Genomic DNA, 57,671 nt, shown 5'->3' on the forward strand with positions numbered 1-57,671 from the left:
CGTGCTCTCCGACGCCGTCCGCGACTTCCTCACCCTGGCGATCAGCGTCGTCATCGAGTCGCTGCCGTTCGTCTTCCTCGGCATCGTGCTCTCGATCGCCGTGCAGCTCTGGGTGCCGGAGGCGGTGCTGCTGAGGATCCTGCCGAAGCGCGCCCTGCCGCGCCGCCTGGTGATCTCGCTGCTCGGCGTGCTGCTGCCGGTCTGCGAGTGCGGCAACGTGCCGCTCGCGCGCGGGCTCATCGTGAAGGGCCTGTCCGTCTCGGAGTCGATGACGTTCCTGCTCGCGGCGCCGATCGTGAACCCGATCACCATCGTCACGACCTATCAGGCCTTCGGCTGGGCCGACGGGATCCTGGTCTGGCGCATCGTCGGCGGCTTCGTCATCGCGAACCTGGTCGGCTGGATCTTCAGCCGGCACACCGACCCGATGGCGCTGCTGACCCCGCGGTTCCGCGCGGCCTGCGAGGCGGGCGAGCGCCCCTCCCGCACGGTCCGCGCCAAGGCCCGCCGCAGCGTGCTGCTCTTCGCCGAGGAGACCGGCGCGATGCTGCCGGCGCTCTTCGTCGGCGCGGCGATCGCCGGACTGATCCAGGTCGGCGTCTCCCGCGACGTGCTGACCACCCTCGGCGGCGACCCGCTCTGGTCGGTCCTCGCGCTGATGGTCCTCGCCTTCGTGATCTCGATCTGCTCCAACGTCGACGCGTTCTTCGTGCTCTCCTTCGGCTCGACGTTCCTGCCCGGCGGCATCATCGCGTTCCTCGTCTTCGGCCCGATGATCGACATCAAGATGCTCGCGCTGCTGCGCACCACCTTCTCCGCGCGCACGCTCGTGCGGATCACCGCGCTGGTCGGCCTCTGCGCCGCGGTCCTCGGCCTGGCGGTGAACCATGCGCTCTGAACGCCTGCTGGCCCGCTGGAAGGGCGTCGTCCTCAGCCTGATCGGCGTCGTCTCGACGCTCTGGCTCGCGGCGACCGGACGCCTCGGCCTCTACATCCACCCCCGCTACTTCGAGTTCTCGGTGATCCTCGCGGCGGTCGCGGCGGTGCTGCTGCTCTGCGCCTTCGCGATCGTGCCGGGGGCGGAGGAGGACGACGGGCATGCGGAGGACCACCTGCACGAGCACGCCCCGCGCCGCCGCTGGCGCGCCGGTCTCGCCGCGCTCGGCAGCCTCGCGGTGATCGCCTGCGCCGCCGTCGCGCTGCTCGTCGTGCCGCCCGCCGCGCTGACCGCCTCGACCGCGACCCAGCGCGAGGTCAACACCAGCGCCGTCGACGCCTCGGTCACCGCGCAGGCCCCCACCGGCGACACCGCGTCCTTCACCGTGCGCGACTGGGCGACGCTGCTGCGCCAGGGCGCGAGCGAGCAGTTCCTGGCCGGCCGCACCGCGACGGTCAGCGGCTTCGTCACCCCCGACGCGAGCGACCCCGAGAACGTCTTCTACGTCGCCCGCTTCATCGTCACCTGCTGCGCCGTCGACGCGCAGCCGGTCGGCGTGCCGATCCACCAGCCGGGCTGGGCCGACACCTACACCGAGGGCGAGTGGCTGGAGGTGACCGGCGGCTTCGGCGCGAACCCGAGCGTCACCAGCGCCGAGGCGGTCGTCCTCGAGCCCGACGTCGTGACGCCGATCGACGAGCCGGCGATGCCGTATGTCTACTGAGCGAGCGTTCTCGCGCGTCTTCTGGACCGCCACCGCCGTCCTCGTCCTCGCCGTCGGCGGCCTCACCGCCGCCACGATCGGCAAGGGCCCGCGCGTCGCCTCGCTCGAGGTCAGCACCTCGGGCGTCGTCGAGCGCGACGGCGGCCGCGCCCGCGTGCACCTCGACCAGGCGATCGAGCCCGACGCCCTCGACCGCGTCCGCGTCACTCCCGAGGCCCCGCACACCGCTGAGCTCGAGGGCGGCGTGCTCACCGTCACCTTCGACGACACGCTCCGCTACGCCACCGAGTACGAGATCGCGATCGACGGCGCGCAGGGCACCGCGACCGGCGCCGAGTCCGACCTCTCCGCCGCCTTCACCACGAAGGACCCGGATCTCTTCACCCTCGACCGCACCGCCGAGGACCCCGCGCAGCCCGACGCCATCCGCGTCCGCCCGCTCTCCGGCGGCGACACCCGCGTCCTCTACACGGCCGACCGGATCCAGGACTACGCCGTCGTCGGCCCGGTGCTCGTCGTCGTGACCCTCGAGCCCGACGACACGACCCTCCTCCGCACGCTCACCCTCGACACCGGCTCGGAGGGCGTCATCCCGCTGCCCGGCCCGGGCGTCGTCCGCGAGCTGCACGCGTCGCCCGAGAAGGGCGTGCTCGGCTGGACCTTCACCGGCTCCGCGCCCACCGGCCCGCTCGACCGCGCGCTCTACGCCTACGACCTCACCGACCAGAAGGCGGAGGCCGTGCCGATCACCGGCATCGACGGCGGGCCGCTGCGCGCGACCGACTGGATGTTCGTGCCCGGCACCACCTCCGTCGTCACCCACTCGCTCGACGACACCGTGCTGCTCGTCGACCTGCTGACCCCCGGCACCATCAGCCCCCTCGGCCAGCACGCCGAGCTGCGCGGCTTCGTCCCCGGCGCGAACCGCCTGGTCGTCGCCGACCCCGACTCCGGCTCCGTCATCGACCTCGCCGACGGCTCCGTCGAGACCCTCGCCCTGCCGCCCGCCGACGTCGGCCCGACCACCTCGCCCGTGCAGCTGCTGCTCCTGGACTCCGACAGCTACCTCGAGCTCGAGGCTGACTACTCGCCCGAGACCGGCACCGCCCAGTACTCCGTCGTCCGCGTCGACGCGAGCGGCACCACCGAGATCTTCCGCACCTCGCCGACCGGCCGGATCCGCGGCCTCTGCCTCTCGCCCAACAGCCAGTTCGCCGCCGTCGAGGCCGTCTCCGCGGAGGGCGTCCCCGACGACTACCCCGACGTCCCCGGCTTCAGCGCCACCTCGACCGTCCTCGTCGACCTCGGCACCGGCGACACCTCCCGCAGCGTCAACGGCGTCTCCCGCGACTGGTGCGCGTAGCCCCTTCCTGCCGGTCGAGCAGCCTCTTCCAGCGCAGCGCCGGCCGCTCGACCAGCCACCACGACGCCGCCGCGAGCAGGAGCGTCACCGCCACGACGAGCGCCAGGTTCGCCGCCGTCGGCAGCCGCCCCAGCACCTCCAGCACCAGCTGCTGCACCGGATAGCTCCACAGGTACAGCCCGTAGGAGAAGTCGCCGAACCGCGCCGCCCGCCGAAGCACCGGCAGCGATCCGGTGCCGACGACGATCACGAGCACCGGCAGCGCGATCCACAGCGCGACCTGCTGCAGCGGAGTCCCGGCCGCGAGGAGCAGCACCGCGAGCGCCACGACGCCGGCCGGCCAGCGCAGCCACGCGGCCGGCACCAGCAGCCGCACCGCCGCGGCCGCCGCGAAGAACGCGCACAGCTCCGCGGAGGACCCGACCGCCCCGCCCAGCCCCGTCACGAACCCGAGCCCGACGAGCGCCACCACCGCGAGCACCCCGCGAGCCCGCCCCCGCCCCGGCACCCACCGCAGCGCCAGCACCCCGAGGTAGCAGCAGAACTCGACCCCGAGCGTCCAGAGCGAGCCGTTCACCGCCGGCCGCGCGTGCACCGCCGAGTCGAAGACGCCCGGCAGCTCGTACTGCGCCAGCAGCGGCACGTTGAGCGCATAGGCCCAGGTCTGCCCGGACGAGAAGTACGCCCCGACCGGCAGCGACGTCACCAGCGGCCCGAGCGCGAGCATGCTCACCGCGACCACGACGATCAGCGCCGGGAAGATCCGCAGCACGCGGTGCCAGAGGAACCGCCCCGCGGTCGGCGCCCGTTCCATGCTCCCCGCGATCAGGAATCCGCTGACGCAGAAGAACACCGAGACCCCGAGCGAGTGCACCGGCAGCCCGAGCAGCCGCGGCGCCGGCTCGCCCAGCAGCACCGCACCGTGCCCGACGACGACCATCAGCGCGGCGGCCAGCCGCAGGGCGTCGAAGTCGTTGCCGCGCGCAGTCACGCCCTCACCGTAGAGGGCGCGCGCGTCAGTCGAAGCGCATCCCCTCCGGCCGCGGCGGCAGCAAGAACAGGATCAGCAGGAACACGGCGCCCGCGATCGGGATGAACAGCGCGAAGATCCACATCCCGCTGCGGTTCACGTCGTGCAGCCGTCGCCAGATCAGCGCGAGCGAGGGCACCAGCGTGCCGAGCGCGATCGCCCCCGCGAGCACGGCGACCCAGGGCGTCGCGAAGTCCAGCTCGCCCGAGCGGAAGGGCGTGAACGAGAGCTGCACGCCCGGCCCTGCGCCGTCGAGCAGTCGCAGCACCACGTTCACCAGGGTCACCGCGAGGACGACCCACCAGTACTCCGCGCGGCTCGCCCTGCCGCGGAAGCGCGCGTACTGCGTGAAGAAGCGGCGGATCGCGGCGACCGGGGGAGCGCCGTAGTACGGCTGGCCGGGAACGGGGATCGTGCTCTGACTCATGCGCTTCACGCTATCCCGCACTCGTCGGGCAGATCGTCGTCCGTCCGGAGGAGGCGCCTCGCTCTAGCGGACCGCCGCGGCCTGCTCCCGGCGCACCGCCGACGACGCGCGCGCCTCCACGATCAGGCTCACCACGAGGCCGACCGCGATCATCACGATCGCGACCCACGGCAGCAGGTCGAGTCCCGCCGCGTCGATGGTCAGCCCGCCGACGATCGCGCCGCCGCCGATGCCGATGTTGAACGCCGTGGTCTGCAGCGCGGCGGCGAGGCTGCGCAGCTGGAACGAGGAGGTGCGCAGCATCCGCGTCTGCAGCATCGCCGGGATGCCGCCGAACGCGATGTTCCAGACGATCGCCGCGACGACGATCGCGACCGTGGCCTGCGAGCCGGCGGCCAGCCCGAGCGCGACCAGCGCGATCACGACGGCGATCGCCGCGACCACGAAGCCGGAGCGCGGGAAGCGGTCGGTCGCGAAGCCGGCGAGCACGAGGCCCACCGCGCCCGCCCCGCCGAACGCGAAGAGGAGGAGCGGCACGCTGTCGGAGGAGAACGACGCGTTCTCGAGCCACGGCGTGACGTAGGTCGAGAGCGTGTTCTGGCCGATCAGCACCAGCAGGATGACGACGCAGACGCCGATGATGCGCGGCAGGCTGCGGTCCTTGCGGGCGGGCAGCCGGATCTCGCCGGTGCGCAGCGGGATGCTGTGGTCGACCGCGGGCAGGAACTTCACGACGAGCAGCGCCAGCAGCAGCACGATCGCACCGAGGATCGCGAACGTCGGCCGCCAGCCGAACGCGTGGCCGAGCGCGGTGCCCACCGGCACGCCGAGGACGAAGGCCGCCGAGCCGCCGCCGGCCGTGATCGCGGTCGCCCGGCCGAGGTGCTCCGGAGCGACGAGGTGCGCCGAATAGGCGGCGACGATCGCCCAGAACAGCCCGTGCGCCAGTCCGCCGAGGATGCGCGCGCCGACCAGCAGCGCGAAGGTCGGCGCGAGCGCGGCCAGCACGTTCGCGACCGCGATGGTGCCCAGCGCGACCAGGAGCAGGCTCTTCCGCGAGAACCGCTGCGTCACCAGCGTCAGCGGGGTCGTCGCGATGACGACGGTCGCCGCGAAGATCGTCACCAGCTGACCGGTCAGCGGGATGCTGACGCCCAGGTCGCGCGACATGTCCGGGATGAGGCCGGTCGGCAGGAACTCGCTGGTGACCGACACGAAGACGGCCCCGGCGAGCGTGAGCAGCCCGATCCAGGGGAAGGCGGCGGTGCTCGCGGTCGTGCTGGTGCTGGTGCTCTTGCTGGTGCGCTGAGGGGTGTTCACGGTGTCCTGAGGGAGGAGGGGCGGGCGGCGACCATCAAGCCTCGCACGCCCGCGCCCCCCTCAGGTGTCCGGGGGGTTACTTCGCGACGGTGCTCACTTGACGACGGTCTTGGCCGCGCTCGTCCTGCTCAGCGTCGTGTAGCCCGCCTTCGTGCCGGTGACCGTCACCGTGATCGCCTTGCCCGCGTCCGCCGACACCGTCTTGTAGGTCGCCGACGTCGCGCCCGAGATCGCCGTGCCGCCGCGCTTCCACTGGTAGCTCAGCGTGACGGGCGCGGGCGACCAGGTGCCGGGAACCGCGGTGAGGGTCTGGCCGACCTTCGCCGTTCCGGTGATCGTCGGGGTCGCGCCGGTGAGGACGCCGCCGGTGACGAGCGCCGTGGTGGCGCTGGTCTTGGTGGCGGGGGAGTAGCCGGTCCTGGTGGAGGTGACGGAGACGGTGATCGTCGCGCCGGCGTCCGAGGCCTTGAGCACGTAGGTCTTCGCGGTGGCGCCGGAGATGTACGTGCCGCCGTTCTTCTTCCACTGGTAGGTCAGCGTGGTGCCGGCGTCCCAGGTCCCCGGGTTCGCGGTGAGGGTCGAGCCGACCTTCGTCGTCCCGGTGATCGTCGGCGTCGGCATGAGCGTCTGCAGCGCCGCCTTCGCGGTGACCGCGGCGCTGGTCTTGGTGACCGCGGTGTAGCCGGACTTGGTGCCGGTCACGGCGACGGTGATCGCCGCTCCCGCGTCGGCAGCGACGAGCGTGTACGTGCTCGCGGTGGCGCCGCTGATCGCGGTGCCGTTGCGCTGCCACTGGTACGCGAGGGTCACGGGCGAGGGCGTCCAGGTGCCGGGGACGGCGGTCAGCTTCTGCCCGACGGTCGCGGTGCCGGTGATGGTCGGCGTCGCTCCCGTGATGACCGCGCCGTTGGTGACGGCGGCCGTCGTCGCACTGGTCTTGGTCGCGGGGGAGTAGCCGGTCTTGGTGCCGGTGACGGAGACGGTCAGCGTCGCTCCGGCATCGGAGGCCTTGAGGACGTACGTCTTCGCGGTGGCGCCGGAGATGTACGTGCCGCCGTTCTTCTTCCACTGGTAGCTCAGCGTCACGCCGGAGTCCCAGGTCCCCGGATTCGCGGTGAGCGTCGAGCCGACGGTGGTGCTGCCGGTGATCGTGGGCGTCGGCATCAGCGTCTGCAGCGGCAGCCCGACCTGGATGGCCGAGCTCGTGCGGGTCGCGGTCGTGTACCCGTACTTGGTGCCGGTGACGCTGACGGTGAGCGCGGTCCCGGAGTCGGCGGAGGTGACGACGTAGCTGCTCCCCGTGGCCCCGGCGATCGCGGTCCCGTTGCGCTTCCACTGGTACGCGAGGTCGACGGGCGCGGGACCCCAGTTGCCGGGGTTGGCGGTGAGCGTCCCGCCGACCGCGGCGGACCCGGTGACGGTCGGCACGGAGTTGGTCAGCGAACCCGCGGTGACAGTGACGGCAGCGCTGGTTCGCGCGGCCGTCGCGTAGCCGGCCTTGGTGCCGGTGACCTGCACGGTGATCGCGTTTCCGAGATCCCACTGCGAGACGACGTACTGAGGGCCGGTCGCGTCGCTGATCGGCGAGCCGTTTCTCAGCCACTGGTAGCTCAGCGTCACCGGCTGCGGCCCCCACGTGCCGGGCACGGCGGTCAGAGTGTCGCCGACCGCTCCTGAGCCGGAGACGGTCGGCGTCGGTGCAGTGAGTGTGCCGATGGCGGCCAGCTTCAGGATGAAGTCGCCTTCGAAGAAGCTGTAATTCCCTACCTGGATGAAGTAGGTCCTTCCGGCAGTGGCGGCGAACTCGACGTTGGCACGGTCCGGGTCGTGTTCGGAGTACCCGGGCTCGGCCAAGGCGTCTCCGCAGCCGAGCTGGCGCCCCGGCGTCACTCCATCGGAGTCGTAGACGGCGACGTTCATCGGAGCGAAGCTTTCGCCGACATCGGCGAGCACGCTTCCGGTCGTTGTCGCGCGGTACTTGTACCAGACTGAGCCCAAGAACGGGTTGTAGTCGCACCCGGTATAGGGCTGGTACCAGTTGCTGTCGACCTTGAGAGTCGACCCCTGCACTGTCGCGGGGAGCGTCGAGATCGCCGGAGCCGACGGGTACGTGGTCCCGAGAACAGGGGCGCTTGCGGAGAGGGAGAACTGGGCCGTTCCGGACAGAGTGCTGGACCAGGACATGTCGGAGCTGACCTGGAAGTAATAGGTGCGGCCGGCTTCCGCCTGCACGAAGTTCTGGTCGCGATAACCCTCCTCCACGCAGCTGATCCGAGTGGCATCGGTCGTCGGACCCTCTGCGAAGGCACTGACGATCGACGGAGACCCGGGCGAGGTCCCGCTGAACGTCAGAGTCTGCCGCGTGGTCGACGTGTACTTGAACCAGATCGAGCCGTCTCCCCCTTCGAAGTACTCGGAGTAGTCCGGATCGGTCGTCCGGCAGGTCGAGTCCTCGCCTTCCGACAGGGTCGCCCCGATGTAGGGAACGCCGTACGCGGAGTAGGGCAGGCTCGTGACGACTGTCGCGTTCTCGCGCAGGTCGTTCGCGGGCGGAGTCGCGGCGACCAGCGCTCGCGGCTCCACTGCCTGCGGTGCGGCCTGCCGGGCGGCCGGCGCGTCCGTGTGCCACTGGCCGGAGGTCTCCGAGACCGGCGCGGCCGACGGCGCCGCCTCCGCGGCCGCGGCAGCCGGGGCGACGAGCAGCCCGAAGCCGACCGCGAGGGCGGTGGCGAGGGCAAGGACCCGCGAGCGGGCAGGACGGTGTTCGGGCATGACGACTCCAGGACGAGCGACGGTCGGGTGCGGTGCTGCGCCCGCGAGACCCGAGCGCGGCTGGACCGCGTCCGTCGAGGAGGCTCCTCAGTGTGATGAGATTCACAGGGAGCGGGTACCACCCTTTCGGGGCGGCCTGGAGGGAACTACTCAGTGCCGACCTGCCTGGGCCGACCCGCCTCGGCCGACCTGCCTGGGCCGACCTGCCTCGGCCGACCTGCCTGGGCCGACCCGCCTCGGCCGACCTGCCCGGCGGGAATCCTCCGAGCCGTGGCCGATCGCTACTCGAGCGGGTACGCACGCCCGTTCACCAGCAGCGTGTCGCCCGCGGCGCTGTCCGGGCCGAGGTGGTCCTCGAGCGACGCGGCGGCCGTGTCGGCGGCGGCGCCCTGGGCGGCCACTCCGGTCGAGAGCAGCAGGCCGCAGGCCAGCGCGGTGATCACGGTGGTGCGGTTGCTCGGCATGCGGTTCATCGGCGTCGTCCTTGGCGTCGTGGGGGTCGCCGCCCCCGGGGTGTGGGAGCGGTTTCAGAACGCTCCGAGCCTACGGCTCCGACCCGATGCGCCGCCTGGCACCTTTCTGGGGTTCCCCTGTGCGCCTCGGCATCGGCCTTCGCCGGAGCCGCCTCTCTGTGGAGGCGCGCCGCGATGGGGCGGGTCTCGATACGCCCTGCGGGCTACTCGACCAGCATGCAACCGTCAGAACGGCGGCGGCTCGTCGACGAAGCAGGGTCGGCGGGGCGGGTCCGGCGGTCGCCCGGGCAGCGGGGGCGGCCGGTTGCTGACGCGCCGTCCGGTCGGCGTCGTCCACACGATCGCCCCGTCGTCGTCCTTCGTGTACGTCCATCGGTCGCCGTGCCGGAGATGATGGTGCGCCGTGCACAGCGAGACCAGGTTCTCGAGGGAGGTCTCTCCGCCGTTGCGCCACTCGAGGGTGTGGTCGGCCTCGCTGCGGGCGGAGGTGCGGAGGCAGCCGGCGAAGCGGCAGGTCTGATCCCGCAACTGCAGATGGAGGCGCATCCGCGACGGCGGGACGCGCTGGGTCCGGCCGACGGACACGACGGCACCGGTGTCCCGTTCGGTGAGCACTCGGGTGAACGAGGCGGCCGTGCGGATCAGCTCCCGAGCCACGTCGGCGGGGACGGGGCCGTAGCCGTCCAGCTCAGCGGGCTCGTCATCGAGGTCGACGGCCGTGGATGCCGCGAGCGTCAGGCGCACCTCCGCGCGGACACCGGGGACGAACGACGGGTCGGGGCGGTCCTCGGCGTCGGGAGTGGTGCCGATGATGTCGCCGTCGCAGAGCAGGTCCACGGCGACGTCCGCGCGGAGCTGCGAGAGCGTGCGCACATCGCCTGCGTCGCGCAGAGCGCGCGCCATCCGGTCCGCGCGGTCGTATGCGCCCATCACGGCAGGTGCCGGGCCGTACACGCAGAGCATCGCCATGCCGTCCACGTCCGGCGTCACCCAGACGGCGCGATCCGCTCGGGCGCGGGCGTGCCGCGCCGCGAGGGACTCCTGGTGCAGCTCCTCCCGCCAGCGGCGCAGGGCGCGGCGCAGCTGCGTGAGCGTCATCGACGGCGCCGCCTCCGCGGCGCGCTCGTCGAGGGCGGCACGTGAGGACTCGGGCAGGCTGCCTGCGGTCGCGCAGATCGCCTCCCCTTCCTCCCAGTGCAGGCGCGCCTGCGCGAGCAGGGCGCGCGTGAGCGGCAGGTGCTCGAAGAGCAGCTGCGCGTTCTCGAGACGGCGGGCGATCACCTGCTCCGACAAACCCTCCGCGACCGCGAGCTCTGCGCGGATGGAGCGCTCGACGAGATCGCGGGTCTCGCTGGGGGTCGCGCCGCGGGCGAAGGCGTCGGGGTGGGCGAGTGCAGTGCGATGGAAGTCGTAGAGGTACCGGGCCTCGGCGAGACGCGGCTGGGCTGCGGCGCGGGCGTTCGCGGCGGCACGGTCGCTGAGCACGCGCAGGTGCGCGAGCACTGCCTCTGTCGATCCGAAATCCCTCATACAAGTATTGAATCAAGGACTACCGACACGCGGGCCGGCTCAAGGACGCAAAAGGACGATCGGGGGCCGAACTGGGGCTGTGGAGGAGGCACTGCGCCGACGGGGAAGGTCTCGATACGCCCCTGCGGGGCTACTCGACCAGCATGAAGCGGAGGACCCTCGGCCTGGCGATGGCGGGGTCTCGATACGCCCTGCGGGCTGCTCGACCAGCATGATCACCGCCACCCACACCTGCGCAGCGGCACCGCGTCCCCTGCTGATCGAGGAGCCCGCGCAGCGGGCGTATCGAGATCCACCGGCATCGGAAGGACGGGTCTGCAGACCTGCCCTGCTGATGACGCCGGGTCTCGATACGCCCCTGCGGGGCTACTCGACCAGCATGATTCCCACTACCGAGAGGTGAAGCGGTGTTGTCGCTGGATGCGCCGGAACGCTGCTCGGTCACCGCGGACGCGCGGTGGCGCGAGACGTTGGCGGTCGTGCGTAGACTCCCGGTTCATCGAGAGCCTTTGATGACCGATATCGCCGCGGCGACATGTCCCTCTGGCCACGACACGGGAACCCCGGTATCGGGCCACTGACCCGGGGTTTTCCTCTGCCCGCCCTGTCGCCCCGTGCTGCCGCGCGCACGCCCGCCGTAGGCTGGCCGGATGACGTCCCGGGTGCGCCTCCTGCTGGCCTCGTCGCATCCCGGGCCGACCGTCACCGTCACCGTGCTGGCGACCGTCCTCGCCGCGGCGTCCGGGCATCCGCTCGGGATCGTCGTCCTCGTGGCGCTCGCCGTGTTCGCCGGGCAGCTGTCGATCGGCCTGGCCAACGACTGGATCGACGCCGATCGCGACCGCGCCGTCGGCCGGACCGACAAGCCCGTCGCGCTCGGCCGGATCAGCGTCGGCGAGGTCCGCGCCGCCGCGCTCGGCACCGCCGCGGTCGCCGTCGTGCTCTCGCTCCTGCTCGGGCCGGTCGCCGCGGTCGCCCACCTGGTCCTCGTCGCCGCGGGCTGGGCCTACGACGCCGGACTCAAGCGCACCGCGTTCTCCGTCGCACCGTTCCTGGTCGCCTTCGGGCTGCTCCCCGTCGTGTCGGTCGCCGCGGGCGGCGGGCAGCTGCCGGCCTGGTGGGCGGTCGCCACAGGCGCTGTCTTCGGCGTCGCGATCCACTGCACCAACGTGCTGCCCGACCTCGTCGACGACGAGGCGACCGGCGTCCGCGGCTTCCCGCACCGCCTCGGCCTGCGCCTCTCCGGCGTCGTCGCGTTCGGCTCGCTGATGCTCGGCGCGGTGCTCGTGCTGCTCGGCCAGGTCGTCGGCGACGATCCGGTCGGCGGGCCCGGAGTCGTCCTCGCCGTCGTCGCGACGCTCGCGGTCCTCGTCCTCGCGGCCGCCGGCATCCGCCTGGTGCTCACCGGCCCGCCCACCCGCACGCTGTTCCGCCTGGTGATCGCCTCGTCGCTCGTCCTCGTCGTCGAGCTCGGCCTGGCGGGCGCGCGACTGGTCGCCTGACCGGCAGCGCCGCCCGCGCCGCCGGCCCTACGACCAGCGCATCGAGTACACCCGCGCCAGCACGTCCGAGGTCGGCAGCGCCAGCAGCGCCCGCAGCAGTCCCTCGCGGCCGAGCAGCCCTGCCCCGCCGGTCGGCCGCCCCGCCGCCATGTTCAGCTCGGCCTGCCGCGCGCGCGCCGCGCCCCGCGTCCGCCGCCGCGCGAGGGGGGAACGGTCCGGCCGCACCGCTGCGCACGGCGTCCGCGAGCAGCGGCGCCAGTTCGGCGGCATCCAGCCAGCCCAGATTCATCCCCTGCCCGCCGATCGGGCTGATCTCGTGCGCCGCGTCCCCGATCAGCACCACCCTGCCCACGCCGATCCGCTCCGCCGCGCGTCGCCGCACCTGGAAGCCGCTGAGCATCGTGCAGGTCGCCGGGTCGGGCTCCGCGCCGGTGCGCGCCCGCACCACGGTGCTGAGCGCCAGGGCCGCGACGGGATCGGGCGCCGCATCCGGCCGCCACGCGGGCGCCTCGAGGTCGTCACCCGCGAGCGCCACGTAGCGCCGCCGCCCGCCCGGCAGCGGGAACGACTCGATCACGCCGTCCGGCCCGACGTCGACGAGCGCCGACGAGGCCCGCGCGGCCGGCTCCGGATCGGCGAAGTCGCCCATCACGTAGGAGTCCGGGTAGTCGCGGCCCGTGCTGCGGATCCCGAGCAGCTCGCGCACCGCGCTGCGCGCCCCGTCCGCGCCGACGACGAAGGCGGCGCGCACCGTCACGGGAGCGCCGTGCTCGTCCGCCCCGGTCGCGTCGACGTGGTCGCGCCCGCGGTCGAGTCCGGTCAGCGTGACACCCGAGCACAGCGCGTCCGGCGCCACCTCGCGAAGCCGGTCGCGCAGGATCGACTCGGTCCGGTGCTGGTCGAGGGTGACGACGTACGGATGCGTGCGCGAGGCCCGCGCGAACGACAGCGCCCCGAGCACCCGGCGCCGGCTGATCGCGACGCCCTCGGCGACCCGGACGCCCTCGGCGAGGATCCGCTCGGTCGCGCCGACCTCGGCCATCGCGTCGAGCGAGGGCGGATGGATGCCGATCGCCCGCGAGCCGGCGGGCACCGCGGTCCGCCGCTCCCAGACCTGCACGTCGACCCCGCGGCGGGCGAGCAGCGCGCCCAGCAGCACGCCGACCGGTCCGCCGCCGACGATCAGCACATCGGTCCGCTGCAGGCTCATCCCCCCATGCAAGCAGACGCGCGAGAGCGACAGGCCGGGGGAGAACGTCACCGCCCCGAAACAGCCCCGGCATCTGCGCTCCCTAGCCTGGCCACGGTCTCCGCGGTCGGCGCGGAGCACGACGCCGCTGAACGGGGCACACATGAGTGGGAACACGGTCCGCCGCGACGCGATCAAGGACGTCGAAGCCTACGTCCCCCCCGCGGTCGTCTTCGACCAGACCGAAGCTCCGGGCGAGATCTTCGGCTCGAACGTCTTCAGCACGATCGTGATGCGGCAGCGCCTGCCGAAGTCGGTCTTCAAGTCGGTGATGGCCACCATCGAGCACGGCGCCGTGCTCGACCCGCTGGTCGCCGACGCCGTCGCCTCGGCGATGAAGGACTGGGCCCTCGAGAAGGGCGCCACCCACTACGCGCACGTCTTCTACCCGCTGACCGGGCTGACCGCCGAGAAGCACGACAGCTTCTTCGAGCCGGTCGGCGACGGCTCCGCGCTGGCCGAGTTCGCCGGCAAGACCCTGGTCCAGGGCGAGCCCGACGCGTCGAGCTTCCCCAACGGCGGGCTCCGCAACACCTTCGAGGCCCGCGGCTACACCGGCTGGGACGTCACCAGCCCGGCCTACGTGCTCGAGAACCCGAACGGCAACACGCTCTGCATCCCGACCGTCTTCGTCTCGATGACCGGCGAGGCCCTCGACCACAAGACGCCGCTGCTGCGCTCGCAGCAGGCGATGGGCGAGCACGCCGTCCGCATCCTGAAGCTCTTCGGGCACGTCGCGCCGAAGCCCGTCGTCTCGTTCTGCGGACCGGAGCAGGAGTACTTCCTGATCGACCGGCACTTCTTCCTCGCCCGCCCCGACCTGCTGAACGCCGGCCGCACCCTCTTCGGCACCAAGCCGCCCAAGGGCCAGGAGTTCGACGACCACTACTTCGGCGCCATCCCGGAGCGCGTGCTCGGCTTCATGATGGACACCGAGCGCGAGCTGTTCAAGCTCGGCATCCCCGCGAAGACCCGGCACAACGAGGTCGCGCCGGGGCAGTTCGAGATCGCCCCGATGTTCGAGCGCGGCAACATCGCCGCCGACCACCAGCAGCTCCTGATGACCACGTTCAAGTCGGTCGCGAAGAAGCACGGGATGGAGTGCCTCTTCCACGAGAAGCCCTTCCTCGGGGTCAACGGCTCGGGCAAGCACGTCAACTTCTCGCTCGGCAACAGCGAGCTCGGCTCGCTCCTCGTCCCCGGTGACACCCCGCACGAGAACGCGCAGTTCCTGGTGTTCTGCGCCGCGGTCATCCGCGCGGTGCACCGCTACGGCGGGCTGCTGCGCGCCTCCGTCGCCTCCGCCTCGAACGACCACCGCCTCGGCGCCAACGAGGCCCCGCCCGCGATCATCTCGATCTTCCTCGGCGACCAGCTCGCCGACGTCTTCGAGCAGCTCGCGAAGGGCCCGGCGACCTCGTCGAAGGGGCGCGGCGCGATGCAGATCGGCGTCGACACGCTGCCGATCCTCCCGACCGACCCGGGCGACCGCAACCGCACCAGCCCGTTCGCCTTCACCGGCAACCGCTTCGAGTTCCGCGCGCCGGGCTCGATGCAGTCGGTCGCCGGCCCGATGGTGACGATCGCCACGATCATGGCGGAGTCGCTCGACTTCGCCGCGACCGAGCTCGAGACCGCGGTCGCCGCCGGCACCGACTTCGACACCGCGGTGCAGGACCTCCTGACCGCGATCATCACCGAGCACGGCGCGGTCGTCTTCAACGGCGACGGCTACGCGGACGCCTGGCCGATCGAGGCCGAGAAGCGCGGGCTCGCCAACCTGCGCACGACGCTCGACGCCCTGCCCGAGCTGATCACCGACTCCGCACTCGAGCTCTTCGAGAAGTACAAGGTCTTCAACCAGCGCGAGATGCACAGCCGCTACGAGATCGGCCTCGAGCAGTACGCACTGTCGGTCGGTGTCGAGGCGCGGTTGACGCTCGAGATGGGCACGACCTCGATCCTGCCGGCCGCCGTGCGGCACCAGACCGAGGTCGCGCTGAACGTCGGCGCGCTGAAGTCCGCGGGAGTGCAGCCGGATCTCGCGCCGCTGCACGAGGTGGGCGCGCCGATCGCCGACCTGCGCACGGCGCTCGCCGGGCTGAAGGACGCGCTCGCCGCGGAGCCGGGCCACACGGCCCTCGACGAGGCGGAGCACGCCCGTGCCGCGCTGATCCCGGCGATGGCGGCGGTCCGCGAGGCGGCCGACACGATCGAGAGCGTCATCGCCGACGACCTGTGGCCGCTGCCGACCTACCAGGAGATGCTCTTCATCCTGTAGCCGGGCCCGGCCGATCGCCTCGCCCTGCTCGCCGCCTCAGCGCGCGCGGAGCAGGGCGAGGAACTCGTCGGCCATCGCCAGCTGGTCCTGCAGCTTCGCGCGGCGGAGCGACGCCTCCTCCTCGAAGGCGGCCAGGCGCGCGCGGATCGCGGCGGTCTCCTCCGGTGTCTCCGCCTGCTCCAGGCTGTCGACGACGCGCAGCAGCTCGGTCATCGCGTCGAGCGTGTAGCCGAGCGGCTTCATCCGGCGGATGAGCAGCAGGCGGTCGAAGTCGCGCTCGGTGTAGAGGCGGAATCCGCCCTCGGTGCGCCCGCTCGGCCGGAGCAGCCCGACCTCGTCGTAGTGCCGGATGGTCCGCAGCGACAGCGACGACCGGTCGGCGAGCTCGCCGATGCGCATGGTCGCCTCGACCTCCTCGGCCGTCAGCTCGGTGCTGTGCTCGTCCGTCATCTCGACTCCGTTCCGTCAACCCTCACGTTACGGTAGGTTGGTCCGTCGTGTCCGTCCCCACCAGCCCCACCAGCCTGCCCGGGCCCCGCCCCGCTGTCGCGAACCGCGCGATCACCGTCCTCGACGCCCTCCGCTCGCCGCGCCAGCTCTCCCGCGAGGTGCTCGCCGGCATGGTGACGACGCTCGCCCTGGTGCCGGAGGTGATCTCCTTCTCGGTCGTCGCGGGAGTGGACCCGATGGTCAGCCTCGTCGCGTCGATCGTCCTCGCCCTGACCATGTCGATCCTCGGCGGGCGCCCGGGCGTGATCACCGCGGCGGCCGGCTCCGTCGCGCTGGTCATCGCGCCGCTCGTCTCGGAGCACGGCGTCGAGTACGTGCTGCCGACGGTGATCCTCGCCGCGGTCATCCAGATCGTCTTCGGCTTCGCCGGTCTCGCCCGGCTGATGCGGTTCATCCCGCGCTCCGTGATGATCGGCTTCGTCAATGCGCTCGGGATCCTGATCTTCCTCGCGCAGGTGCCTCACGTCATCGACGTCCCGTGGATCGCCTACGCGCTCTTCGCCGCGACCCTGCTGATCATCTTCGTGCTGCCCCGCTTCACCACCGCGGTGCCGGCCCCGCTCGTCGCGATCGTGGTGGTGACGGCCGTCGTCATCCTGGCGAACCTCGCCGTCCCGGACGTCGCCGACGAGGGACCGCTGACCGGGCAGCTGCCCGGCATCACCCCGTTCCTGGTGCCGCTGGACCTCGCCACGCTGCAGCTGATCCTGCCGACCGCGCTCAGCGTCGCCTTCGTCGGCCTGATGGAGACGCTGCTCACCGCCAAGCTCGTCGACGAGATGACCGGCACCCCCTCGCACAAGGGCCGCGAGTCCTGGGCGCTCGGTGTCTCGAACCTGCTCGCCGGCTTCTACGGCGGCATCGCCGGCTGCGCGATGATCGGCCAGACCGTGCTCAACGTGAAGACCGGCGGCGCGCGCACCCGCCTCTCGACGATCGTCGCCGGCGTCTTCCTGCTCGCGCTGGTCACCGGCCTCAGCTCCGTGATGGGCCGCATCCCGATGGTGGCGCTCGCCGCGGTGATGATGATCGTCGCGATCAGCACGGTCGACTGGCACAGCCTCCGCCCCTCGACCCTGCGCCGGATGCCCGTGCCCGAGACGCTCGTGATGGTCGTCACCGTCGTGGTCGTCGTCGCGACCGACAACCTCGCGCTCGGCGTGCTCGTCGGAGTGATCCTCGCGATGATCCTCTTCGCCCGTCGCGTCGCCCACGTCATCGCGGTCGAGCGCGCCGTCGCCGACGACGGCGCGTCCGTCCGCTACACCGTGACCGGCCCGCTCTTCTTCGGCAGCAGCAACGACCTCGTCGACCGCTTCGCCTACTCCGACGATCCGTCCGCCGTCGTCATCGACCTCGGCCGCGCCCAGATCTGGGACGCCTCCACCGTCGCCGCCCTCGACTCCATCGAGACGAAGTACCGCGACCACGGCGCCACCGTCACGATCGAGGGCCTCGACGAGCGCAGCAGCGGCTTCCACCGCCGCCTGACGGGCCGCCTCGGCAGCTGACCCGGGCGGCCGCACGCTGATCGAGCAGCCCGGTCCGGGTTGCACGCGGGGAACCGAGTGGAGGAGCCTCGGAGGCCCCCGGAGTACGCTCGCGCGCACCCCTTTCCGACGCTCAGCAAGGAGCACCACCATGACCGACGACGCTCAGGGCTTCACCCTCACCCGGCTGTTCGACGCGACGCCCCAGGAGATCTGGAGCGCGTGGACCGACCCCGACGAGATCGCCCAGTGGTGGCACCCGCGCGGGCTGACCACGCCGCGGGACACCGTCGAGGTGGACCTGAAGGTCGGCGGCCGCTACGCCTACACGATGGTCTCCACCGCGAGTGAGGAGACCTACCCGACCGGCGGTGTCTACCGCGAGGTCACGGCTCCCGAGAAGCTCGTCTTCACCTGGGGCGAGCCCGGCGACGCGGACGCGCCCGTCGCGACCGTGTCGATCCGCTCGGCCGGCGAGCTGACCCGGCTGACCTTCGAGCTGGCCGGTGTGGACGGCGAGAAGGGCGACGACTCGTTCTACGACGGCTGGGACCAGGCGATCGACGCGCTGGCCGACCACCTCGATCCGGCCGCCACCGTCGCCGGCTGAGCCCTCCTCTCCGGTCCTCCTCGGCGGTCCGCGGAGCCGTCAACCCCCTGTGGCCGACGGCGCCGCGCGGGGTTGTCTGGTGGGCCCGGTCTCTCCGAGAGGCGGGGAGAGACGGAGGCGCCCTTGAGTGCGCACACCAGCAGGACCACCGGCGACCGCGTCGCCGCGATCGAGACCTACGCCGACGACGCCGGCTGGCACAACCGCATCGCGGGCGCCGCCGTCCCGCTCACCCGCCACGACTCCCGCGAGGAGGCCGAGCGCCTCGGCGCCGAGATGGCGCGGCAGCGCGGCGGCGGCCACCGGGTGCTCGCGTGACGACCACCGACGAGCAGGGCACGTCGCTCCGGCGCCGCATCACCGGGCCTCTGCTCTACTTCTTCATCCTCGGCGACGTCCTCGGCGCCGGGATCTACGCGCTGATGGGCACCCTGTCGGCGGAGGTCGGCGGCGCGGTCTGGCTGCCGCTGCTGGTCGCCCTCGGCCTGGCGCTGCTGACCGCGGGCTCCTACGCCGAGCTGGTCACCAAGTACCCGAAGGCCGGCGGCGCGGCCGTCTTCGCCCAGCGGGCCTTCCGCCGCCCGATCGTCTCGTTCCTCGTCGGCTTCGCGATGCTCGCGGCCGGAGTCACCAGCGCCGCGGGCCTCTCGCTCGCCTTCGCGGGCGACTACCTCGGCACCTTCCTCGACGTGCCGACCGTGCCCACGGCGATCGTCTTCCTCGTGCTCGTGGCCTGCCTCAACGCCCGCGGGGTGGCGGAGTCGCTGCTCAGCAACACGGTGATGACTGTGATCGAGGTCGGCGGCCTGCTGATCGTCATCGTCTGCGTCGCGCTGATGCTCGCGGCCGGTGGCGGCGACCTCGGCCGCACCGTCGAGCTGAGCTCCGAGCAGGCGCCCGTGCTGGCTGTGCTCGGCGCGGCGATCATCGCCTACTACTCCTTCGTCGGCTTCGAGACCTCGGCCAACATCGCCGAGGAGCTGCGCGACCCGAGCCGGATCTACCCGCGCGCGCTCTTCGGCGCGCTGATCACCGCCGGCGGCGTGTACCTGCTGGTCGGCCTGGCCAGCTCGATCGCCGTCCCCGCCGACGACCTGGCCGGCTCCTCCGCCCCGCTGCTCGACGTCGTGACCGCGAGCGCCGCCGGGGTCCCGGCCTGGCTGTTCAGCGTCATCGCGCTGATCGCGGTGGCCAACGGCGCGCTGCTGACGATGATCATGGCCAGCCGCGTCACCTACGGCATGGCGAAGGAGGGGCTGCTGCCGGGCGTCCTCGGCCGGGTGCTGCCGAAGCGGCGGACGCCGTGGGTCGCCATCGCCGTCACGACCGTCGCCGCCGCGCTGCTGACCCTCGTCGGCGATCTCGCGACCCTCGCGGAGACCGTGGTGCTGCTCCTGCTGCTGGTGTTCATCAGCACGAACGTGTCGGTCCTGGTCCTGCGGCGCGACCGCGTCGAGCACGAGCACTTCCGGGTCTGGACCGCGATCCCGGTGCTGGGCGTCGCCTCCTGCGTCCTCCTGCTCAGCCAGCAGGAGCCGACGGTCTGGCTCTCCGCGGGGGCCCTGCTCGTCGTCGGCGTGCTGCTGCACCTGATCACCCGCCGCAGGCGCGCCCGCACGGACGCCTGACACGGTGCGGCCCGCGCTGCCCAGGGCCTGCCCAGGGCCCGGTGGCAGGCTGGCGGGAGCCGATGACGGCGATCCGGACGAGGGAGCAGTACCCGGCAGCACGACAAGACTGACTCGAAGGAGTGAGTCGTCGTGTCCTGGATCGTCCTGATCGTCTCCGGTGTCCTCGAGGCCGTGTGGGCCACCGCCCTCGGCAAGTCGGAGGGGTTCACCCGCCTCTGGCCGACCGTGGTCTTCGGAGTCGGCGTCGTCGCCAGCCTGTCCGGGCTGGCCTACGCGATGCGCGACCTGCCCACCGGCACGGCCTACGCCGTCTGGGTCGGCATCGGCGCCTCGCTGACCGTGCTCTACGGCATGCTCTTCGGCGGCGAGGGCTTCTCGCTCGTCCGCACGCTGCTGGTCCTCGGGATCGTCGGCTGCGTGATCGGGCTGAAGCTGCTGCACTGAGCGCACGCACAGCCGACGTCCTGCGCCAGTGCATTGCAGGAGAACGATCGTTCCCCTAGGCTCGGGACCCCAGGGAGAGCGCCGGTACGGCAGGCGCTCCCCGTCCCGAAGGAGGAACCATGCCCACTCGTTCTGCACGCACCGCCTGGAACGGCTCGCTCGAGACCGGCGAGGGCCAGGTCGAGCTCTCGAGCTCGAAGCTCGGCACCTACGACGTCTCGTTCCCCAAGCGCGCGGCCGACGACGCCAACGGCTCGACCAGCCCCGAGGAGCTCCTCGGCGCCGCGCACTCCGCCTGCTACGCCATGCAGTTCTCCGCCGTCCTCGGCCAGGCCGGCGGCACCGTCGAGGCCCTCGACGTCCGCGCCGACGTCTCGCTCGGCCCGGACTCGGCCGGCGGCTTCAAGCTGACCAAGATCGCCCTCGTCGTCAGCGGCGAGGTCTCCGGCATCGACGAGGCCGCGTTCCTCAAGGCCGCCGAGGACGCGAAGAACACCTGCCCCGTCAGCAAGGCGCTCACCGGAGTCGAGATCACGCTCGACGCCACCTTCGAGGGCTGACGCTCCTCGCCCACGCACAGAAGCACCCCGTCGCGCACTGCGGCGGGGTGCTTCTGCGTGCGGTGGGGCGTATCGAGACCCCGCGTCAGGCGTCCGCGCGGTAGCGGAAGCCGGCGCCGAGGTGCTCCTCGGGCAGGCGGTCGCCGCGGCCGTGCAGCTTCTGGCGGAGGCTGCCCTCGACGTACTCGTCGGGGTAGGCGCCGCGGCGGCGCAGCTCCGGAACGATGAACTCGACGACGTCCTCGAAGGTGCCCGGGGTGATCGCGTAGGCGAGGTTGAAGCCGTCGACGTCGGTGTCCTCGACCCACTCCTGCAGGTGGTCGGCCACCTCGGAGGGCGAGCCGACGACGAACGGGCCGAGCCCGCCGATCGCGCCGAGCTTGGCGATGTCGCGGACCTTCCACTCGCTGCCGTCCTCGTTCGCCTCCTGGAAGTTGGCGACGGTCGACTGGATCGCGTTGCTCTTCACGTTGCCGATCGGCTCGTCGAGGTCGTACTGCGACAGATCGATGCCCATCCAGCCCGACATGAAGACCAGCGCGCCCTCCTCGCTCGCGTAGGAGAGGTAGTCGCGGTGCTTCGCGTGCGCCTTCTCGCTGGTCTCGTCGGTGATGATCGTCAGCAGCGTGTAGATCTTCGCGGAGTAGCGGTCGCGGCCGGCCGCCTCGAGCGCGTCGCGGATCCGCGAGACGGTGGCCTTCAGTCCCGCCTTGGTCGAGGACGCGACGAAGATCGCCTCCGCGTTGCCCGCCGCGAAGCGGATCCCGCGCGGCGAGGCGCCCGCCTGGTAGATGACGGGCGTGCGCTGCAGCGACGGCTCGGAGAGGTGGATGCCGGGCACCGTGAAGTTCTTGCCGCGGTGGCCGATCTCGTGCACCTTCGCCGGGTCGGTGAACACGCCGGACTCGCGGTCGCGGATCACGGCGTCGTCCTCCCACGACCCCTCCCACAGCTTGTAGAGGACCTCGAGGTACTCGTCGGCGACGTCGTAGCGGTCGTCGTGCTCGAGCTGGTCCTCGTGGCCCATGTTGCGCGCGGCGCTGGGCAGGTAGCCGGTGACGACGTTCCAGCCGACGCGGCCCTTGGTCAGATGGTCGAGCGTCGACATGCGCCGCGCGAACGGGTACGGGTGCTCGTAGGCGGTGCCGGCCGTGATGCCGAAGCCGAGGTGCTCGGTCGCCGCGGCCATCGCCGAGACGAGCAGGATCGGGTCGTTCACCGGGACCTGCGCGCCGTGCCGGATCGCGGCCTCGTTCGAGCCGCCGTAGACGTCGTAGGTGCCGAGCACGTCGGCGATGAAGATGCCGTCGAAGGTGCCCCGCTCGAGCAGCTTCGCCAGATCGGTCCAGTAGGAGAGGTCCTTGTAGCGCCAGGACTGGTCCTGCGGGTGGCGCCACATACCCGAGCTCTGGTGGGCGACGCAGTTCATGTCGAAGGCGTTGAAGCGGATCTGACGAGTCATCCCTCGATCGTGCCCAGTGCGGCCGGGAATCGGCACCGCTGTCGTCGCACGACGTCACAAAGCGATGCCCGTCGGACTGCACCCGCAACCCGAAACAGCGCGGTCGCTGATTCGGGTCGTAGTATTAACCCGAAACAACGCACCCGCTGATTCGGGGTGTCGAGGGGAGCCGGATGACGTCCGAGTGGCCGGCGCACGAGTACGAGACGCGGCCCTGGCGACAGACCGTCCGAGCCGGCACGCGCGCTGACCGGATGCTCAGCGAGGTCGTGGTCGCCCTGCCGCCGCTCATCGCGGAGCGCTCGTGGGAGCCGCCGCCCGCTTCCCGGCCGGCGCTCGACGACGCGCGACACGCGGTCATCGCCCTGGACGCCGAGTACGGGAACCGGCTCGGCGTGCTCGGTCGGCTCCTGCTCCGGACCGAGGCCGTCTCCTCCTCCAGGATCGAAGACGAGGACGCGAGCCTCGAGGACTGCGCTCGCGCCACGATCGGCATCCGAGCGAACTCCAGTGCGACGTCGATGGTGGCCGCGGCCGACGCGATGACGGGCATGGTCGATGCCGCCGGCCGGACCGGCCTGATCGACGAGGCCGCGATCCTCACGGCGCACCGGGTCCTGATGGCCGACGACCCGGTGGACGCGCGGTACGCCGGGGCCTACCGGCCGATGCAGAACTGGATCGGCGGCAGCGACCACTCCCCGCGGGGCGCGGTGCACGTCCCCCCGCCGCCCGAGACGGTCCCGGCGCTGATGGCCGACCTGGTCCGGTTCTCGAATCGGAGCGACCCCGACCCGATCGTGCAGGCCGCGATCGCGCACGCGCAGTTCGAGTCGATCCACCCCTTCACCGACGGGAACGGGCGCATCGGCCGCGCGCTGATCACCGCGATCCTCCGCCGTCGGGGACTCACGAGGACCACGGTCGTCCCCGTGGCGTCGGCGCTGGTCGCGGATCGCGAGCGCTACTTCGAGCTGGTGAACGACTGCCGCGACGGCGCGCTCGCGCCCTTCGTCGACGAGCTCGCGCGGGCCTGCGCGGTCGCGGCTCCCGAATCGGCCCGGACGGCCGCCGTCCTCGAGGCGCTCCCGGCCGCGTGGCGGGCCGCCGTCCGGCCGCGCGCGGGGAGCGCGGCGGCGCTCCTCCTCGACGGGCTCCTCGACCACCCGATCGTCACGACCGCCCGCGCGATCGAGCTGACCGGACGGGCGCCCTCGAGCGTCGGCGCGGCGATCGGGCAGCTCGTCGCCGTCGGCGTGCTGACTCCGCTGACCGACCGCAAGCGGGACCAGGCCTGGGTGGCCGTCGACGTCCTCGACGAGCTGGCCGACCTGGAGGACCGCATCGGCACGGCGATGCTCGACGCGCAGTCGGGCTGAGCCGGTCGAACTGCTCGCCCTCTACGCCAGCTCGCGGGCCAGGAAGCGCACGTGCTCGCGGATCTGGAACACCTCGCCGCCCTCGTGGCCGTTGAACGGGTAGACCCGGATCTCGCGCGGGCCGGCGTAGCGGTTGTAGGAGGCGTAGACGGTGGAGGGCGGGCAGATCTCGTCGAGCAGGGCGACGGAGAACATCGCCGGGACCTCGGCGTGCGGGGCGAACGAGGTGCCGTCGAAGTAGGACAGCGTGTCGAAGACGAACGACTCCGAGCCGCGGTGGGTGCGCAGGTAGCGCACGACCTCGCCGTAGGGCATGGTCTCCACGATCCGCACGGCGTGGCCGATGTGGCTGAGGAACGGGACGTCGATGATCGCGGCGCGCGCCGACTCCGACTCGCCGAGCAGGCCCAGGACACCGGCGACGGCGAGGCAGATGCCGCCGCCCTGGCTGCCGCCCGAGATCGCGACGCGGGCGGGGTCGACCGCGGGGTGCGCGCGCAGCACGTCGAGCGCGCGGACCGCGTCGGTGAAGACGCGGCGGTAGAAGTGGTCCGCGGGCGACTCGATGCCCTGGGTCATGAAGCCGCTGACGTGCGGGCCGCTGCCGACGGGGTCGGGGGTGTCGCCGCCGCGGTGGCCGGAGCCCTGGCCGCGGGTGTCCATCACCAGGTGCGCGTAGCCGGCGGCGCTCATCGCGGTCCACTCGTCGACCAGGCCGCGGCCGCCGCCGTAGCCGATGTAGGTGACCAGCGCGGGGAGCGGGCCCTCGACGCCGCGGGGGAGGATCAGCCAGCCGCGGATCGGGTGGCCGCCGAATCCGGAGAAGGTGACGTCGAACGTCTCCAGGAGCGGGAAGCCGGCGTCGACCGGCTCGAAGACGGGCTCGGTCGCGAGGCCGCGGGCCTCGGCGATGGTCTCGCGCCAGAAATCCGCGAAGCCCTCGGGCTCCGGCAGATCGGGCTGGTACTGCTCGAGGAGCTCGAGCGGGAGGTCGAACTGCGGCATCGCGGTCTCCGGGGTCGTTCGTCAGCGGACGCTCGAACCTATCGCGGCGGCGCGCCCCGGGGGAGCCTGGACGCGGCGTGGGAGAGAGCCGCGCGGCGGAATTCCTCCCGTCGACGGGCGTTGTCGTCCCCATGACCACTTACGGAATCATCGGAGCAGGCAACATCGGCAGCCAGGTCGCACGCGCGGTCCTCGCCCAGGGCGACGAGGTCGTGATCGCCAACTCGCGCGGTCCCGAGACCCTCGCCGACCTCATCGCGGAGCTCGGCCCGAAGGCGCGCGCCGCCACGGCGCAGGAGGCGGCGGAGGCCGCGGAGATCGCGGTCGTGACCGTGCCGCTGAAGAACCTCGAGGAGGTGCCGGTCGCGCCGCTCGCCGGCAAGATCGTGCTCGACACGAACAACTACTACTTCGAGCGTGACGGCCGCATCGAGGCGCTCGACAAGGGCGAGACGACCACGAGCGAGATGCTGCAGAAGCACCTCCCGGAGTCGAAGGTCGTCAAGGCGTTCAACCACATCATGGCCGCAGACATCACGACCGACGGCACCCCGGTCGGCACCGAGGACCGCCGCGCGCTCGCCACGTCGAGCGACTACCCCGAGGCCGTGCACTTCGTCACCGACCTCTACGACCGCCTCGGCTTCGACACCGTCGCGATCACCCCGCTGAGCGAGTCGTGGCGCGTCGAGCGCGACCGCCCCGCCTACGTGGTGCGGCAGAACCGCGAGGAGCTCGAGGCGAACCTGGCCAAGGCGCCGCGCACGGTCTGACCGGGTCGACGAGGGGGCGGCGCTGATCGCCTGCGACACTGGAGCGAGACCCACCGCGCACCAGTGAGCCCGCCGGCTCCGAGAGGAGAGGTCCGCGCATGCCCCCCGAGATCCCCGACTTCCCCGCCGTCGATCGGCTGACCCGCCGCGGCCTCACCCGCCGCGGCGTCGTGCTCGGCGGCCTCGCCGTCCTGCCGCTGCTGAGCGCCTGCACCTTCGACTCCGCGTCCCCCTCGGACTCCGAGCCGCAGGAGGCGCCGCGCACGCAGGCCGTCGCGCCCGCCGGTCCGGTGGCGCTCGCCGCCGACGCCGCGAGTGCGAGCGCGCTGCTGTTCACCGCGGCGCCGCTCGTCGTCGTGGTGGAGGACGTGCCCGCGTCGGTGCTGCTCGCCGCGCAGGTGAGCATCGCCTGGGGCGTGCCGCTGCTGGTGGAGAGTGCCGGATCGGCGTCGACCGCGACGGCCTCGGCCTCGCCGTCCGACTCGCCGATCGACGCGGAGCTCGCCCGCCTCGGCACCTCCAGGATCCTCGCCGTCGGCTCCGTCGCGGAGCACGCGGGTGTCGAGACCGTGTCCGCCGCCGCCGAGGCCGCCGCGATCGAGGAGGCGACCGGAGTCGCCGTCGGCGAGCTCGATGTCGCCTCCCTTGTCGCCCTCGCGCCCGGCGCTCCCGCGGAGCCGCCGTTCGGCGCGCTGCCCGCGCGGGCCGAACCGCTCGCCGGGGTGACCGCCCTCGCCCAGGCCGCCGACATCGCGGCCGTCGCGAACGCGCGCGCGGCCGGCGTCCCGGTGACCCTCGTCGACGACTCCGTGACCGACCTGCTCGCCTCAGGACCGGCCGTCACCGCGATCGCCGACAGCGCCGTCCAAGGTGGTGCCGCCGCCTGCACCCTGCTGCTCGGCCCCGCGCTCGCCGCGCAGTCGCTGCCGGAGTGGTCGGTGCGCGCCGCGGCGAGCGGCTGGCAGCTGCCCGGCGGCGGGCAGCGCCTCTTCGGCGGGCACCTCTACGTCGCGATCTACGGCACGCCCGGAGCCCCCGTCCTCGGTGTGCTCGGCGAGCAGGGCCTCGACGCGACGATCGCACGGGCGGAGGCGGTGGCGGAGCCGTACCGCTCGCTCACCGATCTGCAGGTCGTGCCGAGCCTCGAGATCATCACCACGGTCGCGGCGGGCAGCGCGGGCGGCGACTTCGACTACTCCAACGAGCTCGACCCCGCGGGCATCCGCCCCTATATCGACGCGGCCGCCGCGGCGGGGATGTACGTCGTGCTCGATCTGCAGCCGGGCCGCTCCGACTTCCTCAGCCAGGCGCAGGCCTACGAGGAGCTGCTGCGCCTGCCGAACGTCGGCCTCGCGCTCGATCCGGAGTGGCGGCTCGCGCCCGACGAGGTGCCGCTCGCGCAGATCGGCCGCGTCGAGGCCGCCGAGGTCGACAGCGTGTCGAGCTGGCTCGCCGACCTCGTGCAGCGCGAGGGCCTCCCGCCGAAGATGTTCGTGCTGCACCAGTTCCGGCTGTCGATGCTGCAGGATCGCGACAGCATCCGCCGCGACCGCCCCGAGCTCGAGTTCCTCATCCACGTCGACGGCCAGGGCGGCCAGCCCGACAAGCAGGCCACCTGGAACGCCCTGCACGAGGGCGCCCCCGAGGGCATCGCCTGGGGCTGGAAGAACTTCTACGACGAGGACCTGCCGATGCTGACCCCCGCCGAGACGATGGCCCAGGTCGCCCCCCTCCCCGACCTGATCACCTACCAGTAGGCCGCTCCCCGCGAGATGCCACTTGTGCACGCGACACGCCGTGAAAAGCGTGCACAAGTGGCATCTCGGGGCGCGGAGGGGAGCGAGGGTCAGGAGGGCTGGTGGGCGGCCTCGCGGCGGCCCTCCTCCTTGGCTTGCTCGACGAGGGCGGCGACGCGGCGGCGGGAGCGGGTGCGGCCGGCGAGGAGTGCGGCGAGGATCAGCGCGAGGCCGAGCAGGACGGCGAGCTGGGGCAGCGGGACGGCCGCGGTGGTGGTCGATTCGGTGAGCGGGGCGATGTCGACGGGGTCGAGGCCGTCGGGAGTGACGACGGTCGGGGCGACGGTGAGGTCGGTGCCGACGGCGAAGAGGGGCCAGACGTCGTCGAGCGGGAGGGTGACGGCGCGGCGGTCGCCGGGGAGGAGCTCCTGCTGGGCGGCGTCGGCGGCGACGAGCGGGGCGGTGGCGCCCTGGGTGCTGGCGCTGCCGTCGAGGAGGAGGCGGACGTTGCCGGTGTTGACGATGTCGGCGGTGACGGTGAGGGCGCCGGGCTGGAAGGGGTTCCAGGAGAGGCGGTAGTCGCCGGTGAGGTTCTCGACGGCGACGGCGGGGACGACGTCGCCGGTGACGCGGGTCATCACGCGGAAGCCGATGCGGCTCTCGACGCCGACGGAGGAGCCGCCGACGTCGGTGCCGACGGAGACGAGGGAGGCGGCGAGGCCGGCGGCGTGGTCGCCGGGCTCGGCGTCGTCGGGGACGGTGACGGTGAAGGGGACGATGCCGGTGCCGCCGGGCTCGATGGTGACGGTCTCGGGGGCGGTGATCCAGGTGCCGGCGTCGACGGACTCCTGGTCGGAGGGAAGCATGTTGAAGCGGCCCTTGTCGGTGAAGTAGCCGTCGGCCGCGTCGATGCGGAAGGTGACGGTCTGGTCGCTGAGGTTGCGGACCGCGGCCTGCTCCTCGGCGGTGGCGCCGGGGTCGAGGTCGAGCTCGACCCAGGAGCGCTTGTCGACGGCGCCGTCGGTCGCGGGGCTGACCGCCCAGGTGATCTGGTCGGTCGCGGCGGCGAGGGCCGGGGGAGCGGCGGAGAGCGCGAGCGCGCCGACGAGGACGGCGAGAAGGGTGCGGAGCGCGGAGGTCATGGGAGGTCCAGGTTCTCACGGGGTGGGGCAGACGCGGGCCCTCTGCCTGCGGAGCGAGGAGGCAGCGGAGCGGGCACTCTGCATGCTGATCGAGTAGCCCGCGGAGCGGGCGTATCGAGATCCACCGGGCTGAGCGGGGTGGGTCTCGATACGCCGCCCGCGGCGGCTACTCGACCGGCATGCGCAGGCTCACTCGAAGAGGGAGAGGGTGAGGGTGGAGCTGTAGTCGCCGGCGTCGACGGTGGTGGGGGTCTTGAGGGTCAGGGCCGCGTTGGCGGTCCAGGAGCCCTCCTCCGCCACTCCGGCGGAGTCGTTGGTGATGGCGAGCAGCTCCTGGTCGACGAGGCCGACTCCGTCCGGGCCGCCGTCGATGGCGGTGTCGACGACGTCGCCCTCCGCGACCAGGCCCGAGTCGCCGCCGTCGATCAGGTTCGGCGCCCAGCCCAGGTTCTCCGCGCCGATGGTGTCGCCGGTCGACGAGGTGAAGTCGCTCGCGGTGCCGAGCACGTACCAGCCGGCGCCGTCCGGGATGTCGGCGGCGTCGCGGGTGTCCGTCACCGTCACGGTCGGCAGGGTGCCGGTGAACTGCCGGATCACTCCGGTCGACCCGTTCTCGGTCAGCGCCGTGGCGTCGCTCGCGACCGTCATCGACAGCGAGCCGGGCGTGGTGAGCGGCGCGATCTGCACGTTCACGTCGACGTCGTCGGCGCCCTGCTGCTCGTCGGCGAACGCGGTGCCGGCGACGCCGAGCAGGAGCAGGCCCCCGGCGATGCCGGCGGCGCCACGGGTGAGGAGGGATCGGGTGTTCATCAGGGTGTTCTCCGTTCTCGAGACGGCAGCGTCGCCGTCCGGTTCAGTGGTGTGGGGTCGTGGTGTCGGGTGGTGGAAGGAGGGGCGAACGGGCTTCAGCCGCAGCTCGCCGCCGCGTACGGCGCGGTGGCCGTCGCGGTGGCCGGCTTGCCTGCGACGAACGCGGTGGCCGTGGCGGTCGCGGAGCCGGCGGGCAGCGCGGCGGTGCGGGTCGTGAAGGAGTGGGTGACGGACTTGCCGGCGGCCACCTCCTCGAACGTCTTCGAGCCCGAGGTCGAGGTGACGACCATCTTCACCGGGAAGGCGTTCGGGTTCGTCGCGACGACGGAGAGGACGACCTTGCCCTGCACGCAGCGGGTCGAGGCGGTGGCGGTCACCGTGATGGCGGGAGCCGCGGTCGGCACCGTCTGCGGGCTGACGCTGGTGAGGGTCGGGACGACCTTCTGCATCAGGCCGGTCGCGGGGTCGAAGGTCACCTTGTCGATGGTGGTTTCGCGGTGCTGGCCGTCTCCGCCGGGGATGGCGAAGCGGTGGTAGGCGATGTACCAGTCGTCGGTGCCGGGGACGTTGATGATCGAGCTGTGGCCGGTGGCGAGGATGCCCTGCGAGGGGTCCTTCTCCAGGATCACGCCGCGGTAGGTCCACGGTCCGTCGATGTTCGTCGAGGTCGCGTAGCCGACCTTGTAGTTCTCGGAGCCGGTGTCGTCGATCGAGTAGGTCAGGTGGTAGAGCCCGTTGCGGTAGTTCATGAACGCGCCCTCGCGGAAGTCCGTGAGACCCGAGATCGTCTTGATGGTGCCGGCCTTGACGGAGAGCATGTCGTCCGAGAGCTCGGCGTACACGGGTGCGCCGTTGCCCCAGAAGAGGTAGCTCTTGCCGGTGGCCGGGTCGGTGAACGCGGCCGGGTCGATGGCCTGGCCGGACTTCACGGACTCGCCGTTGGTGATCATGGCGGAGGGCTGCGCGGTGAACGGGCCCATCGGGCTCGACGCGACGGCGACGCCGATCGTCTTGCGGTCCAGCGCGGCGTTGTGGCCGGAGAAGTAGAAGTAGTACTTCCCGCCCTTCTCGATGATCGTCGGCGCCCAGGCGTTGCCGGTCGCCCACGGGACGTTCCCGTTCGCGCCGTCGAGGGTGAGGATCGGCTGCGCGGAGCGGGTCCAGTCGACGAGGTTCTTCGACGACCAGGCGTAGAAGGTCTTGCCGCCCCATCCGGGGAAGCCGTCCGAGGTCGCGTAGAGGTAGTAGGTGTCGCCGAAGACCGCGATGTTCGGGTCGGCGTAGAGGCCCGGGAGGACGGGGCTCTTCATCTCGACGGCCTTGAGCGTCCAGGTGGTGGTCGCTCCGCCGCCGGCCGGGGTCAGCACGACGGTCTGCGGGGTGCGCAGGTCGCGGACGGTGCCGGAGGCGGGGCTCGCGGTGACGCCCGCGGCGGTGGAGTAGGTGGCGGTCAGCTTCGAGCGGTCCGTGCCGGGCTTCACCGGGAGGGTGACGGTGCGGGTCGCCTGGTCGACGATCGGTGCGGTCTTCAGCACGTCGCCGGTGAGCGTCACGTCGGCCAGCACGGTGGTGTTGCCGGAGGAGGCGAGCACCTCGGCCGAGCTCAGGGCCCGGTTGTAGAGCGCGAACTCGCGGACCTGGCCGCGGAAGCGATTGTCGGCGTCGTAGTTCGAGCGGCCGATGGAGTTGGCCGTCGTCGTGCCGCCGCCGATGTCCTTCGGGTCGGCCGTGACGGTGCCGCCGCCGACGCGGACGCCGTCGAGGTAGAGCGTCGCGGTGGTGCCGGAGAGCGTGTAGGTCAGCTGCGCCCACTGGCCGCGCGGCACGGCCGAGCCGGAGGAGACGGTCTGCTCGGTGGTGTAGTTCCCGGTGGCGAGGCTGGTGCGGTAGTTGTTGCCGGAGGTGAAGAGGTAGCCGTCACCCGCACCGTTCGTGGTGTTGCCGAGGCCGTAGAGGAAGTAGGCGCCGCTCTGCGCGGAGTCGATCCAGACCTCGGTCTGCACGGTGACGTCGGTGACGCCCGCGAGCAGGTTGTCGGGCAGCTCGATGTAGTCGTCGGTGCCGTCGAGCTTCACCGAGCCGGTCTGCCAGGCGCCGCCCGAGACGATCGTCCCGTTCTGGCCGTTGCCCGAGACGTCCTGCACCGTAGTGCCGGAGCCGCCGTCGAACGAGTAGCGGAGGATCTCGCCCTTCGCGTTCACCGGCTTCGGCGCCGGGCCGGTGGTCGTGCCGCCGTAGGCCGCGGTCAGGCGCGCCTCCTCGGCGCTGGAGAGCCGCAGCACGGAGCCGTGGCGGAAGGGCTTCGAGAACGAGTACGTGTTCGCTCCGGTCGTGCCCACCGGCAGCGCCGTGAACCGCATGTCCGCGAGGGTGTCGGTGACGTAGGCGGAGTAGCCGAACGAGTCGCCCATCACGACCCAGCGGCCGTCGGGCAGCTGGTAGACGGTGAGGCCCTCGAGGTGGTCGGAGAGGCCGCGGGACGTCTCCTCGCCGCGGGCGATCACGCGCGTCCACGGGCCGGCGAGGCTGCTCGCCTTGTCGACGACCGTGCGCCAGTCGGAGGTGGAGAAGCGGTAGTACACGCCGTTCTCGACGGCGATGGTGGTGTCGATGATGTTCGGGCCGTCGGCGTTGTTCGTCGACGAGTTCTCGTCGAGCCAGACCGCCGGGGTGGAGAAGGTCTGGAAGTCGCGGGTGGTGGAGACGTAGACGCGCAGCGCCCAGGCGTCGGTGCCGACCTGGGTCTTGTCGCGGCCGGACCAGTAGACGTAGTACTGGCCGGTGGCCTCGTCCCAGATCGCCTCGGGCGCCCAGACGTTGCCCGCGTTCGGCGCGCCGGCGAAGACGAGGTTCTGCTGGCCCCAGTTCACGAGGTCGGTGGAGCGCCAGACGACGAGCTTCTGGCTGGCGTTGACCTGGTCCCAGGAGCCGCCGCCGGCGGTGCCCTCGGCGTGCAGGTCGGTGCCGAGGATCCAGTACTCGTCGCCGGTGGGGGAGCGGACGAGGTGCGGGTCGCGGACGCCCAGCGTGCCGGCGAGGTTGGCGAGCACGGCCTTGTCGTTGTTGAGCTTGGACCAGTGCAGGCCGTCGGTGCTGGAGCCGAAGTAGATCTTCTCGTAGTCGGTCGACGCGAAGTGGGTCCAGAGGTAGCCGGCGTCGTACTCGGTGTCCAGGCCCGCGGGGGCGGCGGTGACGGTGACCGGGAGCTGCCGGGTGGCGGTGGTGCCGGCGATCGTCGCGGTGAGGGTGACGGCGGTGGACGCGGCCTGGCGCTTCACGACTCCGCTGGTGCTGACGACGGCGGCGTTCGAGGAGGCCCAGGTCACGTCGTAGGAGCCGGCCTTCGCGGGCAGCGTCACGTTGCCGCGGACGTCGCCGGCGTTGACGATGCTCAGCGCGTCGAGCGCCTTCTGCGCGTCGGCGTTCGCGTCCTGCGCGGGCACGGTCGCGGTGAAGGTGCGGGTCTGCGTCGCGGAGCCGCGGGTGACGGTCGCGGTGAGCACGGCCTGGGCGCTGCCCGTGGCGGGCCGGGTGACGACTCCGCTCGAGGAGACGACGGCGGCGTTGCTGGAGGACCAGGCGATCGCGGAGCCGTTGGGCCCGGTGGTCGGCAGGGTCAGGTTCGCGGTGACGGCGGAGAGGTCGCCGAGGGTCAGCGCGGCGGCGTCGCGGGTGGTGCGGGTGGCGTCACTCGCCTGGAGGGTCGCGACGTCGGCGGCGCTGAGCGCGCTGCTGTAGATGCGGAAGTCGCGCACCGAGCCGGCCAGGAACTTGTCGCCGGTGTAGACCGAGCGGCCGATCGCGTTCGCGGTGGTGCTCCCGCCGCCGATCGCGCCGGGGGTGATCGTCACGCCGGTCTGCTGCGCGACCTGGGTGCCGTCGAGGTAGAGCCGCGCGGTGTCGGAGGCGTCGTCGAGCGTGTAGGTGAGCGTCTTCCAGACCCCGCGGGCGAGGTCGGCGCCCGAGTTCACGGTCTGCTCGGTGGTCCAGTTGCCGGTGGCGATCGAGGCCTTGTAGCTGTTGCCCGTCGTGTACAGGTAGCCGTTGCCGGCGCTGTTCGTCGTGTTGCCGAGGCCCCAGATGAAGTAGGGGGTGCCCTGGGAGGGCTTCACCAGGACCTCGGTGCTGACGGTGATCGAGCTGAGGCCGGCGAGCACATTGTCGGGCAGCTTCACGAAGTCGTCGACGCCGTCGAGCGTCACGCCCGCGGCGCCCGAGGCGACCGCGCCGCCGGAGAGGACGCCGTCGCGGCCCTTGCCGGAGCTGTCGACGGCGGTCGTGCCGCTGGTCGCGTCGAGCGCGTAGCGGAGGACGAGATCGTCGGCCGGGGCGGCTGCGGCGGACTGCGCCGTCAGCAGCGGGACGGTGAGTGCGAGTGCCGTCACGAGGACGACCGGTCGCAGGAAGGGCTTCATCGCACTAACTCCTAGTTCGGCACCATTGCTGAAGGGAAAGGGTCCGGCACGCACCGGTAATGTTCACGGTAACACGATGTTCACGTCAACGCGACGGGTATCCGGAGGGGATTTCCACGCCTCGGATCGGCCGCGCCGAGACGTCGAGAACGGTCGCCCCCAGAGTTCCGAGGCGACCGTTCGTGACGGATCGAGTGGCGCTGCGGCCCGGCGTCAGGTCCGGTTGCGGGCCATCACCGCGCGCTGCAGGAGCACGAAGACGAGCAGGATGCCGCCGGTGATGATGGTGGTCGCCTCGGGCGGGATGCCGCCGTCGCGGGTGATCAGGACGTTCATCAGGCCGAGGACCAGGGCGCCGATCACCGAGCCGAGGACGAAGCCGACGCCGCCGGTGAGCAGCGTGCCGCCGATGACGGTCGCCGCGATGGCGTCGAGCTCCCAGCCGGTGCCGGTGATGTTCTGCGCGCTGCCGAGGCGGGCGGTGTAGACCACGCCGGCGAGGCCCGCGAGGGTGCCGCTGATCACGTAGATGAGCAGCTTGGTCCGGACGACGGGCAGGCCCATCAGCGCGGCCGACGGCTCGGAGCCGCCCATCGCGTAGACCGTCCGGCCGAGCCGGGTGCGGTGCAGCACGAAGAACGCGGCGGCGACGACGATCACGGCGATGATCACGCCGGGGCTGATCACGAAGTCGTTGACCTTCGGTCCGTCGATCAGCTTGATCGGCGTCGCGAGCGACAGCACGGCCGAGTCCTCGGGGAGGCGCTCGGGGACCGTGCTCAGCATCGATGCGAGACCGCGGGCCAGGAACATCATCGCGAGGGTCGCGATGAACGGCTGGACGTTGAAGTACTGGATCAGCACGCCGGAGATCAGGCCGAACGCGGAGCCGATCAGCACCATCAGCAGCATCACGAGCCAGGGGTTCCAGCCGCTGTTGATCAGCAGCACGCCGCTGACGCTGGTGAAGGCGATCACCGCGCCGACCGAGAGGTCGATGCCGCCGGTGAGGATCACGAAGGTCAGGCCCACGGCGAGGATGATCAGGTGCGCGTTGTTGATCAGCAGGTTCGAGATCGTGCTCGCCTGGAGGATGCGCCCGTAGGCGATCTCGCCGTAGACGATCATGCCCAGGAAGATCACCAGGGCGGCGAGGGTCGGCAGCTTGTCGAGGTGCTGGCTGAGCCACGAGGTGGCGGAGGAGCGGTTCGACTTCGCCGGCGGGGCGGGTCGGGTCAGCACGGCGCTCATGCGGGGATCGCCTCTTTCTGCGGGACGCTTCGGCGCGCCTCGCGACGGTTCTTGAAGGCGGAGCGGACCCGCTCCGACTGCAGCAGGCAGAGGGCGACGATGACGATCGCCTTGAAGGCGGGCGTCGCGGAGGACGAGACGCCGAGGAAGACGACCGTCTTGTCGAGGGTGGCGATCAGGATCGCTCCGACGGCCGCGCCCGTGATGTTGAACTTGCCGCCCGCGAGGGAGGTGCCGCCGACCACGACCGCGAGGATCGCGTCGAGCTCGAGCTGGTAGCCGGTGCGCGAGACGTCGACCGTCATCACGCTCGCGGTGGCGAAGACGCCCGCGACGCCGGCGAGGACGCCGGAGCCGATGTAGGCGGTCATCAGCAGGCCGCGGCGGTTGATGCCGGCGAGGCGGGCCGCCTTCGGGTCCATGCCGATGGCCTCGATCATCAGGCCGAGCGCGCTGCGGCGCACCAGGACTCCGACGACCACGACGATCGCGATGGCGAGCAGGAAGACGACGGGGAGCCCGAAGACGTAGCCGTTGGCGAGCCAGCGGAACGGCTCGTTCGTCGCGGCGGTGTTCTGGCCGCCCGTGATGACCTTCGCCAGGCCGCGGCCGGCGAGCATCACGACGAGCGTGCTGATGAAGGGCTGGAGCCCCACCACCGAGACCAGGATGCCGTTCACGGCACCCAGCACTCCGGCGACCAGCAGCGCGAGGGCGAAGGCGGACGCGGCGGCGCCGAGCGAGTCCGGCGCGCCCTGGGCGTTGAGGAACTCCATCGAGACGGCGCCGGCGACGACCATGATCGAGCCGACCGAGAGGTCGATGCCGCCGGTCGCGACGACGAGGCACATGCCGACCGCGATCATCAGGATCGGGGCGGCGGCGCGGGCGATGTCGATGACGTTGCCGACGAGGTAGCCCGTGGTCGGGCTGACACTGACGCCGAGGTAGCTCGGGTCCTTGACGACGTTGACGAGCAGCAGCAGCACGATGGCCACCGCTCCCCAGAAGTACTGACGGCGGATCAGGCTCGCGAGGAGCGAGCCCCGGTCCGGTCGCGTGTCGCTGCTCATGATGCGGCCTCCTGCGTGGCGCCTTCGAGAACGACGACGTCCTCGTCGACGACTCCCTCTGCGGCGATGGTAGTGACGATCGACTCCGCAGTGACAGCGGGTCCGTTGAGGATCTCCGCGATCACGCGGTGGTCCTTGAGGACGATGATGCGGTCGCTGAGGCGGACGACCTCGTCGAGCTCGGACGAGATGAAGACCACGGCGACGCCCTCGCCGGCCAGGGCGACGACCTTCTCCTGGATCTCGGCCTTGGCTCCGACGTCGATGCCGCGGGTCGGCTCGTCGAGGATGAGGATCTCCGGGGCGGTGGCCAGCCAGCGCCCGAGGAGCACCTTCTGCTGGTTGCCGCCGGAGAGCTTGCTGATCGGGCGGTCCGGGTCGGCCGGGCGCACGTTGAGCTCGACCAGGTACTTGGCGACGATCTCGTCCTTCTCCTTCTTGGAGAGGGGACGGGCCCAGCCGCGCTTCGCCTGGACGGCGAGGATCAGGTTCTCCCGGACCGAGAGGTCGCGGATGATGCCCTCGTCGCGGCGGTTCTCGCTCGAGAAGGCGATCTTGTGCGCGAGTCCGGCGGTCGGCGTCGGGACGTCGATCTTCTTGCCGTGCAGCGTGATCTCGCCGGTGTCGGGCTTGTCGACGCCGTAGATCAGGCGGGCGAGCTCGGTGCGGCCGGAGCCGAGGAGACCGGCGAAGCCGACGACCTCGCCGCGGTGCAGCGTGAGGTCGGTCGCCTCGATCGAGCCCTTCTTGGAGAGGCCCTTGGCCGAGTAGAGCGGGGCCTCGCGGTAGAGGTGGTCGCTGTCCGCGCGCTCGGAGTCGAGGGAGCGCAGCGCCGCGATGTCCTTGCCGATCATCTTGGAGATGAGCGAGGTGCGGTCCAGCTCGTGGGTGAGGTACTCGCCCACGTAGGTGCCGTTGCGCAGCACGGTGAGGCGGTCGCTGATCGCGTAGACCTGGTCCAGGAAGTGCGAGACGAACAGGATCGCGACGCCCTCCTCGCGGAGGCGGCGGATGACGACGAAGAGGTTCTCGACCTCGTTCGCGTCGAGGCTCGAGGTCGGCTCGTCGAGGATGAGCACGCGCGAGTCGCTGACGGTGGAGCGGCTGATCGCGACCAGCTGCTGCATCGCGATCGAGAGCGAGGCGAGCGGGCGGCGCGGGTCGAGGTGGCCGAGGCCGAGGCGCTCGAGGGCGCGCTTGGCGGCGTCGTGGGTCGCCCGCCAGTTGATGCCGAAGGGGCCGCGCACCTCGTAGCCCAGCATGACGTTCTCGCCGATGCTGAGGTTGGTGCAGAGGTTGACCTCCTGGTAGACGGTCGAGATGCCGGCCGCCTGCGCATCGGCGGTGCCGGCGAGGCGCCGGGGCGTCCCTCCGACGACGATCTCGCCGCTGTCGATCTTGTAGACGCCGGTCAGCGCCTTGATGAGGGTGGACTTGCCGGCGCCGTTCTCGCCCATGAGGGTGTGGACCTCGCCCGGGAACAGGCGGAAGTCGACACCGTCGAGGGCTTTGACGCCGGGGAAGCTGATCGAGATGTTCTTCATCTCGACGATCGGAGGCGAATCCGCCATGTCGCGTCGTTCCGTTCTCGAGTGGCGCTGCTCTGCGCCGGAGGTGGGAGCGACCGGGACCCGCGGTGGGGCCCCGGTCGCTCCGATGGAGGGGTGGTGCTGCTGAGCGGTGCTTCCTAGAACTTGCGGTCGGGCAGGGCGGTCGCCGCGGCCTCGGGCGAGTCGAAGGTCTCGCTCGGGACGACGATCGAGGACTCGACGGTCTCGCCGGCGAGGGTCTTCTCGACGGCGTCGAGGGCGGTCTCGCCGAAGAGCGGGTTGTACTCGGCGACGAAGCTGAGCTCACCGTCGGCCAGGGCCTGCAGGGCGTTCTTGGTGCCGTCGATCGTGGCGATCTTGACGTCGACGCCCGGGGTGAGGCCGGCCTCCTGGACGGCCTGGACCGCGCCGAGACCCATCTCGTCGTTCTGGGCGAAGACCATCTGGACGTCGTTGTTGTTCGACTTCAGGACGGTCTCGAAGACGCTCTTGGCCTCCTCGGTCGACCAGTTGGCGGTCTGCGCGCCGACCTTGGTGAAGGCGGAGTCGGCGCCGATGACCTCGTCCCAGCCCTCGTTGCGCTCGTTGACGACCGAGACGCCCGCGGGGCCCTCGAGGGTGAAGTACTTCGCGCCGTCGGGGAAGCTCGACTTCGCCCAGTCGGCGACCGAGGTGCTGACCGCGATGTTGTCCGGCGCGATGCGGGTGACGTAGAGGTCGGTGTCGTCCGGCTCGATACCGCGGTCGATCAGGATGACCGGGATCTCGGCCTCCTGAGCGCGCTCGAGCGAGTCCTCCCAGCCGGAGCCCTCGGTGGCCGACAGCAGGATGATGTCGACGCCCTCGTCCACGAAGGACGTGAAGGAGTCGATCTGCGACTTCTGGTCGCCGTTGGTGGCGGGGGCGTACTTGAGGTCGTAGCCCGCGTCGGCGGTGAACGTCTCCTCGATGTTGGTCTCGTTCGCCTGACGCCACGCGCCCTCGGGGCCGACGGCCACGAAGCCGATGGTGGTGACGTCGTCGCCGCCGCCGCCGGCGGCCGTGTCCGAGCCGCCGGAGCAGCCGGCGAGGCCGAGCGCGAGTGCGCCGACTGCTGCGAAACCGAGGAACTGGCCGAAACGCCTCGTGTTGTACATGGATCTCCTCCTTGAGATCACGGACGCGCGGGAGCGTCCGTGGGTGCGGGCCCAGGGGCCCGGATGTGATGAGTGCAGTGCGGGCCTGGCGCCCGAGGTGCGGTGAGTGCAGGATGTGCGGTGGACGCCCGTCGTGCAGTGACACGTCCGGGTGCGTCCTGGGCAAAATGTTACCGTGAACAATTCTTGTGACGCAACAGCGCCGGAGCGACTTCGGTAACGATCGTGCATTGACGCCGAGGACCCGCCGCCTCCCGGAGGAGGGGGCGGGCCATGAGGAAGCCGCTCCGCGGCTGCTCGACCAGCAGGGGTGCGCCCCTGCAGGGGTCAGACGAGGGCGCCGCCCGCGGCGACGAGCCGGCCGCGGTGCAGCACCAGGCGGTCCGGGTCGCGGTCCATCACGGCGGCGGTGGGAGTGTCGCCCCGCAGGACGACGAGCTCGGAGGGGTCGCCCACCGCGAGTCCCGGGCGGTCGGCGACGGAGGCGAGCCGGTGCAGCCCGCCGTCGATGACCGACGCGCCGCCCCAGGTCGCGACCGCGAGCGCGTGCTCGATGTCGATGTCGTTGTCGAAGCCCTGGCCGTGGGACAGGAGGAACGCCCGCTCGAGCATGTCGCCGTTGCCCCACGGGGACCAGTAGTCGCGCTGGCCGTCCATGCCGAGGCCGACGCGCACCCCGGCGGCGAGGAGGTCGAGCAGGGGGAGCTCGGCGCCGTGGCCGGGCGCGATCGTCGTCAGCGCCACATCGAGCGACGCGAGTGTCTCGATGGCGGCGGCCACTCCCCGGGCGGGTGACGACAGGGCGAACGCGTGCGAGATCGAGACTCTGCCCTGGAGTCCGTGTGCGCGGATCCGCTCGGCGATCAGGTCCATCGAGAAGAGCCCGAGGGAGCCGCGCTCGTGCAGGTGGATGTCGAGTCCGACGTCGTGCTTCTCCGCGAGGGCGAAGACGGCGTCGAGGTGGCGGACCGGGTCGCGGTCGATCTCGCACGGGTCGATGCCGCCGATCAGGTCGCCGCCGAGGGAGAGGGCCTCGTCGAGCAGCTCGACCACTCCGGGCTCGACGAAGACGCCGACCTGGGGGAAGACCACGATCTCGACGTCGCTGCGGTCGCGGTGCGCCTCGCGGGCGGCGAGCACGCCCTCGAACTTCTCGAGCCCGGAGTCGGCGTCCACCTGGGCGTGGCTGCGGACCCGGGTCGCCCCCTTCTCGATCATCGTCCGGAGGGTCGCGGTCGCGCGGTCGGCGACCGGCGCCTCGGCGCTGCGCCAGTGCGCGCGGTCGTTCATGATCCGGCCCCAGCGTCCCTCCTCGCCGGTGCGCGGCCGGAAGGGCAGGCCGAGCCGCGTCGAGTCGAGGTGCACGTGCACGTCGGAGAAGGAGGGGATCAGGATCCCGTCACGCCCCTCGATCACCGCGTCGACCTCGCCGGGTGCCCCCTCGCCGACCGCGGTGATCGCGACGATCCCGGTCTCGTCGACGACGACGTCGCGTGCCTCGCCGCCCCAGGGGCGGACGTCGCGGAGGAGCGTGGAGTGCGGCATGGGCGGAGCCTTTCGGATGCGAGGAGTGGTGGTCACGGGTCAGTCGGCGAACGTCACGTCGCTCAGCACGTACTCGCCGTCGGCGCGGGGCGTCCAGTCGAGGCCGGGGGCGACCGCGTAGTCGGCGTCCGGGGTGAACAGTGGTGCGATGAAGGCGTTGTCGATGTTGGTCTGCGCGATCTCGCCGAACACCGCGGTGCGCTCGTCGCCGGTCACGGTCCGCTGCTCCTCGACCAGGGCGGCGAGCTCGGGCGACTTCGCGTAGTCGTTCTGGCCGCCGGCGAAGAGGTTCGTGGCCGGCATGTCGCCGTCCATCGTCGACGGCGCCCAGGTGTTGAGATAGAGCCCCTCGACCGAGACGGTGCCGTAGATGATGTTCGACAGGCTCGCCTGGTCGGTGCCCTTCAGCTCGACCGTCATGCCCGCCGCCTCGAGGTAGCCGCCGATCGCCTGGGCGATCTCGGACGACAGGGGGATGCGCCCCTCCGTCGCGTACTGGAGAGGGATGGTCTCGCCCGAGTAGCCGGCCTCGGCGAGCAGCGCCTTCGCGGCGTCGGGGTCGTACTCGGTGGCGTCGAGGTCGGCGTAGCCCGCCACGTCCGGCGCCACGATCTGGTCGTTCGGGACCGCGCGGCCGCTGAGGACGCCGTCGACCAGGGACTGCTTGTCGATGGCCAGCCCGATCGCCTGGCGGATGCGGGGGTCGGCGAGCACTCCGGTGCTCGAGTTCATCCCGAGGAAGGTGACGCCGTTCGCCGTGCGCGAGGCGACGTCGACACCGCTCCCGCTCAGCGAGTCGACCTGGTTGGGCGAGATGAGGGCGATGTCGAGGCTTCCCGACGAGACGCCGTTCAGCCGTGCGTCGGAGTCGCCGACGGTCTGGAAGGTGACCTTCTCGACCTCGGGCTCCTCGCCCCAGTAGTCGGGGTTCCGCTCGATGACGTACTCGACGCCGCGGGTGTAGCTGACGAAGCGGAACGGCCCGCTGCCGACGGGAGCGGCGGCGAAGCCCTCGGAGCCGAGCTCGGTGTAGACCGATTCGGGCACGATCGAGATCGCGGTGGTGATCGAGGGCCACGGCGAGAACGGGGCGTTCAGGGTGAAGACGACGGTGGTGTCGTCGGTCGCCTCGACCGACTGGAGGACGCCCATGTAGCCGAGGTTGTCGGAGTCCGGCGAGGCCAGGATCGTGCTGTACGTGAACGCCACGTCGCCGGCCGTGACCGGGTCGCCGTTCGAGAACGTCGCGTCGTCGCGGAGCGTGAACGTCCACGTCGTGAGGTCCTCGCTCGGCGTCCACTCGGTGGCGAGTGAGGGCTCGATCGCCCCGTCCGCATCGAGCTTCGTCAGCTGGTCGAAGACGTTGTAGTAGTAGTTGTAGCCCGCGAGCGACCCGTCCATGATCGGGTCGGGCGCGCTCTCCGGCTCGGCCACCTGGCCGATGACGAGGTCGCGGTCGGCCGAGGCGCTCGAGGCTCCCGAGCAGCCGGTGAGAGCGGCGATCGCGAGGGCGATCGTCGTGAGGGCGAGGGTCGAGGTGGCGCGGTTCCGGGTCATGAGCGGTGGGTTCCTTCGCTGAGGGTGGAGACTGGCTGAGGGGAGGCGGCCGGCGCGTTCGGCCGCTGCCGGGGATCGGAGAGAGGGATGGAGTCGAGGAGCGAGCGCGTGTAGGGGTGCGCGGGGGCGCCGAACACCTGATCGCGGGTGCCGACCTCGACGAACTCGCCGCGGTTCATCACCGCGACCCGATCGGAGAGGTAGCGCACCACGGCCAGGTCGTGCGCGATGAAGAGGTAGGAGAGCCCGCGGGCGGCCTGCAGGTCCTTGAGCAGGTTGATGACCTGCGCCTGCACCGACACGTCCAGGGCGGAGACGGGCTCGTCGAGCACCAGCACGTCGGGCTCGAGCGCCAGAGCACGGGCGATGCCGATCCGCTGGCGCTGTCCGCCCGAGAACTGGCCGGGACGCCGCTCCAGCGCGTCGGTCCCGAGGCCGACGTCGTCGAGGAGCGAGACCACGCGGTCGCGGGAGTAGCGGCCGGCGATGCGCAGCGGCTCCGCCACGATCTCGTGCGCCGTCAGCCTCGGGTTCAGGGCCGAGTACGGATCCTGGAACACCAGCTGCATCCGGTTCTGCACGCTCCGGCGCTCGCGGCTGGAGAGGGTGTCGAGCCGGCGCCCGAGCACCTCGATCGAGCCGCTCGCCACCGGGTTCAGGCCGAAGACCGTGCGGACGAGGGTCGACTTGCCGCAGCCGGACTCGCCGACCAGCCCCAGGGTCTCGCCGCGCGCGAGCTCGAACGACACGCCCTTGACGGCCTCGATCACGCGGCGCGAGCGCAGGCCCGTGCGCTGGGTGAACCGCACGTGCAGGTCGTCGACCTTCAGCACGGCGTCCTTCAGTGCCGGGGCGCTCACGCGGTCACCTCCGCGGCGAAGCGCGGGGTCTGCTGCGCGTAGTGGCAGGCGGCCCAGCGGTCGCGGCCGAGGTCCTCGAGCAGCGGCTCGAGCTGTGTGCAGAGCTCGGATTTCGCGGGCAGCTCGCAGCGCGGAGCGAAAGGGCAGCCGCGGGGGCGGTTCTGCGGCGACGGCGGCGAGCCCGGGATCGCGTAGACCCGATCGCCGGAGTCGCGCTCGGCCGAGAGCAGGCTGCCGAGCAGCCCCGCCGTGTACGGGTGCGCGGGCCGGCCGAAGACGTCCCAGACCGAGCCCCGCTCGACCACGCGACCGGAGTAGAGGATGCAGACCGCATCGGCGACCTCGGCCACGAGGCCGAGATCGTGCGTGATGAGCACCATCGCCGCGTCGGTCTTCGCCCGCACGGTGCCGAGGACGGTCATGATCTGCGCCTGGATCGTCACGTCCAGCGCGGTCGTCGGCTCGTCGGCGATGAGCACCGAGGGCTCGTTCGCCATCGCCATCGCGATGACGGCGCGCTGCCGCATGCCTCCCGACCACTGGTGCGGGTACTGGCGAGCGCGCTGCTCCGGCTCGGGGACCCCGACATCGGTCAGCAGTCCCGTCACGCGGCGGCGCACCTCGGCGCGCCCGAGCGCGCGGTCGTGCACCCGGAGGGCCCGCCCGATCTGACCGCCCACCCGCTTGACCGGGTTGAGCGCCGTCATCGGGTCCTGGAAGATCATCGCGAGCTCGCTGCCGCGCAGACCCCGCAGCTCGGGCTCCGGCATCCCGAGGACGTCGCGGCCGCGGTAGTGCACGGTGCCGTCGAGCACTTCCAGGCCCTCGGGCAGCAGGCCGAGCACGGCGAGCATCGTGACGCTCTTGCCCGAGCCCGACTCGCCCACGAGGCAGAGCACCTCCCGCTCGTGCAGGGTGAAGGAGACGCGGTCGACGAGGACGACGGTGTCGCCGTGCTCGTCGGTGTAGCCGACGCTGAGGCTCCGGACGTCGAGGAGGACCGCACGGTCCTCGGGGGAGGCGGTGGTGGTCATCGGAGGCTCCGCTTCACGGATCGTCGTGACGTGCGTCGGACAGTGGTGGCCGAGCCCTCGGCGGTGAAGCGCTGGCTCAGCAGGTTGGTGCCGGCGACCGTGAGGAAGATCGCGACGCCGGGGATGATCGCGAGGTGCGGCGCCTGGCGGACGTAGTCCTGGCCCTCGCTGATCATCAGGCCCCAGCTCGGTGTCGGCGCCTGCACGCCGAGACCGAGGAAGTCGAAGGAGGAGGTCAGCAGCATGACCGCGCCGATGTCGCTGGAGGCGAGGATCATCATCTGCACCGCGACGTTCGGCACGATGTGCCGCCGCACGGTCCACAGCCCGCCCGCTCCCTGCAGGCGCGGTGCGAGCACGAAGTCGCGGTCGCGCAGCGCCATCGCGGTGCTCCGGGCGACCCTCGCGTATCCGACCCAATAGGTGGCGGCGAGCACCGTGATCATCAGCCAGACGCTCGGGCCGAGCGAGGCGGCGAGGGCGATCAGCACCAGGATCACGGGCATCGCGAGCTGGATGTCGGCGAGCCCCATCAGCACGTTGTCGGTCCTGCCGCCGACGTAGCCCGACCAGGTGCCGACGGCCATGCCGACGAGGCTGTTGACGACCACGATCAGCAGGACGATCCCGAGGGTGACCCGGCCGGCGAGCGCGAGCCGACTGGCCTCGTCCCGCCCGAGCGCGTCCGTGCCCAGCCAGTGCTCGGCGAACGCGCCCGGCGCGGCGAGGACGCTCGAGAGGTCCTGCGCGAACGGGTCGTAGCCCGGCAGCAGCGGATACACGAGCGAGAAGAGGACGATCGAGCCGACCATCGCCGCCCCGAGGACCTGCAGCGCGGGAACGCGGCGACCGCGGGCGAAGGCCGTGGTGATGCCGGCGCGCAGGGCGCCGGTGCGGATGATCTCGGTGGTGGTCATGCGAGCCTCACTCGGGGATCGATGAGCCCGGAGACGACGTCGACGAGCAGGTTGGCGAGGATGAACAGCAGGGCGACGACGATCAGACCCGACTGGACGACCGGGAAGTCGCGGGAGTAGACCGCGCCGAGCATCAGCTGCCCCATCCCGGGCCAGGCGAAGACGTTCTCGACGATCACCAGGCCGCCGAGGAACGAGCCGAGGCTGATGCCGGCGACCGTGAGCACGGGGAGGAACGCGTTCGGGAGCAGCTCGCCGACGACCACGCGGAAGCGGTTCTCGCCCCGGGCGAAGGCGGTGCGGGCGTAGTCCTGCGTCGACTGCTCGGTCAGCGCGTTGTCGAGCAGGCGCGTGTAGAGCACGAACTGACCCGTCGCGATGGTGAGCGCCGGCATGATGATCGCCAGCGGATCCCGGTTGCCGAGCGAGGGCAGCAGGCCCAGCCAGACCGACAGCACCAGCACCAGCAGCAGGCCGAAGAAGAAGTCGGGGATCGCCTGGCGGGTCGAGCCGAGGCCGAGCGAGAGGGCGCGGAGCCCGCGGGAGCGGGTGAGCTGGATGACGACTCCGGCGACCAGTGCGAGCGCCAGCCCGAGCAGCAGGCCGACCGCGCCGAGCGAGAGCGATGCGGGCAGCCGCTCGAGCACCAGCTGCATCGACGAGACGCCCGCCTGACGGTAGGAGTCGCCGAAGTCGCCGGTGAGGAGCCCGCCGAGGTAGCGGAGGTACTGCTGCCAGAGCGGCAGGTCGAAGCCGAGGCGCTGGTTCAGGTCGGCGATCTGCTCGGGTGTCGCGTTCTCGGTGAGCAGGAGCGCCGCGGGGCTGCCGCTGAGGCGGCCCAGGCCGAACGCGATCGTGACGACGGCGAAGATCGTCGCGAGACCCTGGGCGAGTCGTCTGACGAGGTAGGGGCCCATCGCGCCGCCTCCGTTCGAGTGGGTGTCCGTGGTGCTGTCGGTATACAGAATCGCGCCTTCTCTGTTTCGTGCGCGTCTCCGGAGGTTTCCGGGGTGTAAACACTTTTGCGCCGATTGGTATCCTTCTGACCTCCGAAACGCCTCTAAAAGCCGGTATTTGGTGCGTTGCCACTCGTTCTGGATACCAAAATGACGACGCCTGCGATAGACCACGATGATGCGGTCGGGCGGTCAGTGCATACAGAATGAGCGCAGGAGGATCACATGTCGACACGCATCATCACGTCGGAGGAGTGCGAGGCGCTCACCGAGTGGCCCGGTCTGATCGCCGCACTCGCCGACGCCCACCGGGCGCTCGCCAGTGGCGGCGCGGTGCAGCCCGTCCCCGAGGCCCTGCGGATCCCGGGGGACGCCAGCGCCGACGGCCCCGCCGCCGTCCCGATGGTCGCCTTCGCGCCGTACCTCGGTCTCGCCTCGGTGAAGCTGCTGATCGACGCCCCGCGCAACCGCGCGAGCGGGCTGCCGCCGCAGCGCTCGACGGTCTCGCTCTACTCCGCCGACACCGCGGAGTGCCTGGCACTGATCGACGGCCGCGCGCTGACGCGCCTGCGGACGGCGGCGGTCTCGGCGCTCGCGACCTCGGCCCTGGCCCGTCCCGACTCCCGGATCCTCACCCTGGTCGGCGCCGGTCCGCTCGCCCGCGAGCACGCGCTCGCCCTCGGCTCGGTGCTCGAGCTCGACGAGGTGCGGGTCTGGTCGCCGTCGGGCTCCAGCGCCACGGCGCTCGCCGCGGAGCTCGTCGCGAACGGCGTGTCGGCGACGGCTCCCGAGGGTCTGGCGGATGCGGTGCGCGGCTCCGACGTCGTGTGCACGCTGACGCCGTCGGTCGAGCCGCTGCTCGACGCGGCCTGGCTCACCGATGGCGTGCATGTCAACGCGGTCGGGTCGCCGCCTCGACACGGCTACCGCGAGCTCGGCGCCGACGTCTTCGCGCGGGCGGACCGGGTCGTGGTCGACACCCGCGGGATCGCCTTCTCCGAGTCGGACAACGTGCGCCGCTCCGGTCTCCGGCCCGCCGACGTGGCGGAGCTGGGGGAGGTGCTGACCGGCCGGACCGGGGGCCGCTCGTCGCGCGACGATGTGACCGTCTTCAACAGTGTCGGCATCGGCCTGCAGGATCTGGCTGCGGGCGCCCACGTGCTCGCCCTGGCTGAGCGCGCGGCCCTCGGTGTCGAGGTCGAGACGCGGGCCGTCCGGTGACGGTCGCGCCGCCGACCCGGTTGAATAGGGGGAGCCGAGCGAAGGAGGCCCGCGTGACCGGCATCGCCCCCGAGGAGTCGCTGACGGCGCAGACCTATCGCACGCTCCGCCGCGAGATCATCCTGGGCCGGTATCCGCAGGGGTCGCGGCTGGTCGAGTCGACGCTGGCGAGCGAGCTGAAGGTGTCGCGGCTGCCGATCCGCGAGGCGGTGCCGCAGCTCGAGAACGAGGGCTTCGTGCGCACCCTGCCGCGGCGCAGCTCGCGCGTCACGGAGTGGACCACCGCCGATGTCACGGAGCTGTTCGACGTGCGCCTGAGCCTGGAGACGCTCGCCGCCCGCCTGGCCGCCCGGCGCGTCGCAGAGGGCGTGTCACCCGAGCCGCTGCACGAGGCCATCGCAGCCGAGCACCGGGCGCTCGACAGCGAGGACTGGCTGCTCGTCGCCGAGACCAGCACGATCGTGCACGAGGCGATCGTCGACATCGCCGGCAGCGCACTGCTCGGCTCGCTGATGCGGGCGGTCAGCGGGCGGATGACGTGGCTGTTCTATCTGACCTCCGCGCGCGACCAGCACCAGCAGTCCGACGAGCACCAGGGACTGCTCGAGGCGATCCTCTCCGGGAACGACCGTCTCGCCGAGTCGATCGCCTTCACCCACATCGAGAAGGGCCGTGCCCCGTCGCTGAAGCTGCTCGCCGGCTAGCCCGCCGCGCAACTCCCTGAGGGTGCCCGCTTCATGCTGATCGAGTAGCCCGCGTGCGGGCGTATCGAGATGCACCGTGTGCAGAGGGTGGGGTCTCGATACGCCGCTGCGCGGCTACTCGACCAGCAAGGGTTCGCTACGCGCTGGGCATCGCGCGACGGCGCAGGAGCAGCGCACCGCCGCCGAGCAGGAGCGCGAGCGCCCCGAGCGGCAGCAGCGACAGGTCGACGCCGGTGGCGGCGAGGTCGCCATCGGGCCCGGCGACGGGCGCGGGCTCGTGCGGCGCGGGCCCACCCGGCGCGGGCTCCCCGGGAGCGGGGATCACGGGCGGCGCGGTCTCGGTCGGCATCGGCACGGGCGTGCCGGTCGGCGCGGGCGTCGGCGTCGGCGTCGGCGTCGGCACCGGCTCCGTCCCCTCCTGCGCGAGCACCGGCACGGTCGACCAGTCGATGTCGCTCGCCAGCCCGTAGGACGTGTACGACGGCTGGTTGTACGCGGTCTGCTGGCGCGCGACCTCGACCCGGTACTGCGGGTCGTGCATCAGCGTGGTCAGCTTGCGGTCGGTGACCTCGGTGCTCGAGTAGATCCGGATCGCGCTCGAGTCCGCGGTCGGCAGCAGCAGCTCCTCGCGCCAGTCGCCGAGCACGTCCGCCACCAGGGACGGGTTGCCCTTCGTGCCGTTGTTCGTCACGGTGCCCTCGGCCGAGAGCAGCACCGAGCCGTCACCGGTGACGATCGTCGGAGTGACGGGCGTCGCGTCCTGCATCGTCGTGCTGGCCACGATCTGCGTGGTCATGTCCGCGGCCCAGCGGATGCTCTGGTTGGTGCCGGGCTGCTCCGCGGGGTCCCCGCCGGTGAGCGGCTCGCCGCTCGCCGAGAGCTTCCCGATCGCCCAGACCTCCTGGCCGGGGACCTCGGGGTCGACGTCGCCGATCATGCCGCGTCCGGTGTCCTTGCCGGAGTAGGCGCCGAAGAGCACCGCACCGGTGCCGGCGTCGCGCAGCGCGTAGCCGTAGGGCGCGCCGACTCCGCCCTCGTGCACGGTGAAGATCTCGAGCCCGGGGTTCGCCGGGTCGATGTCGGTGACGTGCATCGCGTCGCCGTGGCCGAGCTTGGCCTCGGTGCCGGGCGCGCTGCTGCCCTCGGGCAGGGTGTCGTAGGAGCTGTAGAGCAGGCTGCCGTCGTCGTCGAGGGTGGCGGAGCCGTAGACGATCTCCTGGCGTCCGTCGCCGTCGACGTCCGCTGCGCTGAGCGAGTGGAAGCCCTGCGTGGTGAGCGTCGCCCACTCCGGGCTGGTGCCCTCGCGGCCGTGCGGGGTGTCGTTGAAGGGGTTGGTCAGCGGGACGTGGCCGCTGTCGGCGACCCAGCGCTGCGAGAGCGAGGTGCCGTCCCAGTCGTAGGCGACGACGACCGCGCGGGTGTAGTAGCCGCGGGCGAAGACGGCGGACTGCGTCTCGCCGTCGAAGGAGGCGACGCCCGCGAGGAAGCGGTCGTTGCGGTTGCCCGGCTCGATCCGGGAGTAGGCGTAGTCGCCCCAGAGCAGGCCGTCGTCGCCGCGGGCCGGCTCGTAGGCGACGGTCTGCAGCTCCTCGCCGGACTCGCCGTCGAAGACCGTGAGGTACTCGGGGCCGCTCAGGATGAAGCCCTCGAAGGTCGTCAGGTCGTTGCGGTCGCTGCGGCTCGGCGCGTAGACGTCGATGAAGTAGTCGGCGAGCTCCGTCGCCCCGGCGCGGTCGAGCGGGTAGGCGTGCGTCGGCGCGATGCCGAACGCCTCCTCGAGCGTCGCGGGCCACTGGCCGCTCGTCACCTCCTCGCGGGTGCCCCAGCCCTCGAACACCTCGATGAGGTGCTCGCGGTAGCCGGCGGCGGAGAGGCGGTAGTCGTCCTGGGGAGTGACGCCGGCGGCGACGTCCTCGGGGAGGAGGGTGATCGACTCGGCGCGGGCGGGGTCGCCGCCGGGCAGGATCGTCGTGCCCGGGGCCGTCTTGGTCATGATCTCGGAGCGGCCGTCGCCGTCGAAGTCGGAGACGAGGAACTGCGTGTAGTGCGCGCCGGAGCGGATGTTCACGCCCAGGTCGATGCGGTGCAGCAGGGTGCCGTCGGCCTCGTAGGTGTCGAGGTAGGTGCTGCCGGTGTAGCCCTTCTGCGAGACGTCCTTCGCGTTCGAGGGGTACCACTTCACGACGTACTCGTAGTCGCCGTCGCCGTCCATGTCGCCGACGCTCATGTCGTTGGCGCTGTAGGTGTAGGCCTCGCCGGCCGGAGTGACGCCGTCGGCCGGCTTCTGCAGCGGCAGCGTCTCGAAGGCGTCGGCGGAGGCGGTGGCCGGTGCGCTCGGCTCGCCGGGGGCGCCGTCGACGAGCGGGACGACGCGGTACTCGTCGCCGGGCGCGCCCGCCGGGTCGTGCAGGTTGGTGCTGTCGGTGACGACCCCGACCCGCTCCGCCCCGCGGTAGACGGCGAAGTCGGCGCCGATCATCCCGGTGTCGGAGGAGTCGGTGACCTCGGTCGCGAGCAGTCGCCAGCTGACGAAGACGCCGCCGTCGGGCGAGGCGAGCGCGACGACCCCGCGGTCGAGGTCCTCCAGCTGCGCGGTGAGGACGGGGTTGGCGGGGGCGGTGCTCGACTCCGCCGCCGCAGGCGCGGCCCCGGTGAGCGCGAGCCCCGCGGCGAGCGCGGCGGCGACCGCGGTGGACGTGCGGCGTGAACGTGAATTCGGCATTGAATCCCTCGGCATCGATGGTCCGGGATGCAGGAATGCGCTTTCCCCGGTCCCGCGCCACCCTACGTGAGACGTTTCACAGGGGTCAACCACCTGCCCGGCCGACTCACCCATGTCGGTCGAGCAGTCGCGGAGCGGCGTATCGAGACCCCGGGTCACCAGCCGTCGTCGGTGGTGTCGTCGTCCGTGGTGTCGGCCGCGATCATCTCGACGATGGTGTCGACGGTGAGCCAGGGGCCGTTGCTGACCTCGCCGATCTTCTCGCGGTCCTTGAAGACGACGATGCGGTCGCTGAGGCGCACGACCTCCTCCAGCTCGGAGGAGATGTAGACGATCGAGACGCCCTCCTTGGCGAGCTGGGCGATGTGCGCCTGGATCTCGACCTTGGACGCGACGTCGATGCCGCGGGCCGGCTCGTCGAGCACCAGCAGGCGCGGGCGGGTGGCGAGCCAGCGCGCCAGGACGACCTTCTGCTGGTTGCCGCCGGAGAGGTACTTCACCGGCAGGTCGGGGTCGGCCGGCGTGATGTTCAGCGCCTCGACGTAGGTGGCGACGAGCGTGTCTGTCTCGGCCGCCGACAGCGGGTGCGCCCAGCCGCGCAGCGCCTGCAGCCCCAGCACGAGGTTCTCGCGCAGCGACAGGTCGCCGATGATGCCGTCTTCGCGGCGGTTCTCGCTCGAGTGCGCGATGCGGTGCCGCAGCCCCGACACCGGATCGACGATGTCCGCGTGCTCGCCGTCGATCAGCACTTCGCCGCTGTCCGGCCGCTCCACGCCGCTGAGCAGCGACGCCAGTTCGGTGCGCCCGGAGCCGCGGAGCCCCGCGAAGCCGACGATCTCGCCGCGGTGCAGCTCGAGGTCGGTGGGGGAGACGGCGCCCTTCCGGCCGATCCCGACCGCCCGGTAGATCGCCGGTCCGGTGGGCTGGCGACGGTGCTCGCGGCGGTCGGAGCCGATCTGCCGCAGCGCGTCGATGTCCTTGCCGATCATCTTCGCGATCAGCTCGGCGCGGTCCATCCGCCGCGCGGGGTACTCGCCCTCGGTGCAGCCGTCGCGGAGCACGGTGATGCGGTCGCTGAGCGTGAGGACCTGCTCGAGGAAGTGAGAGACGAAGACGATCGCGACGCCCTGGTCGCGCAGCCGCCGCAGCACCGTGAAGAGGCGGGCGACGTCGCCGAGGTCGAGGCTCGAGGTCGGCTCGTCGAGGATCAGCACCCGCGGCCGGTCGACCATCGCGCGGCCGATCGCGACCAGCTGCCGGATCGCGGGCGAGAGCGAGCGCAGCGGGAGGCGCGGGTCGAGGTCCTCGAGGCCCAGCTCCGCCAGCATCTCGGCCGCTCGCGCGTGGGTGCGCGACCAGGAGATGCCGAGGCGCCCGCGGATCTCGTGCCCGATCATCACGTTCTCGCCGATGCTGAGGTTGTCGGTCAGCCGCTCGTCCTGGAAGACCGCGGTGATGCCGGCGGCCTTCGCGTCGGCCGGTCCGCTGAAGCGCCGGGCGACGCCGTCGACGACGATCTCGCCGGCGTCGGGCTGGTGGATCCCGGTGAGCGTCTTGATCAGCGTGGACTTGCCCGCGCCGTTCTCGCCCATCAGCCCGTGGATCTCGCCGGGCACGAGCCGCAGCCGCGCGCCGGCCAGTGCCGGCCCGGACGAGAAGGAGACGTGGATGCCCGACATCTCGACCACGGGCTCCGGGCGTGCGGGACCGGGGCGTGCGGGAGTCGTCGTCGACTGAACTGACACGTGCCGTCCTCGGTTCGTGTGCGGAGCGGCGCCGGGGGAGCGCCGCGCCAGGGGTGCCGCCGATGATACGCCAGCGTCGACGGCGGCCGGGTCAGCTGCGCGGCGGCGCCGTCGACTCGCGCACCACGAGCTCGGTGGGGATGCGGGTGCGCTGCGGGATCTCCTGGCCGCGGATCCGCGCGTGGATCACCTCGGCGACGGTGGTGCCGAGCTTGTCGAAGTCCTGCCGCACGGTGGTCAGCGGCGGCAGGAAGTGCCGGGCGGTCGGCAGGTCGTCGAAGCCGACGATGCTGACGTCCTGCGGCACGCGGATCCCGCGCTCGACGAGGCCGTGGATGACGCCGAGCGCCATCTCGTCGTTCGCGACGACCATCGCGGTGAACTCCGGCACCGACTGCAGGCTGCGCGCGAACTCGTAGCCGGAGTCGGGGGTCCAGTCGCCGACGACGATCGGGCGCTCGCGCATCCCCCAGGCCTTCGCCCGGCTGTGGAAGGCGCGCTCGCGGGCGCGGGCGTCGAGCCAGTCGAGCGGGCCGGACATGTGCAGCACGTCGCGGTGGCCGAGCGAGGCGAGGTGGTCGACGGCCTGGCTCATCCCGGCCTGCTGGTCGACGGAGACGGTCAGGAAGTTGGCGTCCTTGTCGGACTTCACGACGAGCGTCGGCACGCCGATCTCGACGGTGCGCAGCGTCGCGACGGAGGACGAGCGCGGCGCGATCACGCAGAGCGCGTCGATCCCGAGACCGGAGAGGTGCCGGATCGCGTCGACCGGGCTCATGTCCTGGTCGTCGCGCAGCGCGACGGAGGTGACGGAGTAGCCCTTCTCGCGCGCCGCCCGCTCGATCGCGCGGAGAGTGCTCGACGGGCCGAACTCGGCGCCGCTCTCGATCATCACGCCGATGCGATCGGTGCGCTGGGTGACGAGCGAGCGGGCCGCGATGTTGGGGCGGTAGTCGAGCTCGGAGACGGCCTCGAGGACCTTCTGCCGGGTCGACTCCTTGATGTTCGGGTGCCCGCTGAGCACCCGGGAGACCGTCATGTGCGAGACGCCGGCGACCGCGGCGACATGCCGGAGGTTGGGCCGATCGGCCATGGCGCGGACCTCCTCCGCTCCCCTGCGGGAGAGCCGTGCACCCTCGGTGCGGGCGGGATGACGAGGGCTCGACATCGCGGGTCCGATCAGCATAGCCAAGCGGGGCCCGGGGCACCGCAGTCGGCCGCCTCCCGGGCGGCAGTGCTCAGTCCGCGACGTCCAGCATCAGCGTGCGCGCCTCGGGCTCGCTGCCGGCGGAGCGGACGGTGAGTAGGCCCGCGCCCGCGTCCCAGCTCGTGTCCCAGGCGGGCAGCCCGGCGGGGAAGGCCGTCCGCACCCGGACCGCGCGGCCGAGCAGGCCAGGGAAGGCGAGGGTCATCTCGCCCGGCTCGTCGCCGCGGTCCCAGAGCGAGAGGACGACCGAGCCCGTGGCGCCCGGTGCCCGGAGCGCCGATGCGACCCAGCGGTCGGTCCAGCCGGGCAGGCCGAGCGGCCAGAGCGGCACCGAGGCGATCAGGTGCGGCCGCAGCTCCGCGGCCGTCCGCACCGCCTCCGCGACGAGGGAGCGCTGCTCCGCCGTCATCCTGTCCAGGTGCCCGGTCAGGTGGAAGCGGCCCGCGAGCCCCGTCACCAGGGTGAAGGCGATCGCCTCGTCGCTCATCTCCGGCTGCGGGCAGGCCCAGTTCGCGGCCTGCTCGGGCAGCATCGAGAGTGGTGCGGCGGCGGCGATGGTCGGAGCGAGCAGCGGATCCTCCTGGTCGGAGGTCGACTGCAGCTGCATCCGGGCGAGCAGGGCGGAGTCGGCGCGCATGGCTCCCGAGGCGCAGTTCTCGAGCACCAGCCGCGGGTGGCGGTCGAGGACGCCGTCGATCCAGTCGAGGTGCGCGCGGGCGTGCCCGAGCAGCCCGGCTCCGGCGCTCGACGCCGCGCGGTCGGTGCCCGGCCCCGGGTCGATGTTGTAGTCGAGCTTGAGGTAGCCGATGCCGAAGTCGCGCACGAGGCGGTCGACCGTCTCGTCGAGGTGCGCGCGGGCCGCAGGATGGCGCAGATCGAGGTGGAACCGGCCGCTCTCCTCCACTCGGACGCCCGATCGGGAGAGGAACGCCTCCTCCGGCAGGGTCCGCGCGAGGGGGCTGCCGGTGCCGATCACCTCGGGCTCGAGCCAGAGGCCGGGCACCATGCCGTGGCCGCGGATCGCGTCGACGACCTCGCCGAGGCCGCCGGGGAAGCGCCGGGTCGACGGCGTCCACTCACCCACCGTGTCCCACCAGGACTCGGTGTCGGCGTACCAGCCGGCGTCGATGCAGAAGGTCTCGGCGCCGACCTCGGCCGCCGCGGCGACGAGCGGGAGGAGCCGCTCGGTGGTGGGGTCGCCGACGAGGGTGTTGAGGTAGTCGTTGTAGACGAGGGCCGGCCGGCGGTCGTCGGGGTGCGCGCGCCGCGCCGCCCGCTTCGCCCGGGTGAGCGCCGCGGCGGCGTGCTCGAGATCGGTGCCGACGGCGAGCAGGGCGGGCACCGAGGTGAAGGACTCGCCGGGCGCGAGGAGCTGCGACCACTGGTGGTCGCGGTCCGTCGGGCCGGAGACGGCGAGGTAGGCGTCGTCGATCTGCTCGCCGACCTCCCAGCGCCACGGGCCGCTGTGCGCGACCTCGCAGAGCCAGGTCACGTCCTGCCGCCGCGAGCGGAGGGCCATGAGGGGGAGCGTGCCGCCGGTCGACCAGGTGCCGGTGGCGGTGCGGACGACCGACTCGCGCGGCGGCTGCGCGGTGTGTTCGGGATGCAGGTCGGGCAGCAGCCCCCGCAGCTCCCGGGCCTGCCAGCGGCCCTCGCCGAGCCACTCGCTCCGGCCCTCCAGCAGCTCCCAGTCGGCGGCGGGATCGGCGGCGGCGCCGACATCGAGCCGGGTGCCGAGGGGCATCGCCCAGCTGGTGACGGCGGTGAGCAGGATCCGCCGGTCGCCTGTGTTCTCGACCTCGGTGCTCACCCGGAGGGCGCCGTCGAGGGCCTCGAGGACGGTCGTCGCGCGCAGGCCGTCGTCGCTCGCCGAGACGATGCGCAGCGCGACGCCGGGCTCGGACTCGTGCGAGACGTAGCGGAGGGAGTCGCCGATCGCGGTCTGCACGAGGCGGTCGGTCGAGGTGACGTGGCCGCGGCCGGCGGTGAGGATCCCGACGAGCGGCAGCGGGCGGTCGAAGCAGATCTCCAGCTCGCCGGCGACGAGCCGGGCCAGGCTCACGGGCGCCTCGGGGGAGTGGCGGAACTCGAGCTCCAGCCGCGCGGCGCGCCAGAACAGGGGGTGCGCCGGTGCCATGCGGTCGTCTCTCTCGTCGGAGGTGCTCCGCGGGGGACTTGGAGCACGAAACGTTCTCCTCGGACTCTAGGCGGGCGTGATCGCGCGATCAAGAGCCGGGGGCGAAACGTTTCGACTAGGCATCCGCGAAAGGTGCCGAGGGGGGTTTGACCTTGCGCAAGTCCCGCTGTTACCGTGAACAAATTCTCGCCCCGGCTCTCTCGGTCGCCCTCTCGCGACCGTCCGGGTGCGCCCGCATCACGATCGACGACGGAGTCCTTCATGCACCTGACCGCGCCCGCATCGGGCCTGCGCCGCCGGCTGATCGCCGGCCTCCTGATCCTGCTGGCCGCGGTCCTCGCGCTGCCGCTGCTCGTCGCGAGCCCGGCCGCGGCGATCGGCGAGCCGACCTTCACCAACCCGATCGAGGCGGACACGGCCGACCCGACGATCGAGTTCCACGACGGCAACTACTACCTGGTCGCCACCACCTGGGACGACCGTGTCGTGATGCGCAAGGCGCCGACGCTCGCCGGGCTCGGCACCGCCACTCCGGTGACCGTCTACTCCGACACGAACCCCGGGCGGAACGCGAACATGTGGGCGCCCGAGCTGCAGCGGCTCCAGGGCCCGAACGGCTGGCGCTGGTACCTGATGTACACGATGGGGACCGCGGGCAACTTCGACCGCCAGCACCTCCAGGTGATCGAGAGCGCGGGCGACGACCCAATGGGTCCGTACACCTACAAGGGCCGCCCGGTGCCGACCGACGCCTGGAACATCGACGGGGCCTACCTGCAGCTGAACGGCGAGCTCTTCATGACCTGGTCGGCGTTCCAGCCGGGCAACGGCCTGCAGAGCGACTACATCGCGCGGATGTCCGACCCGTGGACGGTCTCGGGCTCGCAGAACGTGCTGTCGGAGCCGGTCGAGCCGTGGGAGACCATCGGCGTCCCGGTGAACGAGGGGCCGATCCCGCTGCAGAAGGACGGCCGCACCTGGATCGTCTACTCCGCGAGCTTCTGCGGCACCGAGGACTACCAGCTCGGCACCCTCGAGTACGACGGCACCGGCGACCCGGTGCTCGCCTCCTCCTGGACGAAGAGCGACGGACCGGTCTTCTCGAAGGCGAACGGCGAGTACGGCACCGGCCACAACGACTTCTTCACCTCGCCCGACGGCACCGAGACCTGGAACCTGTACCACGCGAACGACCGCCCCGACGGCGGCTGCGGCCGCGAGCGCTCGGCCCGCGCGCACCTCGTGGACTGGACCGCCGAGGGCGAGCCCGACTTCGGCACTCCGCTCGGCACCGCCGCCCGGATCCCCGTGCCCAGCGGCGAGAACGCGCCGATCACGGCGCGGGTCGAGGGTGCGGCCTGGCAGCTGGTCAGCCGCAGCACCGGCCTCTGCGCCACGGTGTCCTCCGCGCAGAGCGGTGACGGCGCCGGCGTCGTGCAGGGCTCCTGCGCGACGCCCCGCGCGAGCTGGACCCTGGACAGCACCGGCGACGGGCACCTGCGCGTCGTGAACGCGAGCAGCGGGAAGTCGCTCGGACCGGTCGGCTGCTCCACCGCCGCCGGCGCGGCCCTGCAGCAGTCGGCGTGGCTGACGACCGGCTGCCAGCAGTGGACGGTCGCCCCCGGCTCCGGCGGCTGGTCGACGCTGACGAACCGCACCAGCGGGAAGGTGCTCGACGCCGTCTCGGGCGCGATCCGCCAGTCGGTGCCGAGCACCGCCGCCTCGCAGGAGTGGGCGCTGCGTCCGGTCGGCGCGGTCGCGGTCACCTCGCTGGTCACCGGCAAGGCCTTCGACCTGCCCGGCTGCTCCACCGCCGACGGCGCGGTGCTGCAGCAGCAGGAGTGGCTCGGCTCACCGTGCCAGCGCGCGACGTTCACGGCAGCCGCCGACGGCGCCGTCGAGATCCACCCGGTGTCCGCCGCGGCGAAGTGCCTCGCGGTCACCGCGGGCTCCACGGTCGACGGCGCGACCGTCAGCCAGGGCGCGTGCGGGGTCACGGGCAGCAGCTGGAACCTGCGCCCCGGCAACGACGGCACCGTCGAGCTCCGCGCCGTGCACAGCGGCAAGGCGCTCGACCTCTCGAACTGCTCGGCGCAGAATGGCACCCGGATCGGCCAGTGGAGCGTGCTGAACAACGACTGCCAGCGCTTCCGCGTCTCGCTCGGCGCCCCGGCGGCCCCGGTCGCGCTGCAGCTCGCCGCCACCTCGACGGTGCGCTGCGTGGCGGGTAAGCCGGTGCTCACGACGACCGTGAAGAACACCGACGACCTCCCGGCCGACATCACCGTCACGACCGTCGCGGGCACGAAGACCTTCCCGGGCGTCGCCGGCGGCAAGAACGCCACGGCGAGCTTCACGGTGCGCCAGCCGGCGCTCGCCGCGGGCTCGGCGACGGTGACGGGCGCCGGCGTCGACGACGCCGGGCGCACCGCCCGCACGACGGCCGCCTACCCGGCCATCGGCTGCTGACACCGGGTCTCG

At 72.0% G+C, this 57,671-nt stretch carries 44 protein-coding genes and 1 riboswitch (1 of these 45 running past the window's edge); of the genes, 17 read left to right on the forward strand and 27 right to left on the reverse strand.

Annotated features, from left to right (window positions below):
- The 3 genes in view from GTU73_RS02645 to GTU73_RS02655 are tightly spaced (each overlapping or abutting the next) and all read left to right on the forward strand, a layout consistent with a single transcriptional unit that may run on beyond the window.
- Positions 1 to 898, forward strand: the 3' portion of a protein-coding gene (locus GTU73_RS02645) for a permease (protein WP_160086738.1). The gene continues 167 nt to the left of window position 1, outside the view; the window shows 898 of its 1,065 coding nt (coding positions 168–1,065); the start codon falls outside the window, past its left edge; the stop codon is at positions 896 to 898.
- The gene (locus GTU73_RS02650; protein WP_160086739.1) at positions 888 to 1,661 is read left to right on the forward strand and encodes a TIGR03943 family protein; all 774 of its coding nucleotides are present in this window, start codon (positions 888 to 890) and stop codon (positions 1,659 to 1,661) included. The genes GTU73_RS02645 and GTU73_RS02650 overlap by 11 nt, the downstream gene beginning before the upstream one ends.
- Positions 1,651 to 3,024, forward strand: a complete 1,374-nt coding sequence (locus GTU73_RS02655) for a hypothetical protein (RefSeq protein WP_160086741.1) — start codon at positions 1,651 to 1,653, stop codon at positions 3,022 to 3,024. Before GTU73_RS02650 ends, GTU73_RS02655 begins: the two co-directional genes overlap by 11 nt.
- Here the strand turns inward: GTU73_RS02655 and GTU73_RS02660 are convergent.
- From GTU73_RS02660 to GTU73_RS02685, 6 genes are all read right to left on the reverse strand, one after another.
- Positions 2,993 to 4,015 carry an acyltransferase gene (locus tag GTU73_RS02660; protein ID WP_160086743.1) on the reverse strand — a complete coding sequence of 341 codons (1,023 nt, stop codon included), beginning with the start codon at positions 4,013 to 4,015 and terminating at the stop codon, positions 2,993 to 2,995. The two genes, GTU73_RS02655 and GTU73_RS02660, sit on opposite strands and share 32 nt — an antisense overlap.
- A 25-nt stretch (positions 4,016 to 4,040) precedes the next feature.
- Entirely contained in the window at positions 4,041 to 4,481 is a 441-nt protein-coding gene (locus tag GTU73_RS02665) for a DUF805 domain-containing protein (RefSeq protein ID WP_160086745.1), read from the reverse strand.
- Positions 4,482 to 4,544: 63 nt separating this feature from the next.
- The gene (locus GTU73_RS02670) at positions 4,545 to 5,801 is read right to left on the reverse strand and encodes an MFS transporter (protein ID WP_160086747.1); all 1,257 of its coding nucleotides are present in this window, start codon (positions 5,799 to 5,801) and stop codon (positions 4,545 to 4,547) included.
- A gap of 93 nt (positions 5,802 to 5,894) precedes the next feature.
- Positions 5,895 to 8,573: a hypothetical protein gene (locus GTU73_RS02675; protein WP_160086749.1), complete on the reverse strand. Its 2,679-nt coding sequence runs from the start codon at positions 8,571 to 8,573 to the stop codon at positions 5,895 to 5,897.
- Positions 8,574 to 8,854: 281 nt separating this feature from the next.
- Positions 8,855 to 9,046, reverse strand: coding sequence for a hypothetical protein (locus tag GTU73_RS02680; RefSeq protein ID WP_160086751.1), 192 nt, complete (start codon positions 9,044 to 9,046; stop codon positions 8,855 to 8,857).
- Positions 9,047 to 9,271: 225 nt separating this feature from the next.
- A complete protein-coding gene (locus tag GTU73_RS02685) occupies positions 9,272 to 10,576 on the reverse strand; it encodes an HNH endonuclease signature motif containing protein (RefSeq protein ID WP_160086753.1) in 1,305 nt (434 codons plus the stop codon).
- 650 nt (positions 10,577 to 11,226) lie between these two features.
- Between GTU73_RS02685 and GTU73_RS02690 the strand changes: the two genes are divergently transcribed.
- Positions 11,227 to 12,078, forward strand: a complete 852-nt coding sequence (locus GTU73_RS02690; RefSeq protein WP_160086755.1) for a UbiA family prenyltransferase — start codon at positions 11,227 to 11,229, stop codon at positions 12,076 to 12,078.
- Here the strand turns inward: GTU73_RS02690 and GTU73_RS02695 are convergent.
- Positions 11,978 to 13,288 carry an NAD(P)/FAD-dependent oxidoreductase gene (locus GTU73_RS02695; RefSeq protein WP_244231745.1) on the reverse strand — a complete coding sequence of 437 codons (1,311 nt, stop codon included), beginning with the start codon at positions 13,286 to 13,288 and terminating at the stop codon, positions 11,978 to 11,980. The genes GTU73_RS02690 and GTU73_RS02695 overlap by 101 nt on opposite strands.
- A 142-nt stretch (positions 13,289 to 13,430) precedes the next feature.
- Here GTU73_RS02695 and GTU73_RS02700 point away from each other — a divergent pair, with 142 nt between their 5' ends.
- Positions 13,431 to 15,608 (forward strand): glutamine synthetase III, encoded by a 2,178-nt coding sequence (locus GTU73_RS02700; protein WP_160086757.1) that lies wholly within the window; start codon positions 13,431 to 13,433, stop codon positions 15,606 to 15,608.
- Between the two features lie 36 nt (positions 15,609 to 15,644).
- Here the strand turns inward: GTU73_RS02700 and GTU73_RS02705 are convergent, their stop codons facing one another.
- Positions 15,645 to 16,058 (reverse strand): MerR family transcriptional regulator, encoded by a 414-nt coding sequence (locus tag GTU73_RS02705; RefSeq protein ID WP_160086759.1) that lies wholly within the window; start codon positions 16,056 to 16,058, stop codon positions 15,645 to 15,647.
- Between the two features lie 74 nt (positions 16,059 to 16,132).
- Here GTU73_RS02705 and GTU73_RS02710 point away from each other — a divergent pair, with 74 nt between their 5' ends.
- The 6 genes from GTU73_RS02710 (at position 16,133) to GTU73_RS02735 (ending at position 20,853) form a co-directional block, all read left to right on the forward strand.
- On the forward strand, positions 16,133 to 17,629 hold the full coding sequence (locus GTU73_RS02710; protein ID WP_244231889.1) for a SulP family inorganic anion transporter: 1,497 nt from the start codon (positions 16,133 to 16,135) through the stop codon (positions 17,627 to 17,629).
- Between the two features lie 130 nt (positions 17,630 to 17,759).
- The gene (locus tag GTU73_RS02715; protein ID WP_160086761.1) at positions 17,760 to 18,218 is read left to right on the forward strand and encodes an SRPBCC domain-containing protein; all 459 of its coding nucleotides are present in this window, start codon (positions 17,760 to 17,762) and stop codon (positions 18,216 to 18,218) included.
- 123 nt (positions 18,219 to 18,341) lie between these two features.
- Complete coding sequence (locus GTU73_RS02720; RefSeq protein ID WP_160086763.1) at positions 18,342 to 18,536, forward strand: DUF2188 domain-containing protein; 195 nt, start codon at positions 18,342 to 18,344, stop codon at positions 18,534 to 18,536.
- Positions 18,533 to 19,846: an APC family permease gene (locus tag GTU73_RS02725; RefSeq protein ID WP_160086765.1), complete on the forward strand. Its 1,314-nt coding sequence runs from the start codon at positions 18,533 to 18,535 to the stop codon at positions 19,844 to 19,846. The genes GTU73_RS02720 and GTU73_RS02725 overlap by 4 nt, the downstream gene beginning before the upstream one ends.
- 53 nt (positions 19,847 to 19,899) lie before the next feature.
- A riboswitch (guanidine-III (ykkC-III) riboswitch) is annotated at positions 19,900 to 19,965 on the forward strand.
- A gap of 13 nt (positions 19,966 to 19,978) precedes the next feature.
- The gene (locus GTU73_RS02730) at positions 19,979 to 20,293 is read left to right on the forward strand and encodes a multidrug efflux SMR transporter (RefSeq protein WP_160086767.1); all 315 of its coding nucleotides are present in this window, start codon (positions 19,979 to 19,981) and stop codon (positions 20,291 to 20,293) included.
- A gap of 119 nt (positions 20,294 to 20,412) precedes the next feature.
- Positions 20,413 to 20,853 carry an OsmC family peroxiredoxin gene (locus tag GTU73_RS02735; protein WP_123444486.1) on the forward strand — a complete coding sequence of 147 codons (441 nt, stop codon included), beginning with the start codon at positions 20,413 to 20,415 and terminating at the stop codon, positions 20,851 to 20,853.
- Positions 20,854 to 20,938: 85 nt separating this feature from the next.
- Here the strand turns inward: GTU73_RS02735 and GTU73_RS02740 are convergent, their stop codons facing one another.
- Entirely contained in the window at positions 20,939 to 22,315 is a 1,377-nt protein-coding gene (locus tag GTU73_RS02740) for an LLM class flavin-dependent oxidoreductase (RefSeq protein WP_160086769.1), read from the reverse strand.
- 173 nt (positions 22,316 to 22,488) lie between these two features.
- Between GTU73_RS02740 and GTU73_RS02745 the strand changes: the two genes are divergently transcribed.
- Complete coding sequence (locus tag GTU73_RS02745) at positions 22,489 to 23,694, forward strand: Fic family protein (RefSeq protein ID WP_160086771.1); 1,206 nt, start codon at positions 22,489 to 22,491, stop codon at positions 23,692 to 23,694.
- A 21-nt stretch (positions 23,695 to 23,715) separates the two neighbouring features.
- Here the strand turns inward: GTU73_RS02745 and GTU73_RS02750 are convergent, their stop codons facing one another.
- Positions 23,716 to 24,699: an acetylxylan esterase gene (locus GTU73_RS02750; protein WP_127888170.1), complete on the reverse strand. Its 984-nt coding sequence runs from the start codon at positions 24,697 to 24,699 to the stop codon at positions 23,716 to 23,718.
- Positions 24,700 to 24,830: 131 nt separating this feature from the next.
- On the opposite strand from GTU73_RS02750, the gene GTU73_RS02755 reads away from it, so the two are divergent.
- Both GTU73_RS02755 and GTU73_RS02760 read left to right on the forward strand, forming a co-directional pair.
- Positions 24,831 to 25,472, forward strand: coding sequence for an NAD(P)-binding domain-containing protein (locus GTU73_RS02755; protein WP_160086773.1), 642 nt, complete (start codon positions 24,831 to 24,833; stop codon positions 25,470 to 25,472).
- Positions 25,473 to 25,570: 98 nt separating this feature from the next.
- Positions 25,571 to 27,229 (forward strand): hypothetical protein, encoded by a 1,659-nt coding sequence (locus GTU73_RS02760; protein WP_160086775.1) that lies wholly within the window; start codon positions 25,571 to 25,573, stop codon positions 27,227 to 27,229.
- Positions 27,230 to 27,318: 89 nt separating this feature from the next.
- Here the strand turns inward: GTU73_RS02760 and GTU73_RS02765 are convergent, their stop codons facing one another.
- The 13 genes from GTU73_RS02765 to GTU73_RS02830 form a co-directional block, all read right to left on the reverse strand.
- Entirely contained in the window at positions 27,319 to 28,350 is a 1,032-nt protein-coding gene (locus GTU73_RS02765; RefSeq protein ID WP_160086777.1) for a DUF916 domain-containing protein, read from the reverse strand.
- 189 nt (positions 28,351 to 28,539) lie between these two features.
- The gene (locus GTU73_RS02770; protein ID WP_160086779.1) at positions 28,540 to 29,160 is read right to left on the reverse strand and encodes a hypothetical protein; all 621 of its coding nucleotides are present in this window, start codon (positions 29,158 to 29,160) and stop codon (positions 28,540 to 28,542) included.
- Positions 29,161 to 29,255: 95 nt separating this feature from the next.
- Positions 29,256 to 33,575, reverse strand: a complete 4,320-nt coding sequence (locus GTU73_RS02775; RefSeq protein ID WP_160086781.1) for a family 43 glycosylhydrolase — start codon at positions 33,573 to 33,575, stop codon at positions 29,256 to 29,258.
- 213 nt (positions 33,576 to 33,788) lie between these two features.
- A complete protein-coding gene (locus GTU73_RS02780) occupies positions 33,789 to 34,826 on the reverse strand; it encodes a sugar ABC transporter permease (protein WP_160086783.1) in 1,038 nt (345 codons plus the stop codon).
- Positions 34,823 to 35,899 (reverse strand): ABC transporter permease, encoded by a 1,077-nt coding sequence (locus GTU73_RS02785; RefSeq protein WP_160086785.1) that lies wholly within the window; start codon positions 35,897 to 35,899, stop codon positions 34,823 to 34,825. The genes GTU73_RS02780 and GTU73_RS02785 overlap by 4 nt, the downstream gene beginning before the upstream one ends.
- Positions 35,896 to 37,470 (reverse strand): sugar ABC transporter ATP-binding protein, encoded by a 1,575-nt coding sequence (locus tag GTU73_RS02790; protein ID WP_160086787.1) that lies wholly within the window; start codon positions 37,468 to 37,470, stop codon positions 35,896 to 35,898. Before GTU73_RS02790 ends, GTU73_RS02785 begins: the two co-directional genes overlap by 4 nt.
- A gap of 116 nt (positions 37,471 to 37,586) precedes the next feature.
- A complete protein-coding gene (locus tag GTU73_RS02795) occupies positions 37,587 to 38,585 on the reverse strand; it encodes an ABC transporter substrate-binding protein (protein ID WP_160086789.1) in 999 nt (332 codons plus the stop codon).
- A 327-nt stretch (positions 38,586 to 38,912) separates the two neighbouring features.
- Positions 38,913 to 40,130: an amidohydrolase family protein gene (locus GTU73_RS02800; protein ID WP_160086791.1), complete on the reverse strand. Its 1,218-nt coding sequence runs from the start codon at positions 40,128 to 40,130 to the stop codon at positions 38,913 to 38,915.
- Between the two features lie 39 nt (positions 40,131 to 40,169).
- On the reverse strand, positions 40,170 to 41,687 hold the full coding sequence (locus GTU73_RS02805) for an ABC transporter substrate-binding protein (protein ID WP_160086793.1): 1,518 nt from the start codon (positions 41,685 to 41,687) through the stop codon (positions 40,170 to 40,172).
- Positions 41,684 to 42,547, reverse strand: a complete 864-nt coding sequence (locus tag GTU73_RS19020; protein ID WP_208543728.1) for an ATP-binding cassette domain-containing protein — start codon at positions 42,545 to 42,547, stop codon at positions 41,684 to 41,686. Before GTU73_RS19020 ends, GTU73_RS02805 begins: the two co-directional genes overlap by 4 nt.
- Entirely contained in the window at positions 42,544 to 43,581 is a 1,038-nt protein-coding gene (locus tag GTU73_RS02820; RefSeq protein ID WP_160086795.1) for an ABC transporter ATP-binding protein, read from the reverse strand. The genes GTU73_RS19020 and GTU73_RS02820 overlap by 4 nt, the downstream gene beginning before the upstream one ends.
- Complete coding sequence (locus GTU73_RS02825; RefSeq protein WP_160086797.1) at positions 43,578 to 44,498, reverse strand: ABC transporter permease; 921 nt, start codon at positions 44,496 to 44,498, stop codon at positions 43,578 to 43,580. Before GTU73_RS02825 ends, GTU73_RS02820 begins: the two co-directional genes overlap by 4 nt.
- Entirely contained in the window at positions 44,495 to 45,415 is a 921-nt protein-coding gene (locus GTU73_RS02830) for an ABC transporter permease (protein WP_160086799.1), read from the reverse strand. Before GTU73_RS02830 ends, GTU73_RS02825 begins: the two co-directional genes overlap by 4 nt.
- 264 nt (positions 45,416 to 45,679) lie before the next feature.
- On the opposite strand from GTU73_RS02830, the gene GTU73_RS02835 reads away from it, so the two are divergent.
- Both GTU73_RS02835 and GTU73_RS02840 read left to right on the forward strand, forming a co-directional pair.
- A complete protein-coding gene (locus GTU73_RS02835) occupies positions 45,680 to 46,675 on the forward strand; it encodes an ornithine cyclodeaminase family protein (protein WP_160086801.1) in 996 nt (331 codons plus the stop codon).
- Positions 46,676 to 46,728: 53 nt separating this feature from the next.
- Entirely contained in the window at positions 46,729 to 47,379 is a 651-nt protein-coding gene (locus tag GTU73_RS02840; RefSeq protein ID WP_160086803.1) for a GntR family transcriptional regulator, read from the forward strand.
- A 136-nt stretch (positions 47,380 to 47,515) separates the two neighbouring features.
- Here the strand turns inward: GTU73_RS02840 and GTU73_RS02845 are convergent, their stop codons facing one another.
- From GTU73_RS02845 to GTU73_RS02860, 4 genes are all read right to left on the reverse strand, one after another.
- Positions 47,516 to 50,101, reverse strand: a complete 2,586-nt coding sequence (locus tag GTU73_RS02845) for a rhamnogalacturonan lyase (RefSeq protein WP_160086805.1) — start codon at positions 50,099 to 50,101, stop codon at positions 47,516 to 47,518.
- 155 nt (positions 50,102 to 50,256) lie between these two features.
- The gene (locus GTU73_RS02850) at positions 50,257 to 51,846 is read right to left on the reverse strand and encodes a sugar ABC transporter ATP-binding protein (RefSeq protein ID WP_347877749.1); all 1,590 of its coding nucleotides are present in this window, start codon (positions 51,844 to 51,846) and stop codon (positions 50,257 to 50,259) included.
- 91 nt (positions 51,847 to 51,937) lie between these two features.
- Positions 51,938 to 52,939: a LacI family DNA-binding transcriptional regulator gene (locus tag GTU73_RS02855; RefSeq protein WP_167306038.1), complete on the reverse strand. Its 1,002-nt coding sequence runs from the start codon at positions 52,937 to 52,939 to the stop codon at positions 51,938 to 51,940.
- Between the two features lie 145 nt (positions 52,940 to 53,084).
- Complete coding sequence (locus tag GTU73_RS02860; RefSeq protein ID WP_160086809.1) at positions 53,085 to 55,190, reverse strand: alpha-galactosidase; 2,106 nt, start codon at positions 55,188 to 55,190, stop codon at positions 53,085 to 53,087.
- 261 nt (positions 55,191 to 55,451) lie between these two features.
- On the opposite strand from GTU73_RS02860, the gene GTU73_RS02865 reads away from it, so the two are divergent.
- Complete coding sequence (locus GTU73_RS02865; protein WP_160086811.1) at positions 55,452 to 57,659, forward strand: RICIN domain-containing protein; 2,208 nt, start codon at positions 55,452 to 55,454, stop codon at positions 57,657 to 57,659.
- Positions 57,660 to 57,671 lie beyond the last annotated feature (12 nt).

Source organism: Rathayibacter sp. VKM Ac-2804, from assembly GCF_009866655.1.
Taxonomy (GTDB): Bacteria; Actinomycetota; Actinomycetes; order Actinomycetales; family Microbacteriaceae; genus Rathayibacter.

Excerpts from the sequence above, each read along its gene's own strand:
- GTU73_RS02690 (WP_160086755.1), top strand. The coding sequence starts at position 11,227 with ATGACGTCCCGGGTGCGCCTCCTGCTGGCCTCGTCGCATCCCGGGCCG.
- GTU73_RS02845 (WP_160086805.1), bottom strand. The coding sequence starts at position 50,101 with ATGCCGAATTCACGTTCACGCCGCACGTCCACCGCGGTCGCCGCCGCG.
- GTU73_RS02775 (WP_160086781.1), bottom strand. The coding sequence starts at position 33,575 with ATGAAGCCCTTCCTGCGACCGGTCGTCCTCGTGACGGCACTCGCACTC.
- GTU73_RS02770 (WP_160086779.1), bottom strand. The coding sequence starts at position 29,160 with ATGAACACCCGATCCCTCCTCACCCGTGGCGCCGCCGGCATCGCCGGG.
- GTU73_RS02795 (WP_160086789.1), bottom strand. The coding sequence starts at position 38,585 with ATGTACAACACGAGGCGTTTCGGCCAGTTCCTCGGTTTCGCAGCAGTC.
- GTU73_RS02675 (WP_160086749.1), bottom strand. The coding sequence starts at position 8,573 with ATGCCCGAACACCGTCCTGCCCGCTCGCGGGTCCTTGCCCTCGCCACC.
- GTU73_RS02740 (WP_160086769.1), bottom strand. The coding sequence starts at position 22,315 with ATGACTCGTCAGATCCGCTTCAACGCCTTCGACATGAACTGCGTCGCC.
- GTU73_RS02780 (WP_160086783.1), bottom strand. The coding sequence starts at position 34,826 with ATGAGCGCCGTGCTGACCCGACCCGCCCCGCCGGCGAAGTCGAACCGC.
- GTU73_RS02680 (WP_160086751.1), bottom strand. The coding sequence starts at position 9,046 with ATGAACCGCATGCCGAGCAACCGCACCACCGTGATCACCGCGCTGGCC.
- GTU73_RS02685 (WP_160086753.1), bottom strand. The coding sequence starts at position 10,576 with ATGAGGGATTTCGGATCGACAGAGGCAGTGCTCGCGCACCTGCGCGTG.
- GTU73_RS02785 (WP_160086785.1), bottom strand. The coding sequence starts at position 35,899 with ATGAGCAGCGACACGCGACCGGACCGGGGCTCGCTCCTCGCGAGCCTG.
- GTU73_RS02745 (WP_160086771.1), top strand. The coding sequence starts at position 22,489 with ATGACGTCCGAGTGGCCGGCGCACGAGTACGAGACGCGGCCCTGGCGA.
- GTU73_RS02700 (WP_160086757.1), top strand. The coding sequence starts at position 13,431 with ATGAGTGGGAACACGGTCCGCCGCGACGCGATCAAGGACGTCGAAGCC.
- GTU73_RS02800 (WP_160086791.1), bottom strand. The coding sequence starts at position 40,130 with ATGCCGCACTCCACGCTCCTCCGCGACGTCCGCCCCTGGGGCGGCGAG.
- GTU73_RS02655 (WP_160086741.1), top strand. The coding sequence starts at position 1,651 with ATGTCTACTGAGCGAGCGTTCTCGCGCGTCTTCTGGACCGCCACCGCC.
- GTU73_RS02835 (WP_160086801.1), top strand. The coding sequence starts at position 45,680 with ATGTCGACACGCATCATCACGTCGGAGGAGTGCGAGGCGCTCACCGAG.
- GTU73_RS02855 (WP_167306038.1), bottom strand. The coding sequence starts at position 52,939 with ATGGCCGATCGGCCCAACCTCCGGCATGTCGCCGCGGTCGCCGGCGTC.
- GTU73_RS02650 (WP_160086739.1), top strand. The coding sequence starts at position 888 with ATGCGCTCTGAACGCCTGCTGGCCCGCTGGAAGGGCGTCGTCCTCAGC.
- GTU73_RS02705 (WP_160086759.1), bottom strand. The coding sequence starts at position 16,058 with ATGACGGACGAGCACAGCACCGAGCTGACGGCCGAGGAGGTCGAGGCG.
- GTU73_RS02825 (WP_160086797.1), bottom strand. The coding sequence starts at position 44,498 with ATGACCACCACCGAGATCATCCGCACCGGCGCCCTGCGCGCCGGCATC.
- GTU73_RS02735 (WP_123444486.1), top strand. The coding sequence starts at position 20,413 with ATGCCCACTCGTTCTGCACGCACCGCCTGGAACGGCTCGCTCGAGACC.
- GTU73_RS02755 (WP_160086773.1), top strand. The coding sequence starts at position 24,831 with ATGACCACTTACGGAATCATCGGAGCAGGCAACATCGGCAGCCAGGTC.
- GTU73_RS02820 (WP_160086795.1), bottom strand. The coding sequence starts at position 43,581 with ATGACCACCACCGCCTCCCCCGAGGACCGTGCGGTCCTCCTCGACGTC.
- GTU73_RS02865 (WP_160086811.1), top strand. The coding sequence starts at position 55,452 with ATGCACCTGACCGCGCCCGCATCGGGCCTGCGCCGCCGGCTGATCGCC.
- GTU73_RS02715 (WP_160086761.1), top strand. The coding sequence starts at position 17,760 with ATGACCGACGACGCTCAGGGCTTCACCCTCACCCGGCTGTTCGACGCG.
- GTU73_RS02790 (WP_160086787.1), bottom strand. The coding sequence starts at position 37,470 with ATGGCGGATTCGCCTCCGATCGTCGAGATGAAGAACATCTCGATCAGC.
- GTU73_RS02750 (WP_127888170.1), bottom strand. The coding sequence starts at position 24,699 with ATGCCGCAGTTCGACCTCCCGCTCGAGCTCCTCGAGCAGTACCAGCCC.
- GTU73_RS02760 (WP_160086775.1), top strand. The coding sequence starts at position 25,571 with ATGCCCCCCGAGATCCCCGACTTCCCCGCCGTCGATCGGCTGACCCGC.
- GTU73_RS02695 (WP_244231745.1), bottom strand. The coding sequence starts at position 13,288 with ATGAGCCTGCAGCGGACCGATGTGCTGATCGTCGGCGGCGGACCGGTC.
- GTU73_RS02765 (WP_160086777.1), bottom strand. The coding sequence starts at position 28,350 with ATGACCTCCGCGCTCCGCACCCTTCTCGCCGTCCTCGTCGGCGCGCTC.
- GTU73_RS02860 (WP_160086809.1), bottom strand. The coding sequence starts at position 55,190 with ATGGCACCGGCGCACCCCCTGTTCTGGCGCGCCGCGCGGCTGGAGCTC.
- GTU73_RS02665 (WP_160086745.1), bottom strand. The coding sequence starts at position 4,481 with ATGAGTCAGAGCACGATCCCCGTTCCCGGCCAGCCGTACTACGGCGCT.
- GTU73_RS02830 (WP_160086799.1), bottom strand. The coding sequence starts at position 45,415 with ATGGGCCCCTACCTCGTCAGACGACTCGCCCAGGGTCTCGCGACGATC.
- GTU73_RS02805 (WP_160086793.1), bottom strand. The coding sequence starts at position 41,687 with ATGACCCGGAACCGCGCCACCTCGACCCTCGCCCTCACGACGATCGCC.